Annotated in this window: 47 protein-coding genes and 1 CRISPR repeat array (1 of these 48 running past the window's edge); of the genes, 42 read left to right on the plus strand and 5 right to left on the minus strand. The window is 48.3% G+C overall.

All coding sequences use genetic code 11. The annotated features are described in order from the left end of the window. The first annotated feature begins 948 nt into the window (after nucleotides 1-948). From cas3 to AC50X8_RS16705, 8 genes are all read left to right on the plus strand, one after another. Entirely contained in the window at nucleotides 949-3,309 is a 2,361-nt protein-coding gene (cas3, locus tag AC50X8_RS16670; protein WP_494880491.1) for a CRISPR-associated helicase Cas3', read from the plus strand. Nucleotides 3,310-3,325: 16 nt separating this feature from the next. After that, the gene (cas5c, locus tag AC50X8_RS16675; RefSeq protein ID WP_494862141.1) at nucleotides 3,326-4,000 is read left to right on the plus strand and encodes a type I-C CRISPR-associated protein Cas5c; all 675 of its coding nucleotides are present in this window, start codon (nucleotides 3,326-3,328) and stop codon (nucleotides 3,998-4,000) included. Beyond that, complete coding sequence (gene cas8c / locus AC50X8_RS16680) at nucleotides 3,997-5,901, plus strand: type I-C CRISPR-associated protein Cas8c/Csd1 (protein ID WP_056042046.1); 1,905 nt, start codon at nucleotides 3,997-3,999, stop codon at nucleotides 5,899-5,901. The genes cas5c and cas8c overlap by 4 nt, the downstream gene beginning before the upstream one ends. Nucleotides 5,902-5,958: 57 nt before the next feature. Then, nucleotides 5,959-6,873 carry a type I-C CRISPR-associated protein Cas7/Csd2 gene (gene cas7c / locus AC50X8_RS16685; protein WP_056042045.1) on the plus strand — a complete coding sequence of 305 codons (915 nt, stop codon included), beginning with the start codon at nucleotides 5,959-5,961 and terminating at the stop codon, nucleotides 6,871-6,873. Nucleotides 6,874-6,894: 21 nt separating this feature from the next. Continuing rightward, nucleotides 6,895-7,611 (plus strand): CRISPR-associated protein Cas4, encoded by a 717-nt coding sequence (gene cas4, locus AC50X8_RS16690; RefSeq protein ID WP_056042043.1) that lies wholly within the window; start codon nucleotides 6,895-6,897, stop codon nucleotides 7,609-7,611. A gap of 23 nt (nucleotides 7,612-7,634) precedes the next feature. After that, the gene (gene cas1c / locus AC50X8_RS16695) at nucleotides 7,635-8,663 is read left to right on the plus strand and encodes a type I-C CRISPR-associated endonuclease Cas1c (protein WP_056042041.1); all 1,029 of its coding nucleotides are present in this window, start codon (nucleotides 7,635-7,637) and stop codon (nucleotides 8,661-8,663) included. Nucleotides 8,664-8,675: 12 nt separating this feature from the next. Beyond that, nucleotides 8,676-8,969 (plus strand): CRISPR-associated endonuclease Cas2, encoded by a 294-nt coding sequence (gene cas2 / locus AC50X8_RS16700; RefSeq protein ID WP_056042040.1) that lies wholly within the window; start codon nucleotides 8,676-8,678, stop codon nucleotides 8,967-8,969. Nucleotides 8,970-9,231: 262 nt separating this feature from the next. Next, nucleotides 9,232-10,196: a CRISPR direct-repeat array (repeat unit 32 nt; unit sequence GTCGCTCTCCGTACGAGAGCGTGGATTGAAAC). 186 nt (nucleotides 10,197-10,382) lie between these two features. After that, entirely contained in the window at nucleotides 10,383-10,670 is a 288-nt protein-coding gene (locus AC50X8_RS16705) for a hypothetical protein (RefSeq protein ID WP_155973525.1), read from the plus strand. Nucleotides 10,671-10,849: 179 nt separating this feature from the next. Here the strand turns inward: AC50X8_RS16705 and AC50X8_RS16710 are convergent, their stop codons facing one another. Further along, a complete protein-coding gene (locus AC50X8_RS16710; protein ID WP_494880494.1) occupies nucleotides 10,850-12,844 on the minus strand; it encodes a DUF4832 domain-containing protein in 1,995 nt (664 codons plus the stop codon). Nucleotides 12,845-13,511: 667 nt separating this feature from the next. Between AC50X8_RS16710 and AC50X8_RS16715 the strand changes: the two genes are divergently transcribed. From AC50X8_RS16715 to AC50X8_RS16740, 6 genes are all read left to right on the plus strand, one after another. Then, a complete protein-coding gene (locus AC50X8_RS16715; protein WP_494880499.1) occupies nucleotides 13,512-14,612 on the plus strand; it encodes a Gfo/Idh/MocA family protein in 1,101 nt (366 codons plus the stop codon). 11 nt (nucleotides 14,613-14,623) lie between these two features. After that, nucleotides 14,624-15,514: a carbohydrate ABC transporter permease gene (locus AC50X8_RS16720; RefSeq protein WP_494880501.1), complete on the plus strand. Its 891-nt coding sequence runs from the start codon at nucleotides 14,624-14,626 to the stop codon at nucleotides 15,512-15,514. Between the two features lie 10 nt (nucleotides 15,515-15,524). Further along, on the plus strand, nucleotides 15,525-16,367 hold the full coding sequence (locus AC50X8_RS16725) for a carbohydrate ABC transporter permease (RefSeq protein WP_494880503.1): 843 nt from the start codon (nucleotides 15,525-15,527) through the stop codon (nucleotides 16,365-16,367). A gap of 58 nt (nucleotides 16,368-16,425) precedes the next feature. Next, nucleotides 16,426-17,790 (plus strand): ABC transporter substrate-binding protein, encoded by a 1,365-nt coding sequence (locus tag AC50X8_RS16730; RefSeq protein ID WP_494862131.1) that lies wholly within the window; start codon nucleotides 16,426-16,428, stop codon nucleotides 17,788-17,790. 239 nt (nucleotides 17,791-18,029) lie between these two features. After that, nucleotides 18,030-19,535 (plus strand): right-handed parallel beta-helix repeat-containing protein, encoded by a 1,506-nt coding sequence (locus tag AC50X8_RS16735; protein ID WP_494880767.1) that lies wholly within the window; start codon nucleotides 18,030-18,032, stop codon nucleotides 19,533-19,535. 223 nt (nucleotides 19,536-19,758) lie between these two features. Then, a complete protein-coding gene (locus AC50X8_RS16740) occupies nucleotides 19,759-20,799 on the plus strand; it encodes a LacI family DNA-binding transcriptional regulator (RefSeq protein WP_494880505.1) in 1,041 nt (346 codons plus the stop codon). A gap of 115 nt (nucleotides 20,800-20,914) precedes the next feature. Here the strand turns inward: AC50X8_RS16740 and AC50X8_RS16745 are convergent, their stop codons facing one another. Further along, entirely contained in the window at nucleotides 20,915-21,820 is a 906-nt protein-coding gene (locus AC50X8_RS16745; protein ID WP_494880507.1) for a helix-turn-helix transcriptional regulator, read from the minus strand. 172 nt (nucleotides 21,821-21,992) lie between these two features. On the opposite strand from AC50X8_RS16745, the gene AC50X8_RS16750 reads away from it, so the two are divergent. The 8 genes from AC50X8_RS16750 to pflA all read left to right on the plus strand — a co-directional run bounded on the left by AC50X8_RS16750 (nucleotide 21,993) and on the right by pflA (nucleotide 31,522). Next, entirely contained in the window at nucleotides 21,993-22,634 is a 642-nt protein-coding gene (locus AC50X8_RS16750; RefSeq protein WP_494880509.1) for a carbohydrate-binding family 9-like protein, read from the plus strand. A 165-nt stretch (nucleotides 22,635-22,799) separates the two neighbouring features. After that, the gene (locus AC50X8_RS16755; protein ID WP_494880511.1) at nucleotides 22,800-23,648 is read left to right on the plus strand and encodes a sugar phosphate isomerase/epimerase family protein; all 849 of its coding nucleotides are present in this window, start codon (nucleotides 22,800-22,802) and stop codon (nucleotides 23,646-23,648) included. A gap of 42 nt (nucleotides 23,649-23,690) precedes the next feature. Next, complete coding sequence (locus AC50X8_RS16760) at nucleotides 23,691-24,701, plus strand: Gfo/Idh/MocA family protein (RefSeq protein WP_494880513.1); 1,011 nt, start codon at nucleotides 23,691-23,693, stop codon at nucleotides 24,699-24,701. Between the two features lie 195 nt (nucleotides 24,702-24,896). Further along, the gene (nirB, locus tag AC50X8_RS16765; protein ID WP_494880515.1) at nucleotides 24,897-27,323 is read left to right on the plus strand and encodes a nitrite reductase large subunit NirB; all 2,427 of its coding nucleotides are present in this window, start codon (nucleotides 24,897-24,899) and stop codon (nucleotides 27,321-27,323) included. A 15-nt stretch (nucleotides 27,324-27,338) separates the two neighbouring features. Continuing rightward, nucleotides 27,339-27,707, plus strand: coding sequence for a nitrite reductase small subunit NirD (nirD, locus tag AC50X8_RS16770; protein WP_494880517.1), 369 nt, complete (start codon nucleotides 27,339-27,341; stop codon nucleotides 27,705-27,707). Between the two features lie 37 nt (nucleotides 27,708-27,744). Beyond that, complete coding sequence (locus tag AC50X8_RS16775; RefSeq protein WP_494862114.1) at nucleotides 27,745-28,374, plus strand: hemerythrin domain-containing protein; 630 nt, start codon at nucleotides 27,745-27,747, stop codon at nucleotides 28,372-28,374. A gap of 69 nt (nucleotides 28,375-28,443) precedes the next feature. Next, nucleotides 28,444-30,717: a formate C-acetyltransferase gene (gene pflB, locus AC50X8_RS16780; RefSeq protein ID WP_056042016.1), complete on the plus strand. Its 2,274-nt coding sequence runs from the start codon at nucleotides 28,444-28,446 to the stop codon at nucleotides 30,715-30,717. 16 nt (nucleotides 30,718-30,733) lie between these two features. Further along, on the plus strand, nucleotides 30,734-31,522 hold the full coding sequence (pflA, locus tag AC50X8_RS16785) for a pyruvate formate-lyase-activating protein (protein WP_494862111.1): 789 nt from the start codon (nucleotides 30,734-30,736) through the stop codon (nucleotides 31,520-31,522). Between the two features lie 128 nt (nucleotides 31,523-31,650). Here the strand turns inward: pflA and AC50X8_RS16790 are convergent, their stop codons facing one another. Next, entirely contained in the window at nucleotides 31,651-32,049 is a 399-nt protein-coding gene (locus AC50X8_RS16790) for an SET domain-containing protein (protein ID WP_056042012.1), read from the minus strand. 288 nt (nucleotides 32,050-32,337) lie between these two features. Between AC50X8_RS16790 and AC50X8_RS16795 the strand changes: the two genes are divergently transcribed. After that, complete coding sequence (locus tag AC50X8_RS16795; RefSeq protein WP_494862109.1) at nucleotides 32,338-32,598, plus strand: hypothetical protein; 261 nt, start codon at nucleotides 32,338-32,340, stop codon at nucleotides 32,596-32,598. A gap of 67 nt (nucleotides 32,599-32,665) precedes the next feature. Here the strand turns inward: AC50X8_RS16795 and arfA are convergent, their stop codons facing one another. Further along, a complete protein-coding gene (gene arfA / locus AC50X8_RS16800; protein WP_099521075.1) occupies nucleotides 32,666-34,177 on the minus strand; it encodes an arabinosylfuranosidase ArfA in 1,512 nt (503 codons plus the stop codon). A gap of 161 nt (nucleotides 34,178-34,338) precedes the next feature. Between arfA and AC50X8_RS16805 the strand changes: the two genes are divergently transcribed. The 8 genes from AC50X8_RS16805 to AC50X8_RS16840 all read left to right on the plus strand — a co-directional run bounded on the left by AC50X8_RS16805 (nucleotide 34,339) and on the right by AC50X8_RS16840 (nucleotide 46,004). After that, entirely contained in the window at nucleotides 34,339-35,241 is a 903-nt protein-coding gene (locus tag AC50X8_RS16805) for an ArsR/SmtB family transcription factor (RefSeq protein ID WP_056042007.1), read from the plus strand. A 49-nt stretch (nucleotides 35,242-35,290) separates the two neighbouring features. Continuing rightward, complete coding sequence (locus tag AC50X8_RS16810; protein WP_494880519.1) at nucleotides 35,291-36,862, plus strand: response regulator; 1,572 nt, start codon at nucleotides 35,291-35,293, stop codon at nucleotides 36,860-36,862. A 3-nt stretch (nucleotides 36,863-36,865) separates the two neighbouring features. Beyond that, complete coding sequence (locus tag AC50X8_RS16815; RefSeq protein ID WP_494880521.1) at nucleotides 36,866-38,668, plus strand: sensor histidine kinase; 1,803 nt, start codon at nucleotides 36,866-36,868, stop codon at nucleotides 38,666-38,668. A gap of 427 nt (nucleotides 38,669-39,095) precedes the next feature. Continuing rightward, entirely contained in the window at nucleotides 39,096-40,391 is a 1,296-nt protein-coding gene (locus AC50X8_RS16820; protein WP_056042002.1) for an ABC transporter substrate-binding protein, read from the plus strand. A 131-nt stretch (nucleotides 40,392-40,522) separates the two neighbouring features. Next, on the plus strand, nucleotides 40,523-41,419 hold the full coding sequence (locus tag AC50X8_RS16825) for a carbohydrate ABC transporter permease (RefSeq protein WP_046233756.1): 897 nt from the start codon (nucleotides 40,523-40,525) through the stop codon (nucleotides 41,417-41,419). After that, nucleotides 41,412-42,236: a carbohydrate ABC transporter permease gene (locus tag AC50X8_RS16830; RefSeq protein WP_046233755.1), complete on the plus strand. Its 825-nt coding sequence runs from the start codon at nucleotides 41,412-41,414 to the stop codon at nucleotides 42,234-42,236. Before AC50X8_RS16825 ends, AC50X8_RS16830 begins: the two co-directional genes overlap by 8 nt. A 93-nt stretch (nucleotides 42,237-42,329) precedes the next feature. Further along, entirely contained in the window at nucleotides 42,330-45,365 is a 3,036-nt protein-coding gene (lacZ, locus tag AC50X8_RS16835) for a beta-galactosidase, LacZ type (RefSeq protein WP_494880524.1), read from the plus strand. A gap of 228 nt (nucleotides 45,366-45,593) precedes the next feature. Continuing rightward, complete coding sequence (locus AC50X8_RS16840; protein WP_494862098.1) at nucleotides 45,594-46,004, plus strand: hypothetical protein; 411 nt, start codon at nucleotides 45,594-45,596, stop codon at nucleotides 46,002-46,004. A 94-nt stretch (nucleotides 46,005-46,098) separates the two neighbouring features. Here the strand turns inward: AC50X8_RS16840 and AC50X8_RS16845 are convergent, their stop codons facing one another. Then, entirely contained in the window at nucleotides 46,099-46,647 is a 549-nt protein-coding gene (locus AC50X8_RS16845; RefSeq protein WP_056041996.1) for a GNAT family N-acetyltransferase, read from the minus strand. A gap of 369 nt (nucleotides 46,648-47,016) precedes the next feature. Between AC50X8_RS16845 and AC50X8_RS16850 the strand changes: the two genes are divergently transcribed. The 11 genes from AC50X8_RS16850 to AC50X8_RS16900 form a co-directional block, all read left to right on the plus strand. After that, the gene (locus AC50X8_RS16850) at nucleotides 47,017-47,805 is read left to right on the plus strand and encodes a DeoR/GlpR family DNA-binding transcription regulator (RefSeq protein WP_237163278.1); all 789 of its coding nucleotides are present in this window, start codon (nucleotides 47,017-47,019) and stop codon (nucleotides 47,803-47,805) included. A gap of 4 nt (nucleotides 47,806-47,809) precedes the next feature. Continuing rightward, on the plus strand, nucleotides 47,810-48,751 hold the full coding sequence (gene pfkB / locus AC50X8_RS16855; RefSeq protein WP_494880526.1) for a 1-phosphofructokinase: 942 nt from the start codon (nucleotides 47,810-47,812) through the stop codon (nucleotides 48,749-48,751). 42 nt (nucleotides 48,752-48,793) lie between these two features. Next, nucleotides 48,794-50,173, plus strand: a complete 1,380-nt coding sequence (locus AC50X8_RS16860; protein WP_494880531.1) for a PTS fructose transporter subunit IIC — start codon at nucleotides 48,794-48,796, stop codon at nucleotides 50,171-50,173. Nucleotides 50,174-50,198: 25 nt separating this feature from the next. Continuing rightward, on the plus strand, nucleotides 50,199-50,654 hold the full coding sequence (locus tag AC50X8_RS16865) for a PTS sugar transporter subunit IIA (RefSeq protein ID WP_494880536.1): 456 nt from the start codon (nucleotides 50,199-50,201) through the stop codon (nucleotides 50,652-50,654). Nucleotides 50,655-50,685: 31 nt separating this feature from the next. Then, nucleotides 50,686-50,955 (plus strand): HPr family phosphocarrier protein, encoded by a 270-nt coding sequence (locus AC50X8_RS16870; RefSeq protein WP_099521062.1) that lies wholly within the window; start codon nucleotides 50,686-50,688, stop codon nucleotides 50,953-50,955. After that, nucleotides 50,952-52,694: a phosphoenolpyruvate--protein phosphotransferase gene (gene ptsP, locus AC50X8_RS16875; RefSeq protein WP_494880539.1), complete on the plus strand. Its 1,743-nt coding sequence runs from the start codon at nucleotides 50,952-50,954 to the stop codon at nucleotides 52,692-52,694. Before AC50X8_RS16870 ends, ptsP begins: the two co-directional genes overlap by 4 nt. A gap of 350 nt (nucleotides 52,695-53,044) precedes the next feature. Next, nucleotides 53,045-53,713, plus strand: a complete 669-nt coding sequence (deoC, locus tag AC50X8_RS16880) for a deoxyribose-phosphate aldolase (RefSeq protein ID WP_056041986.1) — start codon at nucleotides 53,045-53,047, stop codon at nucleotides 53,711-53,713. Nucleotides 53,714-53,867: 154 nt separating this feature from the next. Then, on the plus strand, nucleotides 53,868-55,049 hold the full coding sequence (locus AC50X8_RS16885; RefSeq protein WP_494880541.1) for a NupC/NupG family nucleoside CNT transporter: 1,182 nt from the start codon (nucleotides 53,868-53,870) through the stop codon (nucleotides 55,047-55,049). 116 nt (nucleotides 55,050-55,165) lie between these two features. Continuing rightward, nucleotides 55,166-56,371, plus strand: coding sequence for a phosphopentomutase (gene deoB, locus AC50X8_RS16890; protein ID WP_494880543.1), 1,206 nt, complete (start codon nucleotides 55,166-55,168; stop codon nucleotides 56,369-56,371). A 30-nt stretch (nucleotides 56,372-56,401) separates the two neighbouring features. After that, on the plus strand, nucleotides 56,402-57,109 hold the full coding sequence (deoD, locus tag AC50X8_RS16895) for a purine-nucleoside phosphorylase (protein WP_494862071.1): 708 nt from the start codon (nucleotides 56,402-56,404) through the stop codon (nucleotides 57,107-57,109). Nucleotides 57,110-57,163: 54 nt separating this feature from the next. After that, nucleotides 57,164-57,671 carry the beginning of a pyrimidine-nucleoside phosphorylase gene (locus AC50X8_RS16900; RefSeq protein WP_056041979.1) on the plus strand. Its footprint extends 794 nt past the window's final position, so 508 of the gene's 1,302 nt are visible here — the first part of the coding sequence; its start codon is at nucleotides 57,164-57,166; its stop codon lies beyond the right edge, outside the window.

Below are 57,671 nucleotides of genomic sequence, written 5' to 3' on the forward strand. Positions count from 1 at the left end.
TTTTAAAGGCTTGATCATAATGTTTCTTTGTCACTTCGTTCACCTCGAATTTGGATAGGTCTATTTTATCCGATTCTCGGTTCTACGTGTCTACTTTTTAGTCTAACAACAATCTATTTAGCAAGTATCGTCGCTCTCCGTGCGAGAGCGTGGATTGAAACATTTACGCCACCACATATAAGCGGCTACACCGATAGGTCGCTCTCCGTGCGAGAGCGTGGATTGAAACGGAAGGAACCAGTTGGTATATGAAGGTAAGTTCTGGTCGCTCTCCGTATGAAAGTTTTGGAAATTTTCAGGCATCTCTTAAAATGATTGAACTATAAGGCTGGTCTCCATTTGACAACTTATTTTAAAAGTCGTACAACTGCATGGATGCCCTGATAAACTGTTACATCTATATAGTGGTTTGATGTTTTTTTCATGGTTCCCTATTTTAAAAATTTTGTATGTAGTCTAAGTTTGTTTTTATTCATTGCATAGGAATAACCTCTTCGTCTTTTTCATAATAATGTTTAAGGCTTGATTTCGAGGGGGCGATTATATGCAAGCGTTTACTTGTACTAACGACAGAAAGATCGACGATAGAATTTCACGGCTGAGGTACAAGTACTCCCGAATATTCAGCATTGGATTTTGGACAATCAGATTTTTTTAGCCAAAAAGGCCGTAATCCGCCAGATAAGAGCTCTGTGGATTACGGCCTTTATTTAAACAAAATTGAAGTTTTGGGGTTACGTTGGACAATAGGGAGTTAGCATCATGAATGTAAGAGAGGTTATGCTCCCCTCACGGGGAGCGCCAAACGGAATCTTTAAAATAGGGTTTCAATCCACATCCTTTAATTGATCCAGGATGACTTTTAAAATAGTATTTTAGGTAAAAAATGTCTTTACAACCAATAGGTTACCTCGTACACTTATGGAAAGCAATGGTATATAGGTCTCAGTGAAAAATGTCGAGGTGATTCTTCTGTACTATGCGCATCGAACAAAATCAGATGATAAAGCAACGTGGCAGCTGCTTATAGTTCATCTTCAAGAGGTAGCAGAGCTAGCTGGACATTTTGCGGCCGCTTTTGGTGCAAGAGATTGGGGGAAAGCAGCTGGAATCCTACATGATTTAGGCAAGTATTCGAAGAAATTTCAACTTAGGCTGGATGATTCTCAAATAGCCGTGGATCACGCAACAGCAGGAGCACAGCATATGATGGAACGTGAAAAGGGCGATTACGCCTTGTTGTTGGCTTATATCATAGCAGGGCACCATGCTGGCCTTCCGGATTGCGGTACAGATGCCGGTGAACAGTCGACACTGCTTAATAGGCTAAAAAAAGAGGTGGAGCCTTATCAAGAAGCGGCCTTTAATGAGCTGCCACAGCAGCTCGGCCTAGATAAACTTTCGCTCTCTCTGAAGCCAGGAATATCGCCGGAATTTCAACTCGCTTTTTTCACAAGAATGATTTTCTCTTGTTTAATTGATGCGGACTCGCTTAATTCTGAGGCTTTCTCGAATAAGAAGCAGAGTGCCAAACGAGGAAAAATAGCAGATTTTCCAGAGCTGTTTAAGAAATTTGAAACTTACATACAAGATGAGTTTGGTGATCCTGAGTCATCAATTAATTATAATCGTTCAGAATTGCTAACTCACTGCATAACTAGGGCGCAAAGCCCAAGAGGAATGAAGACACTTACTCTACCTACTGGAAGTGGCAAGACGCTTATTTCCCTCGGATATGCACTTCGTCATGCCATTCACCATACAACTAATGACGATCAGGCTATAAGAAGAATTATTTACGTAATTCCATATACAAGCATTATCGAACAAAATGCGCGAATATTCAGAGAAGTTCTAGGTGATGAAAATGTGCTGGAACATCATTCTAACGTTCAGCATGAGAAGAAACAAGACAACGAGGATGGTAGCATTGATTTGAAAGAGAAGCTTCAACTCGCGGAGGAAAATTGGGATTATCCTATTATTGTAACTACTAATGTGCAGTTTTTTGAATCTTTGTTTGCAAATAAGCGTGGAAGCTGCCGCAAGCTGCATAATTTAGCGAATAGCATCATTATTTTAGATGAAGCGCAACTCATGAATGGCGGTTTGTTCAAACCTTCACTTTATGCTTTGCAGGAGTTAACGCATAACTATGGGGCAACGGTATTGCTGTGTACAGCAACGCAACCGGAAATAGCGAAGCTGTTTCATGGGCCTATTGAATTAGAAGAGTTAACAGATGATGTGCCCTTGAGGTTCGAGCAGTTCAAACGCGTGTGCATAAAGCAAGTCGGAACGTTAAGTTTGAATCAGATCGATGAACAACTTGCTTCTCATAAACAGGTGCTGTGTATTGTGAATACACGTAAAATAGCGCGGGAAATCTATGCACAGTGTCTCAAGCGTAGTAGTGAAGATGTAATGAAAGAGGGAATTTTTCATCTAAGTGCTCGAATGTGTCCGCTCCACCGGACAGATATCCTAGCACTTATACGTGAACGATTAAAAAAAGAAAATCTACCTTGTACCGTTATTAGTACGCAGCTTATTGAGGCTGGTGTAGATATTGATTTTCCTGCGGTATACAGGGAAATAGCAGGTCTGGATTCTATTGCTCAAGCAGCAGGACGCTGTAATCGCAACGGTAAAGCTCCTGTTGGATATACCTATGTTTTTGAAACGGAATATGGATTACCACCGGGGTGGTTCAGCGCAACAGCAGAAGTTACACGTTCTGTATTGGAGAAATACAAAGATGACCCCTTATCTTTGGAGGCAGTGCGGAAATATTTTAACGAGCTGTATTTCTATCAAAGCAGTGGCAAAGTGGATAAAACAGATTCGAAGGGGATATTAGAATTAATAGAGCGGAGGGGTGCTTTGCTGGAGTTTCCGTTTCGAGAAATTGCCCAGCGATTTCAGCTTATTGATACGGCTGCTAAGGCTATAATTGTGCCTTATGAAAGACCGAATGAGAGAGATGAGAAAAAGGATAATGCTTTAGAAGATGGGGTTTATATAGATGAACATGGGAATAAACAGGGAGGGCGGAATAACAGTAAGGCTTGGAAGCTTATTAATCAACTGCCATACGCTTTTCCAATGACTGGAATATTGAGGCAGCTCCAGCCCTATGTTGTTCAGCTTTATCCGGATGAGTTCAATGCATTTCAAAAGGCAGGAGAAATCGAGCAAGTGCGAGATGGGGTCTGGGTACTTAAAAACCCCGCTAAATGGTATGACGATAAACTTGGTGTAATTCCATATTCTCAGCAATTCCATGAGGATGAAATTTATATTTTTTAAGAGAGGAGGGTTTACTATGGGATATGGTATTCGCTTAAGAGTATGGGGAGATTACGCTTGTTTTACAAGACCAGAGATGAAGGCAGAGCGCGTAAGCTATGATGTCATTACTCCTTCGGCAGCACGAGGGATACTGGAAAGTATACATTGGAAGCCTGCCATTCGTTGGGTCATTGATCGTATTCATGTATTGAAGCCCATTCAGTTTGAAACGATTCGCAGAAATGAAGTGGAAGGTGTCATCTCCGCTCGTAATGTTCAACAGGCTATGGATGGCAAACCGATAACGCTTGCGCAAATCGTAACGGAGGAACGGCAGCAGCGTGCTACACTTATGCTAAAACAAGTAGCCTATGTAATAGAGGCCCATTTTGAAATGACGGATGCAGCGGGAACCGAGGATTCTCCGGAGAAGCATTATAATATTTTTCTTCGCAGAGCTCGTAAAGGGCAGTGTTTTCAGCAGCCTTATTTGGGTTGCCGTGAATTTCCAGCGAGTTTCGAACTAGTAGAAGTAGATGAAACCCTCCATTCCTATGCATATACAGATGTAGCAGAGAAGGACCTAGGCTGGATGTTGCGGGACATTGATTTTAACAATGAGATGACCCCGCATTTTTTTCGAGCGAATATGCGTTGCGGCGTGATAGAAGTTCCCAGATCGAAAGGAGGAGGTGAGCTGCTTCTATGATCATTCAAGCTCTATATGAACGTTATGAGCAGCTTGTCAGAAATCCTAAATCGAAGATAAGTCCTATGTATAGCAGCATGGGGAAAATCTCTTTTGTGTTAGTCATTTCAGCTACAGGTGAATTGTTAAATATAGTGGATATGCGTGAAGTGGACGGGAAGAGAAGGAAAGCATCAGCTATAAATATTCCCGAACAAGGCAGCAGAAGCAGCGGCATTAAGCCGTTCTTTCTCTCGGACAAGCCAGAATATTTGTTAGGCTACCATACTATATCGGATGTTGCAAATGCTTCGGCAACAGATGCTAAGAAGGTAGTAGATGCACGTAGAAAGTACGAGGCTTGCGTAGAGCTTCATCATAATATTTTGCAAAATTTGGAGGACAGTGGAGCCAAGGCCATTCTTGCTTTTTTCTCCCATTGGAATATAGAAACAGTACGTGAGCATCCAAAGCTCCAAAATTTTATTGCTGATTTAGATAAAGGGCTGGATTGCAACATGGTATTTCGACTTGATGAAGATGCTGATGGATATCTTCATGAACGTGAAGCGATAAAAACGTGTTGGATTCGTTATATGGAAAGTGAGAAAGCAAGCTCCGAGCTTATCGGGCAATGTCTGATTACGGGTAAAGAGGGGGAGCCGATTGCCCAAACGCATGAAATTAAAATTAAAGGCGTTCGCGGGGCGCAGTCATCTGGAGCGGCGCTTGTTTCCTTCAATGTTGATTCTTTCCTGTCTTACGGAAAAAAACAAAGCTTTAATGCGCCTGTCAGCAAAACTGCGGCTTTCGGCTACACGACAGCTCTGAATCATATGTTGGAATCGGATACGAATACCATTACAGGCATTGGCGATATGACGGTCGTGTTCTGGGCTGGTGCTTCTCCGTTTGGAGAAGATATGGAGAGAATTGTTGTGAATGCTTTTACTCAGAATCGCACTATAGCATTGGAAAATAAAGCAACAGATCAGATTATGGATGTTATAAAGCGCGTTCAGCAAGGAAAAAAACTAACGGAAAATATGTTGTCGATTAAAGAGACACCGTTTTACATTCTTGGACTTTCTCCAAATATGGCAAGAATTTCAGTACGGATGTTCTGGCAAGGACATTTTGGACAAATGTTAGAAAACATAAATGCGCACAGTACAGATATGGACATAGTGGGTTTAAAAGATTACCGGGCTGAGACTCCTTCTATTTACCGTATAATGGAAGAAACTAGGCGTGTAAGCAGCGAAGGCAAAAAGGTAGGGGAAGGTCCGCCGCCTGGACTAGGGGGAGCAGTTCTGCGTGCAATCGTGCAGGGAAACGCTTATCCACACGCACTTTATATGAGCATTGTTAATCGCATTCGTGTGGATGGAATTGTCAATCAGTTGCGTGTCGCCATTATTAAAGCTTACTGGAGCAGATATGCTCGCCTGAATAATAATTTGCAATTAGAGGGGGCTTTATCTGTGAGTATAAATGAAGAAAGTCAAGATGTCGGTTATCGTCTGGGAAGAGTATTTGCTGTGTTGGAGAAGGTGCAGATCGAATCGGTAGGAGATAATAAGTTGAATGCAACCATTAAGGATAAATATTTTGCATCGGCCGCTACTAGACCGCTAGCTGTATTTACTTTTTTATTCAAAAATTTGACTAATCATCATATGAAAAAAATGCGTTCCAATGGGAACGGTGGCTTGGCGGTAACCTACGATATTCTTTACCAGACCATCTTAAAAGGAATATATCCTATCCCAACAACTTTAAATCAACAAGAGCAGGGTTTATTCATTCTTGGTTACTATCATCAAAAACAACAATTGTTTACCAGCAAAAAGCAGTTAGCAGAACCAATATCAATACAAGAAAAAGACCATCAACAGTTATCTAATAGCGAAGAAGCTTAATTGATAATAATCCATCTCTATGTTTTGAAAATACGATTTGAGAGGCGATGATTGAAAATGGCAATTGAACAAGCGGAATTGGAAAAAGTCGGGCAAAATAGTGCGTTAGCTCAAAGATATGATTTCTCCATTTTTTTTGATGTAACAAATGGTAACCCCAATGGTGATCCTGATGCAGGAAATATGCCGCGTACCGATCCAGAGACAGGTCATGGTATTGTGACTGATGTATGTATTAAACGAAAAGTCCGCAATTATATTGAGCTGACTAGGGAAGGGGAAGAAGGCTTTAACATTTATGTGACAGAGGGCGCAGTGCTTAATGAGCAGCAACGCCGCGCATATCGAGCGATTCGACCAGATGATGCTGATACTAAGGAATTGAAACCTAAAAGTCAGGAACAATCACGTCAATTAACACGTTGGATGTGTGATAATTTCTTTGATATTCGTACCTTTGGTGCAGTTATGACAACGAAGGTGAATTGTGGACAGGTGCGTGGGCCGATTCAGTTTACGTTTGCCCGGAGCATTGATCCTATTTTTCCTCAGGAGCTAACAATTACTCGTCAGGCAGTAACGCAAGAAGGAGCTGCTAAAGAAAGAGAAATGGGACGTAAACACATAGTTCCATATGGTCTCTACCGTATGGATGGGTATATTTCGGGTTATTTGGCAGAAAAGACGGGATTTACGAACAATGATTTGGAATTGTTATGGGAAGCTCTGCTTCATATGTTTGAGCATGATCGCTCAGCATCACGGGGACAAATGACGGTTCGAAAACTTGTTGCTTTCCAGCATGAGACAAGGCTTGGTAATGCTCCCGCTCACCAATTGTTGGAACGTGTTGATGCTATTCGTGTGAGAGACCAGAGTCTGCCAGTAGAGCCGATTCGTTCTTTCAAAGAATATGAGATTACGATTAATAGGGATGATTTGCCTGAAGGTATCAAAATACTAGAATGGTAGGCGAATAAGAGGGGGCGGGCAATGGCAAAGAAGTTACTCTATCAGGAAGATGATTTGCTGATGCTATCTGGTGTTCAGCATTATGCGTTCTGCAAGCGTCAGTGGAGTCTTATTCACATCGAGCAGCAGTGGAGCGAAAATGTTCTTACTTACGAAGGTCAACAAATGCACGGCCGGGCGGATGATCCTTACTTTAGTGAAACGCGCGGCGATGTGCTCATCTCAAGGGCTCTGCCACTCGTTTGTTATTCGATTGGGTTTTATGGTAAAGCGGATGTGGTTGAATTCCATGCAGTAGTAAGTTCTAGAAGCAGTAGCATTATAGGAGAAAGAGACGCCATTGCTCTTCCGGGCCGGGAAGGGCTATGGCGTCCTTTTCCGGTAGAGTACAAGCGCGGTAAACCAAAAAGCGGAGATTGGGACGAAGTACAACTATGTGCCCAGGCAATGGCGCTTGAAGAGATGTTCGGTGTCCAACTAACGGAAGGAGCATTGTATTATGGTGAGCGCGGCAGAAGGGTTAGCGTTACCCTAACTGAAGGCTTAAGGCGGCGAGTTTATGCTTTGTTTGAAGAAATGCATGGATTATTTTTAGCAGGATTAACGCTTCCAGCTGTTTATTCCTCCAAATGCAAAAATTGCTCGCTATTGGATATATGCATGCCAGCGATCTTATCCCGAAAATCTAAGCAAAGCAGGGGATATCTCCAGCACTATTTAGACAAGGAGATGGGCTAAACGAAGAAAGGAGGAAGCAGTATATGCGTAAACTGTTAAATACGTTATACATTACTTCACCTAGCAGCTATTTAACACGTGAAGGGGAAAATATAATCGTCAAGGCGGAGGATCGTGATCCTCTTCGAATGCCGATTCATATTTTGGAAAGTATCGTAACTGTGGGGTATGCAGGTGCAAGTCCGTCTTTGATGCAGCTGTGTGCAGAGCGTGGAGTCTCCTTATCGTTTTTACAAGAGAATGGGCAATTTATGGCAAGTGTACATGGGAAGACAACTGGGAATGTGCTGCTTAGACGCAAACAGTATCGGCTGGCTGACGGTGAGGGAGCAGCCATTTATGCGAAGAGGTTTATTTTTGCTAAAATCGCCAATTCAAGAACAGTATTAAATCGGGCTATACGCGATCATGGATCAAATATTGCATCAGATAAAGTGAACAAAGAAGCTGATTTCTTAAAAAGGTATCTAAATAAGGTGTTAACTGTTCCTAGGCTGGATGATATACGAGGCATTGAAGGAGAAGCAGCACGCCGCTATTTTTCGGCATTTAATGAGTTGATTTTGGCAGATAAAGAAAGTTTTTATTTGAGGGGGCGTAATCGTCGACCTCCTCTTGATCGTGTTAATGCGCTATTGTCTTATACATACACCTTGCTTCGATTAGAAGTTCAATCCGCACTCGAAACGGTGGGTCTTGATCCTGCGGCGGGCTTTCTCCATCGTGATCGCCCAGGAAGACCAAGCCTTGCGTTGGATTTAATGGAAGAGTTACGGGCTTATATGGCAGATCGTTTAGTGCTTTCCCTTATCAACCGTAAGCAGATTCAAGCGAATGATTTTACTATTAAAGAAAACGGGGCAGTGTTGCTAAAGCCGGATTTAAAGAAAGAGCTGATTACGGCTTGGCAAAAAAGAAAGCGTGAAGAAATTCGTCACCCATTTTTGGATGAAGTCATTCCAATTGGTCTGCTTCCTTATAGCCAAGCATTGTTATTGGCAAGGACGATTCGAGGAGACTTGGAGGAATATCCTCCATTTCTGTGGAAGTAGGGGGTAAATCCAATGATGATTCTAGTAACGTATGATGTGAATACGACGACGCCCGAAGGCCGAAGACGGCTGCGACAGGTTGCGAAGTGCTGCCTAAATTACGGACAGCGTGTTCAAAACTCTGTTTTTGAATGCATGGTAGACCCTCTGCAATTCAAGCAATTGAAAGATCAGCTATCTAAGGAAATTAATGAAAATACTGATAGCCTGCGCTATTATTTGCTTGGTGCCAACTGGAAGAAGCGTGTGGAGCATGTAGGTGCCAAGGAAGGCTATGATCCTGAAGGGATTTTGATAGTGGATTAGTTGTTAAGATACACTTATTATGAAACGGGAAAAGATTAGGTGTATTGATTTAGAACAATATATTTAAGTCGAAATTACTGAATAAATTTTTGCTGTGCGAACCTTAAGCGCCCATGAATTTCCTAGGAGGTTCGCACACTGTATTTTATATGGCGGGTTGCAATAATAGTATTTATTTTAGCTCATTGATTAGACTGGGTAGATAAGGTTCGCGGAAAATATGTATTTTTCCCGCGCTAGTGAAGGCTTTTCATGGTATGCTGTCGCTCTCCGTACGAGAGCGTGGATTGAAACGCCCTGTAGCGGAGGCGTTCGGCGCGGCAGTCAAAGGTCGCTCTCCGTACGAGAGCGTGGATTGAAACGTAACCTTCGCAGCGGCGCGGACAGCTTGTTTAAGTCGCTCTCCGTACGAGAGCGTGGATTGAAACTCTAGGCGGTGGCCCTTTCCAGCGTGTTAGTCCAGTCGCTCTCCGTACGAGAGCGTGGATTGAAACAGACACGATGGCTTATGTATCCATGGAAGACCTCGTCGCTCTCCGTACGAGAGCGTGGATTGAAACACGCTGATATTATCGCATACCGTAAAAAGCCTGAATGTCGCTCTCCGTACGAGAGCGTGGATTGAAACACGCTGATATTATCGCATACCGTAAAAAGCCTGAAGTCGCTCTCCGTACGAGAGCGTGGATTGAAACCAACTGGATTCTCGTTTGTCATGGACTAAAGAAGGTCGCTCTCCGTACGAGAGCGTGGATTGAAACCGGCAAGGTACTTGCGTTTGAACGATACGCCGAGCGTCGCTCTCCGTACGAGAGCGTGGATTGAAACTTTGTTTTGAATCCGCGTTTTTTAATGCGCCCGCGTCGCTCTCCGTACGAGAGCGTGGATTGAAACTCAGCAAAACGGTCGAGCCTAGGAGCGGAACGCGGGTCGCTCTCCGTACGAGAGCGTGGATTGAAACAGGTTGCGGCTCTGACTCTGGTTCAGGTTCTGGCGTCGCTCTCCGTACGAGAGCGTGGATTGAAACAAATGAGCTGATGGCTATGCTCAATAGGGCCATCGGGTCGCTCTCCGTACGAGAGCGTGGATTGAAACCAGGTTGCATTAACCTGGTCACCGTCTCGGCTGGTCGCTCTCCGTGCGAGAGCGTGGATTGAAACTGCGGGGGTGCGTAATACAGCACTCGGCGGGGCTAGTCGCTCTCCATGCGAGAGCGTGGAATGAAACGCAATTCAATGACTGACCTGATCAGCAGAAATATTTTAATTTAAAAAACTACAATAATTTACAAACGAAAAAAGATGTTTTTAGTCATGAAGACTCATGAATTATTTTGTCATTCAATAGTATACTTAATGTTGAAATATATCCCAATATTTCAAATTTTATATTATTGAAAGGTGTGTTGTGATTTTGAAGAAGAGCAAGTTAGTTTTATTAGGTATGGTTATTATGTTGTGCATGATTTCTGCTATTCCTGTCTCTGCCCAATCGGTAACTAATTCTAACTCCAATGTCATTGCTCCTGCAGCATATTGTCCGTCGTGTACGATGATTGGGCTTCCGTATCCTAAGAAAGATTATTCCCGCTCTGATTTTATTGGTGCAACTATTCAATATAACGGTTATACATACCGTTTCTTGGAAATAGATGATAGCTTGAGCACTTCCACACGTTGGTGGACGGTATGGTATAGATAATTTGATGCCCATTGCTCCTATAGTTTAGAGATCGCTTTCCATGTGGGGGCATAAAGCTTAATAAGAAAGCTTCAATGATGTTGCTTTAATTAGAACCCAATAAACAAAAAAACGGCTGTCGAGCATCCTCGACAGCCGTTTTAACATTCATTACCGCATTTCATTCCTCAATCCATCTACTATTTCGTCACACTACTCAGCTTATAAGCCCCATCAGCGAGCCTGTTCGTATTTGCAAAGTCGACGCCCGGCGCATTCGTTTGCGGGCTGATGATCGCAATGGCGATATCATAGGTTCCCGCAGCAAGTCCGGTGACGGGGATCGAATCGGTAATCGTATAAGTGCCTGTTTTCCACGTGCGCAAATCAACGGTTGTCGTCTTCTTCGCGACGATCGTATTGCCGCTGCGCAGCTGGATTTCGACTGGCCAGCCGAATGGGAAGTGTTGGACACCTTTATTTTCTACCTTGATCGTTGTCGCAAGCGAGCTTCCGGTTATGGCAGCTGGATGCGAAATTTCCTTCACGACAAAATGATAGCCCATCCGTTTTTTCAGGGTGTCTATATTGCTTTGCAGCGTATTGCCTACGGCGAGCGAAGCGGGCGAGTTGGGACCGAGCCAGCTTGGCTTGCTCAGCTCCGTCTGGCGTTGCGTTTCCGTAAAGCCGCTGCCCGTAGTGAGCGCGGCAGTCATGCCGGACGCTCCGCCATAAAATTCCCCGCCAGAAATGCGCGTCTCCCAAAAGTTAGCGTGCGCAGGCTGCTGCTGGCCGATGTCGTCCCAGTAGCCATTTTGCGTGCCGGTATACCAGCCCCAATCCGCATCGAAGCTGTCTTTATGTCCGAACACATCGTTAAACATGCCCATTACCATGCCTTTATTGTTCGTTTTGGCAAGCGCAATGCTGCGTCTGATCAGCACCTGCATTTTGTCCTCTTTGCCGGCGAAGGCATCAATATAATGCTGCACATATTGATTCGAAATCGCATTTGGTGGGAAAGCGCCCGTGTAATTGGCTTCGCCATTTGGCCCTACATAAGGCCATGTGTGAAATTCCGCCCAATGGCCAATCGAGCCAATTTGCACAAAAGCGACCGGACGTTCATTTGTATTATACCGGGCGGCGATCGCTTCAATAGCGAGCTTATGCCGCTCTATTAAATAAGCAGAGCTGTAGTTGGGCGAAAAGCCCATATTGTTGCCGGTGCCCATTCCGCCTGTCGTATCGTTATAAGCGGTGCCTGGAGATTGGCCGAGGGCGACCATCTCATTATAAAGCCAATCGGGAATATCCCGGTGCGCTGCGCCAGTTGGGCTGTCTAGAATAAACCGCAGCACAACTTTTACGCCTAGGCTGTTCCAATGAGCAAAATTGTTCGTCGCTTCAATGGCAGCGAAATTATACGTTCCCTTCGTCGATTCAAGCTCCTTCCAAGTTACCCCAGCATAAACGAGCTTGTGCTGCTGGGGGTAGCCAGTCGTTTTAGCCGATGGAGCCCAGCCTTTAAACGGGTTATTAAGCGGGCTGTCGAGCTCAACCGGGTATGCGACCGTTGTCGCTCCGCCAGGGTCGCTGGGTCCGCCGCTGGAAGTAAGCAAATAAGAGGGCAGCGTCTGGCTTGCCGCAGGCAGCCGCGAGGTTGTGGAGTTGTTATCGATATAGCCAGCTTGAATGGTGCTGCCAGCGCTGATCTGTAAAGTGGCCAGAGGTATGGCGACTTCAATAACGGTTGAGCTGCGGAAAAATTGGGAGGAGGAGAGGGTGGTAGTGGCATTCCAGCTCCAGTTGCTGCCGGTTCCTGCATAGCGGTATAACCCGGCATTTTCCAGCAGCCATTCGATGCCAGTAGCGCCCCAGCCTGATGCCTGATAGCCCGTTGCGGTATTGTTGTCGATATTCAGCCAAAAGCTGCCCGTTGCCGTGCTTAAGCCTGAGCCTTGAATGAGCAAATAAAGATTTGTTCCATCGTTTGTCATTTTGAAGCTTTGAGCGGCTCCCGTACCTGTAGCGAGCGCGTTAATGCTGCTCCAATCGCTTACATTGCCATCGACCGTAATGGTAGCGGCTTGTGCTCCCGGAACGGTGCCAATCGGTTGAAAGATCGCGAAGATGAGCGCAAATATCAAAAATAAATGAACCAATAGCTTTTTGTTGCCGGCTGCTTTAAACATGGTAAACCTCCTTGGGTATAGGGTTGTCCCGTTAGGACCTTCAAGCGAACGAATGGCCGTCTATCCTTCCATTTTACAGGTAAATCACCTCCCTTCAGCAGAAAAGCGGCTTGTCCAAAGCTTGTCCAAATCTGCCTTTAATTTGTTACCTTCATGAGAGCATTGTAAGCGGGATCATCTAGATGATGGATTTTTAAAATTGAAAATTTGCGGCAAATAATTCGAGGGATTTTCATGATGCAGAAGTCGGTTATATGTTGCATTATAGGCGATACGAACATACAGAACAAGAGAAAATTTCCAATTCCCACATGAAATTTGCCTAAATATAAAGCAGTTGACAAACTTCAATTCCATGTAATAATCTATATCAAATGAAATAAATTTGCGGCAAATACTTAACGGGATGAAAAGAGAGGTGTGACAAACAGTATCTTGTAAGCGTTTTATAACTATGAAAAACTGATGAAAACTCAGTTAATTCAAGGTTTTTAGCGAATATCAATTTATTTGCCGCAAATATAGCGAAAAATTAGCCAAAAATTAATTGACAACATAGGCGAACTGTTTTACTATCGTAACAGAAGCAAAACTTTGTTAGATAACCTAACATGAGACGCGGTGAATAACGAATACCGCTAAATTAATGACAACGGAGTGTGTAGACATGGGGAACATTAGAATGGCTTTTATCGGTGTCGGCGATATGGGGTCGCATCATTGCATCGGTTTTGATTTGCTTCCGGATAGTGATGTTCGTTATATCTGTGATATGAACGAAGCTAACGTAGCGCGTACCGTTGCTGAGCTTAAGAACAGCAGCCCGGTTATTGTGACGGATTACCGTGAGCTGCTTCATAAAGAGGATTTGGATGCGGTCGTCATTAGCGTTCCGAACTATTTGCACCGCGAGGTCGCCGTTGCTTTTCTGGAGGCAGGCAAGCATGTGTTTCTGGAGAAGCCGGTTGCCCACACGATTGAAGATTGCGATGCCATTATTGAAGCAGCGGAAAAATCCGGTCGCATTTTGCAAATCGGACTCGTTTACCGTTATTCCAACTTGTACCGCCGGATGGCCAAGGAGCTGGAAAATGGGCGTCTGGGCGATGTGAAGCTAATGTGGTGCAAGGAGTTCCGTGATCCATTCCCGCCAACCGAATGGTTTTATGACAAGTCGAAGTCGGGTGGTGCGATCGTCGAGAAGGATTGCCACCACTTTGATATTTTCAACTGGATGATTCAGGCGAATCCGGTACGCGTATTTGCTTCCGGCGGCCAGCATGTGATGAAGCAAGGACAAGAGAACATCATTACCAATTCCTACAGCCATTATCCAGCGAAAAATATTTCCGATACGTCGATCGTCGATCACGCCTTTATTACGATTGATTATGACAACGGCAGCAAGGCGAACCTCGGCCTTTGCATGTATTTGAAGCCAAGAAACTTGCTTGGCGAAGGACTTGAAATCGGCTTAATTGGCGACAATGGCGGACAGATGGTTGCGCGCAATGACAAGACGATTGATATCGTCGGCGGCGAGGATTGGACGAAGGATCATCTCGACATTGACGTTACGTCGGATTCGATTATGGGCGGCCATACAGGCGGCCAAACGCAGCGTATCGATTTCCTGAAATGTGTAAGGGAAGGCAAGCAGCCGTTTGCGACGGCGCAGGTTGGACGTAATGCGCTGCTGATCGCGCTCGCTGCCGAAAAATCTATTGTAGAAGAACGGTATGTCTATCTAGAAGAAATTACTGGCTAAGGGGTGTCATGATGAATAGCTTGCGAAAATATGACACATTGCTGTTTTTCCTGTTTATTATGCCGTGGATCATTGGTTTTACGATCTTCTTCCTAATTCCATTCGGCACCTCGGTGTTTTACGCCTTTACGGATGCGAAGCTGCCGGGCGCGGTCAATTATAACTTTGTCGGATTCGATAACTTTATTCATATGATCGATGATCCGATTTTTCTGAAAAGCTTGCTCAACACGATGTATTTCGTCGTTTTCGGTGTGCCGATCGTAACGGCAGGCATGCTGGTGCTGGCGATGCTGCTTAATTTTAATGTGAAGGGCATTGCCTTGTTCCGTACCTTCTATTACTTGCCTACGCTTGTGCCGATTGTGGCAACCGTCATTATTTGGCGGCTTGTCTTCAATGCGGAATTCGGCATCTTGAATTTGGGGCTAGGCCTGCTCGGCTTCGACAAAATCGATTGGATCGGCGGCGAGCATACGATTAAGCCGGTTATCATTTTGCTGCAAGTGTGGATTTCGGGAAGCGGAGTGCTGATCTTTCTGGCGGCGCTCAAAAACGTGCCGAGGCATTTGTATGAAGCGGCTGAAATCGACGGGGCGGCTGGTGTTCGCAAATTTTTATCCATCACGCTGCCGATGATCAGCCCTTCGATTTTGTTCGTTATCATTATTCAAACGATGTACAACTTTCAAATGTTTACAGAAGCGCTGCTGCTCTCCAAGGGCGGTCCGAACTACGCAGCTTATACATTTGTCTACAATATTTACAAATCGGCCTTTACCGACTTGAAGTTCAGCATGGCGATGTCACAATCGATTTTCTTATTTGCGCTGATCTCGCTCGTCACCTTTGTGCTGATGAAAATATCGAATCGCTTCGTGTATTACGAAGGAGAGAGATAGGGGGATCTATATGAATGGCGGGCAAAAAAGCAGCATTACAGCGATGGTCTCCAAATATGTATTGCTGCTCGTAGCGTTGGTGTTATTTGTAGGGCCTCTCGTGTGGTTGCTCTCGACCATGATGAAGACGAAGGCGGAGACGTACAAGGTGCCGCCGACTATTTTTCCGGAACATATGAACTTTGAGGCGTTTGAGCGATTGTTTGCCGTCCAGCCCATGATGTGGCAGTGGATTCAAAACTCCTTTGCGATTTCGTTTTTCGTCGCTTTGGGCGCTGTCGTTTCCAGCTCCATTGTGGCTTATGGATTTTCACGTTTTGCGACGAAATACCGGGATAAGCTTTTTCCGATCGTGCTGCTGACGCTGATGATTCCGCCCTCTATTATGATGATTCCATCGTATGTGCTGTTTGCGAAGCTGGGGTGGATCGATACGTGGCTGCCGCTGATCGTTCCGGCTTGGCTCGGAGGCGCTTATTACATTTTTTTATTCCGGCAATTTTTTCTGACGATTCCGCAGGAGCTTGATGAAGCGACTTATCTCGATGGCGGCAATCGCTGGACCGTATATGCAAGAGTCATTATGCCGCTCTCCAAGCCGATTATTATTACGACGATCATATTCGCTTTCGTCAACTCTTGGCTCGATTTTCTCGGACCGTTTCTGTATATCAAAAATAATGAGCTGTTCACGCTGAGTGTTGGCCTGCAGCTGCTGATTGGACAAACAAGCCAGGACTTCCCGGCGCTTGCTGCTGGTGCTTTCATAAGCATCATTCCAATTGGGCTGCTTTATTTCTTCGCACAACGCTACATTGTGGAAGGGGTGGTGCTGACGGGCTCCAAAGGGTAATGGCGCGGTCTGTTTCTGGTTTTCTTGCTTTCTACATGACGTAAAAGGGGAACTGTATATGAAAACGAAGAGCAAATGGAAGTTGAGTGTAGGTACTACGTTGTTGGCTGCGTCTATTCTTGTAACGGGCTGTGGAGGCGGCAATGCAGGCGGACAGACGAATACGGCGAATCCAGCAAGTGCCGGCGGCAATTCCAGCGCGCCAGCTGAAGAGGCTGTAACGATTACCTATTCCCAGTGGGGAACGGCCGAGGAGCTTCAGCGCACACAGGAATTGCTAAATAAGTTCATGACGGCTAATCCGAGCATTACGGTCAAGCTGGAAGGCAAAGACTGGGGCAGCTACTGGGACGGACTGACGGCGAATGCCGCTGGCGGTACGCTTCCAGACGTATTCAAAACCAGCTATGCTTATGTAGAGAAATATGCGGAGCTGGGCATTTTTAAAGAGCTGGACGGCTTGCTCGCCGACAATAAATTTGATTTGAACAATGTGGATCCGAGCTTGCTGGGTCTTCATAAGTATCAGGGCAAGCAGGTGTCGCTGCCCATTGATGCGAACGTTATCGTATGGTACTACAATAAAGCGTTGTTCTCTGATGAAAAAACAAACCCGCTGAAGGCACCGATGCCATCGCTTGAGCCAACTTGGGATGAAATTACCGATATCGCAACGAAGCTGACGTTTGATAAAAACGGCAAAAACGCAGGCGAAGCAGGCTTTGATGGCAAAAACATCGTGCAATGGGGCCTTTCGATTTCCCCAGGCTCGACGATGGACTGGTTCCTGGAGCCTGAGCTGTGGTCGAATGGCGGCAAGCTCGTCAATGATGACGGAACGCTTGCGCTAGATACGCCAGAATCGATTGAAGTGCTGCAATATTTTATTGATTTGACGAAAAATAAAAAGATCAACACAACGCCTGCGCAAATCGAAGGGCTTGGCGGCCAAGTCAACCTTGCGATTACAACAGGCAAGGTTGCAATGAATCCTGGCGGCAGCTGGAATACGGCCAACTATAAAGAAGCGGGCATCGATTACGGCATCTCTTATTTGCCGAAATTCAAGACGAACCAAACGGTTGTCCAGCCAGCAGGCATGGCAATCAGCGCTAATACGAAGCATGAAGCGGCAGCTTACAAGCTGTTGGCATGGCTTGCGGGCCCAGAAGGGCAGACGGAGCTGGCGAAGCAAGGGTATTCGATTCCGGCTAATAAAGCGGCTTCGGACGCTTATATCGAAACGATGGGCGAAGCGAACAAAATCTTCCTTGACGCCCAGCAATACGGCATCGTATCGCCGTTCACGGCGAAGAAAACCGATCTCGTATGGACGTATGGCGAGCAATCGCTTAAGCTTCCACTTGCGGGCGAAGGCGACCTAATGGCGGCGATTAAGGAATTGACTTCCAAAGTAAACTAAGACGAAAAATAACAGCAGCATTGGAACCGAGCTTAAGGTTCCGAGCTGCTGTTGTTTTGTGTTTGTGTAAGGTACGGCCTATAGAATACCGATATAATAGAAAAGGTAGCCACGGGGCCATCTATCTGGCAAAATAAGCAGAGGTCTACAGCATACTGGCTGCCGCGTAAGTGGAGCATACCTCAAGGAGAGGATCGTTCGCCATGAAAATGAATAAATATGTAACAGCCATGCTCGGCATGGCGGCATTTACCTTGCTTGTCATCGGTGTTTCGGGACCGGACGTTTCGGCGGAGGGAGCCGAATATTATGTCGCAACGACGGGCAATGATTCCAATACCGGTACGATAACCGCGCCATGGAAAACGCTGCAGCATGCAGCTGATGCGGTGCCAGTTGGAAGCACAGTTTACGTTCGGGGCGGCGTGTACAACCAGAAGCTGAACATAACCCGTTCCGGCTCGGCTGCGGCAGGGCCAATCATCTTCACGAATTACGCAGAAGAGGTGGCTGTTATTGACGGCACGGGTCTGGCGGCGAGTGGTGCGGAAGGGCTCGTTAGCTTGACCGATGTCAGCCATGTGACTATTAAAGGCTTGGAAATCCGCAATTTTACAAGCACTTCGAAAAATGAGGTGCCAATAGGCATCTATGTAAGCGGAGCTGGAAGCTATATCGGCTTGCTGGACAATAAAGTTCATGCAATTAAAAATACGGTGACGCCGACAGGCAGCGGCTTGCAAGGCCGTGATGCTCATGGCATTGCCGTATATGGGACGAAGTCGCCGGCCTCGCTTAACCATCTGACGATCGACGGAAATGAGCTGTACAATCTGGTGCTCGGCTCCAGCGAATCGCTTGTGCTCAATGGCAATGTGGATACGTTCGAAGTGACGAATAATCTGATCCATGACAATGACAATATCGGCATCGACCTGATCGGCTTTGAGGGAACCGCCCCGAATGCAGCCTATGATCAGGTGCGCAACGGTCTAGTTAAGGGCAACCGGGTCTATAACATTACGTCCAATAACAACCCTTCTTACGGCAAGAAGCTGCCAAACAACAGCAATGCAGCTGACGGCATTTATGTCGATGGCGGCAAAGACAGCATCATTGAGCAAAACTACAGCTATAACAACGATATTGGCATCGAAATTGCTTCCGAGCATAAAGGCAAATCAACGAGCCATATTACCGTTCGCAGCAATATCATTTACAACAACCGTCTTACCGGTATTGCAATGGGCGGCTACGATAAGCAGCGGGGCTCCACGACAGATAGTAAAATCGTCAACAATACGCTGTACAAAAACGATACGCTCGGCGATGGCAGCGGCCAGCTTTACGTTCAATTCGATACGAAAAATAACATTATTAAAAACAACATTATGGTGGCCAGCTCGTCAGGCGTCCTCATCTATAACGAATATACGCAAAACTCCGGCAATATCGTCGATTACAATTTGTATTTCACGGCAGGCGGTAGCTCGGATGCCTACTGGGTTTGGAAAAATGTCGAGTATGACGGCTACGCTGCATACAAAGCCAATTCCGGCAACGATTCGCATTCCTTATTTGTTGATCCTAAGTTCGTAAATGTCTCATTGAATGATTTCCATCTGCAAGCGACGTCCCCAGCTATTGATGCTGGCGATACAGATGCCGCAATTATCGGTTTACTGGATATGGATGGCCAGCCGCGTGTACAAGGGGCGGCCGTTAATATTGGTGCAGACGAGTAACGGAAGAACTTAAGCAGGCAAACGGTTAAAAAGACGCAAAAAAACGCCAGGGAAAGCAAGCTTCCCTGGCGTTTTTTTGCTGTTAAGAAGCGGCGATTTCCTTGACTTCCCCGGGGCTGGACTATAAAATTATATTTGCCGCAAATTTTTGTTGGTCAAATAAAATTTGCCCCAATTATAGTCGGGCTTATATCTATTGCTTGGGAGAAGAGAGGAATCAGGAATGGCTAAACTGAAAGATATAGCGGATCGCGTTGGCGTATCCATCTCGACGGTTTCACGCGTAATGAAAAACGATGCCAATCGCTCTGTTAGCGACGAGACCCGTAAAAAAATTTGGGAAACCGCCGAGCAGCTTGGCTATCGCACGCTTCGACCGGCAAAGAAGAAAAAGGCAGAAGCCAAAACAGCCTATAGAATTGGCTGCGTAGTCGCAATCCCTCAAAACAAATACAACAACCCGTATTTTTCCGTCATATTGGAAGGGATAGAGAAGGAGCTTGCCGCCTCGGGCATGCGCCTCGAATTCGTATACAGCATTGAGAAGGAAACCGATACCGAGCAGCTGCAAGCGCTGGTGAAGGAGCATCAAATCGACGGCATGCTCGTCGTAGAGCGCATTGATCCTGAAGCGTACCGCTGGATTAAAGCGAATGTGCGGGCGGTCGTCGGCGTCGATATAGCTGATCGGGAGGTTCCCGTGGTCAGCTATGACCGGGAGGCGGCTGCGAAGGAAGCTGTGAACCATCTTATCGCGCAGGGCCATCGCCATATCGCCTATATTGGCGGCTCGGAATACAAGGACGACTTTCGTGCGGAAAAACGTTTTCTCGGGTATCAAAGCGCCTTGAAGGAAGCGGGCTTGCCGATTGACGATGAATGGGTCATTAATGTCAAATGGGATGTGGCGCTCAGCTACGAGCTGACGAAGCAGGCTTTTGCGAACAATGCGCAGCGGCCGACGGCTATTTTTGCCGCCAGTGACATGATGGCTATTGCGGCGATGCGCGCCGCGACGGAGCGCGAGCTGAAAATTCCCGATGACATTGCATTTTTTGGCGTCGATAACATTGAAATATCCGAATTTACTTCGCCGCCGCTTTCGACCATTCATGTGCCCAAGCTGGAGATGGGCATGTTCGCGGTCAAGCTGCTGATCGATTATTTGGAAAATCACTATGAGATCGCTGTCAAAATGGTCATTCCTTATCGCTGCCTGCTCCGCCATTCCACCAGCAGCAAGCTTACACATGTAACCCCATAACACGGCTTCATCTGCCCCAATAGTCAAGCATAAGGGGAACGCAATAGCAGCAATGAGAGGACTTCTGATGTAAATCAGGCGTCCTTTTTTTGTTTGCTTGTTACCGGGCTGCGGCTTATAAAATATTTGACAGCTTGCGGTATTCGCGCGGCGAGATGCCTTCATGGCGGCGGAAAATACGGCTGAAATAATGGATATCGGGATAACCAACGCTTTCGCCGATGCTTTCAATCGACAGCCCGGATTCACGCAGCAGCCTTCTCGCTTCCCGGTGGCGGATCGATTGGACGAATTCGCTCGGCGGCATTCCCGCCATTTGCTTAAACAGCTTCGCCATATGGTCGACGCTCAAATTCAGCCGTTTCGCAAGGCTCGTATTCGTCCACCGCTCCGCGGGTGCTTCTTCAATTTGCTTCATGACCTCCAGCAGCTTGTCCCCATGGACAGAACCCTGCGCAACGGAGCTTGAAAGGGAGGAGCGCAGCAGATGGGTGAGAATTTGCAGCATATACGCTTTGCAGACGAGCTCATAGCCGGGCGGGCGCATCGTAAACTCGTGCACGAGCTGCTCCATAAGCTGGACGCATACGAGTGAAGGCGTATAGACGATGCTTGCCGATAAAGGAGCGAGCTGCTCTGCGCAAGCCTCCACCGCGAATTTATCTGCCTGAGCCTCCTCTGTATAGACGACCATATCCGCCTCGGTCTGAACGTCCAGCTCATCGAAAAAATCAAAGTGAATACCGAGAAACCTCGCTTCAGGAGTCGATATAATCTCATTTTGGTGATAGACGCCCGAGGGCAAAAAAATAAGCTGGCCCGCTGTAAGCGTGTAGCGCTGCCCTTGCATATGCGTCGCTGCTTCTCCATGGGTCACATACAGCAGCTCAAAATCATACAGCCTTCGCCTCGGCATAGCCCCCGGCGGCAGGCTTTGAAATTGAGCGTAATGGACGCTTGGCGACCATTCCCGAAAAGGAGCTATCCTTTGCAGTGGGTAGTGTGCAGCTAGGTTGTCCACAGAGTCAACCGCCTTTCCTATATTTGCATGTGCAACAAAACGGATTTGTGCAAATAATCTCTTTTTCGACTAAATAAAAATCTGATTAAATCGGCTATTATAAATGTATTATCACATGTTTGCTAAAGGGTTTCAACATAACGGATTTTGCTAAAAAAGGAGCATGAAGCTGATGGATTCCGCTATAGCTGCCATTGGCGGCAGCTACATTTGCAAGCGGCTTGAGCCCGCTGTGTCTGGCGCTTCATCCGCCTCGCTGGATTGGGGACGTTGTGAGGCGTTGGAGCTGGTAGATACAGTAACGGGCGCGCCGCCACGGGAGCGGACAGAGGTAAGGATAGGCTGGAGTTCGGAGCAATTGCATATCCGTTTCGCATGCAAGGATTCGCATATCGTTTCAGATTTTACGCAGCGGGATGAGCCGCTTTATGAGCAGGATGTAGTCGAGGTGTTTATTGACGAGGAGGGGGAGGGCCGGCGTTATATGGAGCTGGAGGTTAGCCCTCATAACGTCGTATTTGATGCCATCATCGAAAATGACGGCTCAGGCGGCATCAGCTCCTCTGATCTAAAATGGCAATTTTCCCGCCTCCAGACGTCCGTACATTCAGACGGTCAAGGCAGCTTATTGTATTACATTGATATTCCAGCCTCCAATTTCAAGCGTCCATTCGCCCCTGGTTTATCGATGCGGATCAATCTATACCGCATTGATCAAGATGTTCAGGGTATACGCGAGTATCAAGCATGGCGACCTACGCGAGCAGTAAATTTCCATCTGCCGCAGCATTTCGGTAGGCTCATTTTTAATTAAAATTTCTTGAAAAGGTGGGTGAACAAGGCAAGCGGAGTAGAAGGTTTGGATTTGAGAAGCGGAGCGTTCGTAGGCAATAACGATCGAAAACCAAATCTTTTACGCAGCGCCGATCCTTGTTCACCCAGCTTTTAATCTAAATTTATTTAACAGGAGGTTTCTCAAATGAAAAAAGGGATTAATATTTGGTCATTCAACAGCAATACCACCATCGCCAGCTGCATCCAAACGGCGAAAAAAGCCGGCTTCGACGGTATCGAGCTGTCGCTTAACGGCTCAGGCGAGCTGAGCCTCGCGGCAACGGATCAGGAAATTCGCGACATTAAGGCGCGTCTAGAGGAAGCGGAGCTGGAAATCGCGGGCCTAGCAACGGGGCTGTATTGGGATTATGCGATGACGAGCGCGAACCCGGAGACGCAAAGCAAAGCGATAGATGTATGCAAAAAACAGCTGGAGCTTGCGGCGGCGCTTGGCGTCGATACGATTTTGGTCATCCCTGGCGCGGTTGGCGTTGATTTTATTCCCGGCAGCGAAGTAACGGATTACGAATATGCGTATAACCGTGCCCAAGAGTCGATTGCGAAGCTCGTTCCTTTTGCCGAAAGCGCGAACGTATCGATTGGCATTGAAAATGTTTGGAATAAATTTCTATTGTCGCCGCTTGAGCTGCGCGGATTTATCGATTCATTCGGCTCAAGCTTCGTAGGCTCTTATTTCGATGTCGGAAACGTCGTGCAAAATGGTTATCCAGAGCAGTGGGTACGCATTTTGGGCAACCGGATCAAGAAGGTTCATTTCAAGGATTACCGTCGCCAAGCGGGCGGACTCCATGGCTTTGTCGATCTGCTTGCAGGCGATGTAAACTATCCAGCTGTCATGGAGGCGCTGCAGGCGATCGGCTATGACAATTACGTCACGGCCGAAATGATTCCGCCGTACACGCATCATGCGGAGCAAATTATTTTCAATACTTCCAAAGCGATGGATGCGATTTTGGGCCGCGGAAACGGCTAACTTAATTCGCCAAAAGCTTTTATTTGATAAGGGGGATTCACGATGTTAAAAGTAGGTCTTATCGGATTCGGTTTTATGGGACGCATGCATTTCGACAACTATGTTCGTCTTACAGAAGAGGGCGCGCAAGTAAAACTGGCAGCGATTTGCGATCTGATGATCGAGGAATTGAAAAATGGCAAAGCTTCCGGCAATATGGCGACGGGCCAAGAGGTTTATGATCTATCGCCGTACAACCTGTATGACAGCATTGAGAAAATGCTCGAAAACGAGGAACTCGACATCATCGACATTACGCTGCCGACTTATTTGCATGCTGAGCTGACCTGCAGGCTGCTGGAAAAGGGGCTGCATGTGCTCTGCGAGAAGCCGGTAGCTGGAAATTCCGCTGATGGCTGGAAAATGGTGCAAGCAGCTGAGCGCACAGGCAAAACGCTAATGATCGGCCAATGCTTGCGCTTCTGGCCAGCCTATGAATATTTGAAATCCGTCGTGGACGATAACCGTTTTGGCGCGGTAACGGGCGGTTATTTCTTCAGAGGCTCTGCCGCCCCTAAAGGCTGGTTCCTTGACGGCAGCAAGAGCGGCGGGGCTGTACTGGATATGCATATCCATGATACCGACATGATCCACTGGCTGTTTGGCAAGCCGGAGCAAGTCTCGACGCTCGCTCGCAACGTCATTCCAGGCAGCGGCTACGATACGGTATCAACAAATTACGTCTACCCGGACGGCAAAGTGCTGAATGCGCAAGCAGACTGGACGCTCGAAGGCGATTTCGGCTTTGCGATGACGTATCGCGTCAATTTTGAAGGCGGCAATCTGCTGTTTGAGAACGGACAGGTTAAAGTGAATCCCAACAACGAGCCGGGCTTTGTAGCTGATCTATCGCCGGACATGGGCTATTACCGCCAAATCAAATATTTCCTTGAATCGGTAAACGCAGGTACGCCCGTATCCGTCTGTATGCCGGAAAGCGCTGTAGGAACGCTGGAAATTATTGAAGCAGAGCTTCGCTCGGCTGATGAGCGCGGCGCATTAATCCGTCTGTAAGCATGCATTCGGCGGCAAGTCGGCCAACTTGAAGGCGCATGAAAACATAGGCTAGCCCCTTACGCTATAGACAATGGCGGCAAGGGGCTATTTTTATTATAATCGCTTTTTTGTGAAAAATATCACATAACTCCCGAGCATTGTTGTTTATACTGTTGGTGAGTACGATGAAAGCTGTACAGGGAGGCGTTTGCAATGGGAATCATACGGCAGAAGCTTGTGCTGATTGGCAATGGGATGGCGGGGATAAACACGCTGGAGCATATACTCAAGCTGTCCCCGGAGCAATATGACATCACGGTATTCGGCAGCGAGCCGCATCCAAACTATAACCGGATCATGCTTTCTTATGTTTTGGAAGGCAGCAAAACGATGGACGATATTATTTTAAACAGCTGGGCCTGGTATGAGGAGCATCAGATTACGCTGCATACGGGAACAACCATAACATCTATTGATACGCAGCAAAAAATCGTTTTTGCGGACAATGGGCTGTTCGCAGCCTATGACCGTCTAATTATAGCAACAGGCTCGAATCCCATTATACTGCCCGTTCCTGGGCATCAGAAGCAGGGCGTCGTAGGCTTCCGCGACATGGCGGATTGCAGCGTCATGCTGGAGACAGCGAAGCAATATCGCAATGCGGCCGTTATTGGCGGCGGGCTGCTTGGATTGGAGGCTGCCAAGGGCTTGCTCAATTTGGGCATGAATGTGACGGTCATCCATTTGATGGCGGATTTAATGGAGCGCCAGCTTGACCCGAGCGCTTCGGCGATGCTGAAGGCGGAGCTGGAGCGGCAGGGACTGCATTTTCTCATGGAAAAGCAGACGGCGGAAATTTATGGCGGCGAGCGAGTTGAGGGGCTGACCTTCAGCGATGGAACGAAGCTGGAATCGGATTTTATCGTCATGGCAGCGGGCATACGGCCTAATACGGCTTTAGCTAGCGCGAGCGGCATTGAAGTGAAGCGAGGCATCGTTGTCGATGATTACATGCAAACGTCGGCGGAAGGCGTGTACGCTGTTGGCGAATGCGCCGAGCACCGCGGCATTTGCTATGGCTTGGTTGCCCCGCTGTTTGAGCAGGGGGCCGTACTCGCGAAGCAGCTATGCGGCGTGCAAACGAAGCCTTACGAGGGGACGCAATTGTCGACGAAGCTGAAAATTTCGGGCGTAGATGTATTTTCGACTGGCGTATTCTTGGATCAGCCAGAGCTGACGGTTATTCGCAAGCAGGATGACTGGAAACAGCAATATAAGAAGCTGCTGCTTAAGGGCGATACAATCGTTGGCGGTGTGCTTTATGGCGATGTCAGCGATTCGAGCCGAATTCAGCAGTGGGTGCGCGAAGGTGCGGCGATGACGGACGCTATTTATGCGGAGCTGATGGGAACGGCCGGCACTGCGCTGTCAGCCGCTGATCGCGTAGCGCAAATGGCCGACGATGAAATCGTATGCGGCTGCAACGGCGTATCGAAGGGGAGCATCGTAAAGGCGATTAAGGACAACTCGCTCACCACGGTTGATGAGGTTAAGGCATGCACTGGGGCTGGGCGTTCGTGCGGCGGCTGTGTGCCGACGGTTAGCCATTTGCTGCAATATGTGCTAGGAGACGAATATGCTGGGCAGAAAACCAAGACTGGCATTTGTGGCTGCACCGACCTGAGCCGCGATGAGATCGTAGCTGCGATAAAAGAGAAGCATTTGACGACTGTGAAAGAGGTCATGCATGTACTAGAGTGGCATCATTCGGAGGGCTGCTCGAAATGCCGTCCAGCGGTCAATTATTATTTGGGCATGCTGTGGCCGCAAGAGCATGAGGACGAGAAGGATTCGCGCTTCGTCAATGAGCGGATGAACGCCAACATTCAGAAGGATGGCACCTACACCGTCGTGCCGCGAATGTACGGCGGCGTGACGACGCCGGAGGATTTGAAGAAAATTGCCGATGTGGCCGTGAAATATGAGGTGAAAATGGTCAAAGTGACCGGAGGCCAGCGGCTTGATTTAATTGGGGTCGCGAAAGAGGATTTGCCGCTCGTATGGAAAGAGCTGGATATGCCTTCGGGCTATGCGTATGCGAAGGCGCTGCGCACAGTGAAAACCTGCGTCGGCCAGCAATTTTGCCGCTTCGGTACGCAGGATTCGATCGGCATGGGCATTCGGCTGGAAAAAACGTTCGAGCGGATCGATATGCCCGCCAAGTTCAAAATGGCCGTGAACGGCTGTCCGCGCAACTGCGCGGAGTCGTGTACGAAAGATATCGGCATCGTCGGCAATGACGGCGGCTGGGAAATGTTCGTTGGCGGCAATGGCGGAATCAAGCCGCGCATCGCCGAACTGCTGTGCAAAGTGAAAACGGATGAAGAGCTTGTGCAGATGGTGGGCGCTTTTACCCAATATTATCGGTTGACGGCGAACTATTTGGAGCGCACCTCGGAGTGGGTGGAGCGTTTGGGCATTGAGGCGATTAAAGCAGAAGTCGTTGACAATATGGACCGCCGCCGCGAGCTGTATCAGGATATTTTAGCCCTGCTAGCCGAGCTTCAGGAGCCGTGGAGCGCAGCGCTAGAGGAGCAGGGAGAAAGCAGCTATCTGTTCGAAGCCATTCAATTGAAATAGGAGAGGAGCAGCCAAATGACTGCACAGGTAAACAACGATTTGACCTATATTAAAATCGGCACGCTTGAAGATTTTCGCGAACGGATGGGGCGGGTCATCCGCTTGAACGAGAAGGAAATTGTTGTGTTTCGTACAACGGACGGTACCTTGTATGCCCTGGACAATCGCAGTCCTCATCGCAGGGGAGGCCCACTCGCGGAAGGCATGGTATCGGGACATTTTGTACTGGACCCGCTATACGATTGGAAGATCGCACTGGATACCGGGCAGGTGCAGGCGCCTGATACTGGCATGGTGCCAACTTATCCTTTGAAGGTAGAAGGCGAGGATGTACAACTGGGGCTAACGCTGGAGCAAGCGGGCCAGCTGGCACTGGAACGATAGAAGCTCGTATTTTAAGCGAATAAAGGAGGTTTATCTATTGAATACGGCAACGGTTAACAAGGAAGGCGGTCAAGGCAAGAAGGGTTTTGGCGAATGTGCTTGCTGCAGCGGCAACCATCTATTGCATGCGCTTTTGGAGCAGAAGGAGAGGCAGGACGTCGGCATTCAGCCGGAGAAGCTGAAACCGGAAGATTGGAGCAAGCAGTCCATTGCCGGGATGGTGCGCCAGCTTATGTTCGGCTATCATCTGTTTCTCAGAGCCGAGCTGCCGCTGCTGCATGAACTGACCACGCTTATTACGAGCGTTCATGGCAGCGAGCACCGCCAGCTGATTGAGCTGCAGCAGCGCTTTCATGCTTTAAAGGTTTTGCTGGAGCAGCATTTGATCGACGAGGAGGAATGCTTTTTCCCGCTCATTCTGAAATATGAGCGGCGCCATTCCGCTACCGCGTTCAGGCAGGCGAAGCAAATGGTCGAGAAGCTTGAAGGCGACCATAGGCGTATCGGCAATATGCTGCTGCATCTTAGGCTGGCTTCGGCGCATTATGTGCTGCCGGATGATGCGTGTGAGGCTTTCGCTTATACGTACACGAGGCTGAAGCAGCTGGAAGCGAAGCTGCTGGAGCATATCCGGCTGGAAAATCATTATTTATTTTATAGATTGTGATAATATTCACATTTTAAAAAAGAACCCGGTTTTATACTGAAGCTATAAAGGATATGGGAGGCGAAGAAGATGGCTGTCAATCAAACCGATCGCATTAAAGTGGCAGAATCTGCGGGCGCTTGGCGGGGCTTTGCAGCAGGCAAGTGGCAGGAACGCATTGATGTAAAGGATTTTCTGGATCATAACATTCAGCCTTATACTGGCAATGAGGAATTTTTGGCGGGAGCCACCGAGGCTACTGGCGAGCTTTGGCAAAAAATCCAGCAGCTCGTCAAGCAGGAGCGGGCGAACGGCGGTGTGCTGGATATTGACCTGCATACGGTTTCCAGCATTACCGCCCATGCGCCCGGCTACATTGACCAGAAGAAGGAGCAGATTGTCGGGCTGCAAACCGACGCGCCATTGAAGCGTTCCATTCAGCCATTCGGCGGCATCAAAATGGTCGTAGATGCTTGCGAGGCCTACGGCTTCGAGCTTCCTGGCGAAATGGTCAAAATGTTTACCGAGGTTCGCAAAACCCATAACCAAGGCGTATTCGACGCCTATACATCAGAGATGCGGGCAGCGCGCAAAGCGGGCATTATTACAGGGCTGCCGGATGCTTACGGACGCGGCAGAATCATTGGCGATTACCGCCGGGTAGCCTTATATGGGGCCGATCGTCTCATCGCCGGGAAGAAGCAGGAGCTGCTGCTGCTGGAAACAGGCACGATGACGGAGGATACGATTCGCGACCGGGAGGAAATTTCCGAGCAAATCCGCTCGCTGCAGGAGCTTAAGCAGATGAGCCTTGCCTACGGCTGCAACATCTCCCGTCCGGCAGCTACGGCGAAGGAAGCGTTCCAATGGCTGTACTTTGCTTATCTGGGGGCGATTAAGGAGCAGAATGGCGCGGCGATGAGCCTTGGGCGCGTCTCCAGCTTTCTCGATATTTATATCGAGCGCGATCGGCTGGAAGGAAGGCTGACGGAGGAGCAGGCACAGGAGCTGATGGATCATTTTGTCATGAAGCTGCGGATCGTGAAGTTTTTGCGGACGCCAGACTATAATGAGCTGTTCAGCGGTGACCCTACCTGGGTGACAGAGTCGATTGGCGGCATGGCGGTCAATGGCCAGACTAGGGTGACGCGCAGCTCCTTCCGTATTCTTCATACCCTATATAATTTAGGGCCGGCACCGGAGCCGAATTTGACCGTACTGTGGTCAGCAAGCCTGCCGGAAGCGTTCAAAAAATATTGCGCCAAGGTGTCGATAGAAACGAGCTCGATTCAATATGAAAATGATGACATTATGCGCCCGCAGTTCGGCGATGATTATGGCATTGCCTGCTGCGTCTCTGCGATGCGAATCGGCAAGCAGATGCAATTTTTCGGAGCGCGGGCGAATTTGGCAAAGGCGCTGCTCTATGCTATCAATGGCGGCGTGGATGAGGTTTCTGGTGCGCAGGTTGGGCCGGCATTTGCTCCAATCACGAGCGATTTGCGCCTCGATTATAAAGAGGTAATGGGCAAATACGACGCCATGCTGGAATGGCTGGCTGGTCTCTACATGAACACGCTGAACATTATCCATTACATGCATGACAAATATGCGTATGAGCGGCTGGAAATGGCGCTGCATGACCGCGAAATTTTGCGTACAATGGCATGCGGCATTGCGGGCTTGTCTGTTGTGGCGGACAGCTTGAGTGCGATCAAGCATGCGGTTGTTATACCGATTCGCAATGAAAATGGCATCGTTGTCGATTTTGACATTCAGGGCGAATATCCGATGTACGGCAACAATGACGAGCGGGTAGACCGGATCGCCGTGCAGCTGACCGAAACGTTTATGAATAAGCTGCGCAAGCATCGCACTTACCGCGGCGCATTGCCAACGATGTCGGTGCTGACGATTACATCGAACGTCGTGTATGGGAAGAAAACGGGCAGCACGCCGGATGGCAGAAAAGCCGGAGAGCCTTTTGCCCCGGGCGCTAATCCGATGCATGGCAGAGACCGCAAGGGGGCGCTTGCTTCGCTTGCATCCGTTGCCAAAATTCCGTACGAGGATTGTCTCGACGGCATTTCCAATACGTTCTCGATCATTCCGAAGGCGCTCGGCAAGGAGCCGCAGACACGAATTAACAATCTGGTGTCGCTGCTCGACGGTTATGCGGACAGCTCCGGCCATCATTTGAACGTTAATGTGTTTGAACGGGAGCAGCTGCTTGATGCGATGGAGCATCCGGAAAATTATCCGCAGCTGACGATTCGCGTATCGGGCTATGCCGTCAACTTTATTAAGCTGACCCGCGAGCAGCAGCTCGATGTTATAAACCGTACGTTCCACGGCGCAGTATAGAAAGGAGGCCCTAAGCATGCTAGGCAGAATCCATTCCTTTGATACGTTTGGAACCGTCGATGGACCGGGCATCCGCTTCGTGCTTTTTATGCAGGGCTGCGCGCTGCAATGCCAGTTTTGCCACAACCCGGATACTTGGGATACAGGAGCGGGTAAACAGGTGAAGGTCGACGATATTTTGCGGGAAATAGAGCCTTATGTGCCGTATTATCGCCGCTCCGGCGGCGGCATTACGGTTACGGGCGGAGAGCCGACGCTGCAAGCGCCATTCGTAACCGAGCTGTTCAAAGCGTGCAAGCAGCGCTGGGGACTGCATACGGCGCTTGATTCCTCCGGGTTTTGTGAACCGCATCACGCCGAGCCGCTTATGGCGGTTACCGATTTGGTGCTGTTGGATTTGAAAATGATTGATTCCGCCAAGCACGAGCAGTTGACCAGCCGTCCAAATGAGCGGATTTTGCGTTTCGCAGCTGCTTTGAGCTCGTGGAAGCAGCCGGTATGGATTCGGCATGTGCTCATTCCGCAGGTGACCGATGGCGGCGACGATTTGCGCGCGCTTGGCGCTTATATTAGCGGGCTTCAAGCGGTTGAGAAGTTTGAGATTTTGCCCTACCACCGAATGGGCGTCTACAAGTGGCAGCAGCTCGGACGGGAATATCCGCTGGAGGGCGTTCCGAGCCCGACGGAGCAGGAGATCGCGCGGGCATACCGCCTCGTGCAGGAGGGCGGTGTCCATGCCGCCTCGCAAATACTAGAAGTAGCGAGCATAGAAAAGAAGCAGCCTGTCAGCCGATTGCTCGGCTGATGAGCTGCTTCTTTTTTTCTTTAAATGGCTATGTGACCTTAGCGATTGCAGCATAAAAAGCCCGAAAGGCGAGCACTAATTCCATAGTGCCTATCTTTCGGGCTTCAATTCTTCTATTCAGCGTTCAGCTAATCTGCTTTATTCGTGTCCTGCTCCTCATTAAACCATAGAGGATCCTCGCAATCGACTTCACCGTTATAGTTAATGAGCAGTTCTTCTCCTGCCTTAATATCGGAAAAGGCAAAAAAGTCTACCGTCAAATTGTCAAAATTAAGCTCATAGAACGTGTTCGGCGTATAGGAGTGATTAAACAGCATGCCGTAGCCAAGCAAAAGAGCGGAATGATTCGCGCCATATTCGAAGGCATAGTCGCCAATAATCGTTTTCTCAATATGGACATGCTCCTCGTTGTCGTAAGGAATAACCGGTGCTTCGTGAATAAGCGCGCCCTCGGCGATGTCCTGGGTGGCGAATACGCCGCGGTTCAGCTCGCCATTGCTGAGCTGGGAAGTACGAATTTCAATCATGAAAGTATCCTCTGTCCACTAAATCATATAATGGAATTCTTTTTCTCAACATTATAGCCCGCTTTCGCTGCAAATAGCAATGCCGCTGTTTCCTGCCCATACAAGGGCGCCCAGCAGGAGGTGCTATACGGAGGGTACTATAAAAACATGGTACTATTGCAGACAAGCATCCTCTTGTATAGTTGAGTTAGACATATATGGCAAACATACATACTGCTGTTTCCCCTCTTAATATAGGTCTATCATTATAAGGAACATTCGCCAGGAGCAGGGAGGTGACTTGACGCCATGAACAGAGCTTTGACAAAGCAGCAGGAACTGCAGCATAAAGCCGCTGTGCTCAAGCAATATGAGGTTTATGGTTATCAGGTCGCCTGCTATGTGCTGGAGGATGAAGCGCTGGCGGCTCAGGCAGTGATGCAGGCTTTTAAACAATTGTTTCAGGATGGGCCGTTTTTCGAGCAGCCACACCTTGTGCAAAAGCAGCAAATGAAACGAGCCGTCATGAAGCAATCCTTGCTTAGCAAATCCGCTGCTTTGCTTCAATAAAAAACCTCCGAAATCCCTTAAACAGGCGAATTTCGGAGGTTTTTTGGTTCGGCTGGCTAGCAGCGAATTAGTTTGCAGTAACTTTCAGGCGGATCATATTCCATGAAGCTTTGCCCAGTACGGCGCTAACTTGACCGCCATCGACTTTGGCTGTGCCATTGTTATGCGGCAGAACTTGATTAGGGCGAGCTTTCGTATTACAAGCCTTAATATCGTCATTCTCCAGCACGACATGCTCAATTAGGCTGACCGCGCCGAAGCTGCGAACATCAACATCCAAATCAAGCGATTCCTTCAAATGACGGTTGACAGCGAAAATTGTAATTTCGCCTTGTTCTTCATTGTGAACGCTGATCGCTTCCAAATAAGGCACATCAGTGAAATCCTTCGAATCGTATTTAGGCGATGAAGTAATGGGTTGAAGCACGGTGCCTCTTCCATACAGCGAAGCGTGCTTGTAAGGGAAATACGTCGTTTGCAGCCAAAGCGGACCGCCATTTTCCGTCATAATCGGAGCGATAACGTTAATGAGCTGGGCCAGGCAGGCAATTTTCACCCGGTCTGCATGCTTAAGCAGCGTAATGACGAAGCAGCCGACAGCAAGCGCATCCTCAAGCGTATATACATCTTCAAATTCCGGCGGTGCAATATGCCAGCGCTCCTCTGCACGGCTTGTGCCGATGGAGTTCCATACATTCCACTCATCGAGCGACAGCATGAGCTTCTTCTTGCTGCGCTTCTTCGCTTTCATGTAATCTGCAATCGCGGTTACGCTGTAAATGAATTGATCCATATCGAGCGATTTCGCAAGGAAGTTTTCCGAGTTGTTTTCATTGTTGTTGTAATACGTATGCAGCGACAGGTAGTCGACCTGATCATAGGTCAAATCCAGTACAGTCGCTTCCCAATCGGCAAATGTGCTCATGCCGCTCGACGAGCTGCCGCAGGCAACAAGCTCGATCGATGGATCAACCCAGCGCATGACTTTAGCTGTTTCATTCGCAAGCCTTCCGTATTCGACTGCTGTTTTGGCACCGATCTGCCAAGGGCCGTCCATTTCATTGCCGAGGCACCACGTTTTGAACTTATGCGGTTCTTTGTAGCCATGAGAAATACGCAGATCGCTATAATAGGAGCCGGATGGATGATTGCAATATTCGACGAGATTGCGGGCCGCATCGACGCCGCGTGTGCCGAGATTGACTGCCATCATGACTTCGGAGCCTACGAGCTTCGCCCAATCGGCGAATTCGTTAGTGCCGACCTCATTCGTTTCGGTCGTCCACCAAGCCAGCTCAAGCAGACGCTTGCGCTCTTCTTTCGGGCCAACGCCATCTTCCCAATTGTAGCCAGAGACGAAATTTCCGCCCGGATAGCGTATAATAGGAACGTTCAGCGCTTGAATCGCTTCGAGCGCATCGCGGCGGAAGCCATTTTCATCGGCAGTCGGATGCCCTGGCTCATAAATGCCGCCGTATACGGCACGTCCCAGATGCTCGATGAATGATCCATATAGACGCGGGTCAACCTCGGCAATTTTAAAATGTTTATCAATAAGCATCGTTGATTTCAAAGACATATTGGTAAAACCTCCTGTTTAATGAATTAGCCAAAAACTGAATTCATATACTTGCTATCTCCTTATATTTTTAACATAATGAATAAATACAAGCAATAAATAAGGTCCGTAATAATGAAGGATTAGCTAAATTGATAATCCTGTAAATAGGATGTGACAGAATGTACTTAACGACGAATGCGGAATCGCTTCGGGTATATGAGGCGCTGGCAAGCGAGGTTCGCCTGCAAATTATCGATTTGCTGGACGAGCGGGAGCGGCATATTAAGGAGCTGGCAGCCGAGCTTTTTTTGAGCAGCGCAATTGTCAGCACCCATGTGAACAAGCTTCAGCAGGCTGGCATTGTGACCAGCAAAATGAAACGGGTAGGCGGCGGCACCTATAAATATTGCTCGCTGTCAGCGGAATATTTGCAAATCAGGCTGTCGAGGCCAAACGATCAGAAGCGGAAAAACATTGAAACGATGCTCCCAGTCGGCCATTATACCGATGTAGCCGCCTTTCCGACCTGCGGCATTGCAACTACGGAAAAGCTGATCGGGCAATATGATAACCCGAAATATTTTTTGGACCCGGAGCGAATGAATGCCGGCATTTTATGGTTTGCCAGAGGGTATGTCGAGTATAAGGTGCCCAATCATCTTTTTGTTGATCAACGGGTTCAGGAATTGGAAATATCATTGGAAATTGGTTCGGAAGCGCCGCAAATTAATGAAAATTGGCCGTCGGATATCCGTTTTTTCATCAATGGCTTGTATGTAGGCGAGTGGACGAGTCCAGGCGATTTTGGACGTGTGCGCGGGAGGCTGTCTCCAGACTGGTGGCGGGGCGACGTGAATCAATATGGCTTATTGAAGGTGCTGCGCCTGAATGAGAACGGCACCTTCATTGATGGCTTGCAAATATCAGAGCTGACCATTCATGATCTGGATTGGGAAAGCCCGTTTTTGACGCTGCGCATCAGCGCGGAGGAAAGTGTGCCGGGCAGGGGAGGATTAACCTTGTACGGCAAGGGGTTTGGCAATTACAATCAGGATATAAGAATTCGCACCTATTATGAATAAGCCCCAGACACTTCAAAGGGAATAGCAAGATGATAATGGAGGGATCGTAATGGCGCCTTTTTGCCGCGTGCTCATTGTAGATGATGAACTATTAGTCAGGCAAGGCATCAAGCATTTATTGAATTGGGAAAAGGAAGGCTTTCAAATTGTCGGCGAGGCTGCGAGCGGAACGGAAGCTTTGGAGCTGATTCAGCAGCTGGAGCCGCATATCGTCATAACGGATATCGTCATGCCTGTCATGGATGGCGCGGAGCTGACCCGGATCGTTAAAGCGAGATTTCCGGAAATCGAAGTCATTGTGCTCAGCAGCTTTGGGGAATTCGATTATGTCAGATCAACCTTTCAAAGCGGCGTTGCCGATTATATATTGAAGCCTAAGCTGGAGGCGACCCATCTGCTTGAGGTTTTGAAGCGCACCGCGCAGCGAATTCCTTCATTGAAGCTGGAGCTTGCCCCCACGGATAAAAATACAACGGTCCAGGTGCTGCTGGATATGCTGATGGATGGGTTTGGCGTAGAGCTTGATGAGGAAGATGCAACTTTTCCTTACGACAGCTTTCGAATGCTAGGTGCAGAGTGCAAGCCGTCTGGAGACAAAAATGCGGTGCTCGCCACAGCCGAGCTGCTGAAAAAAAGAATGCAGGCGGAGCTTGTCGTTTCGCTGGAGCAGTCGGTCTATTTTCCACTTAGGTCGGAGGCGGGACGCGTCGTGCTGCTCATTAATATGAACGAGCAGGAGAGCCCGCAGCTTGCTGCCGCCGCACGCAGGCTTGACGAGTGGACAAGCGAGCAGAAGCTTGAGGCGAGATGGACGCTGGGCGAGCCGTTCAGCAATTATACCGAGGTGGGGGATCATTTCAAGCTTCATTTTCTCAAAATGAGCGATTACCGCTTTTTTCTAGCGGACCCGGATCGTTTGCTTATTGCAGGGGAACTGCCCTATATGCCGCCTGTAGAGGATAAGTTTGATTTGCCGCGTTTTTCCGAGCAGCTGAGCAAGCAGCAGTTTGAGAGCGCTTTTAGCGAACTGCTCGCCTATGTGCAGGGCGCTTCGCATTTTTATAAGAAGGATGTATTTGAGTTTAAATCGTTCCTTAGCAATGTTATTTTTAATATGACGATTGTATTGGGCCGTCTGGAGGTGGATGCATCGCACCTAGAGGAGGCGAAATACCGCTACTTCAAGGAAATTGGCGATGCAGCGCATATAAGCGAAGCGATTGTTTTAATGGAAGCATTCGTGAGCGATGCGGAGGCTGTGCTGGCAACTCGAAAGCAAGGAGCTGGCAATCCGAATATGGCGATGCTGCTTGCCTATATTGGCGAGCATTATGCTGAGCCGCTTAGCCTGACGGAGCTGGCGAAGCATTTTCATTTTAACCCGTCGTATTTGTCTACGTATTTCAGTGCGCATAATAATGAGGGCTTTAGCGAATATTTGAACAAAATCCGGGTGGAGAAGGCAGCGGAGCTGCTGCTTGCCGATACGGCGTCCATTTCGGAAATCAGCGGCATGGTAGGGTACTCGGATCACAGCTATTTTACAAAAGTGTTTAAAAAAATAACGGGCTTGTCGCCCAGCCATTACCGCAAACAATATGTCAACCAGAAAAGGGACTAATGCATGAAGGCGTTTTTAGCAAAATTTAAATATCACGGCTTGTTTATTAAAATGTTTACCGTCACCTTAGTCAGCATCATTTCCGTTTCGCTGCTTACTACGCTTGTGATGATGCAGATGTCGCAGCGTCTGTTCATGGATACGTTCAGCATTACGAATGGAAAAATCATTAATCAGGTCCAGACCAATTTCGAGTCGTTCAGCTATTCCATTGTGACCGCGACCAATGATGTGCAGCAAAGCGGAACACTCAAGTCGTTTCTGAAGGAGCCCGATCAGAGCACCGCTCAGTCGCTGAAAAGATATTATGAAGCCAATACGCAGATGAAGCGGATTCAATCGAACGTTTCCGCTTATTCGGTGAACATTACGATAACGGGCATTAATGGCCGCAGCCATTCGTCTGACAGCACCTATTGGCCTCGCTCTATTGAAAAGCTTCGCAGCAGCGAGCTTACGAAGCATGCTTTGCAGGAGCCGCGGCGTATTTTATATGAGCTGGATCAGGAAAGCATGAAGGCTGGAGACAGCTCAAATGCGGTTGTTGTAGCCTCGAAAACGCTGCTGGAGCGGACGAGCGGCCAGCCTTACGGCCAGCTTTATTTTGCCATAAAAGAGAAGGATTTTCGGAAGTTTTATACGAGCTTCACGAGCATCGGTAATGATGTTGTAATCATTAATAAAGCGGGCATGATCGTTTCGAGCAACCAGGAGCAGCTTGTAGGGACAACGGTACCAGAGCTTTTGACCTATGCCAAGAAAATTGAAGAGCAGCAGCTGGACGTTATGGATACAACGGCATTGGGAAAAAGCAGCCTCGTGCTGTCGAAATATTTGCCGACCTATGACTTTTATTTGGTGAACTTGATTGATAAGCAGCAGGTCATGAGCCAAATGGTTGATTTCAAAATGGTTGCCCTCATCTCCCTTGCGATCGTACTGCTGGCGCTCATTATCGTCTTTGTGATTTCAAGGCGGCTAACGAGGTCGCTTACGCTGCTGGCGCGGCAAATTTCTAGAGTGACGAAAAATGATTTCAACAATTATACGTCGGTAACCGGAAGCTACGAAATTAAGCAATTGGGCAATGCCTACAACTATATGCTGGATGAGCTGAACGATTACATTAAGCGGCTTATTCAGACGCAAAAGGATCAGCGCAATGCCGAGCTGTCTGCCCTGCAAATGCAGATCAATCCTCATTTTCTGTATAATACGCTGGCGTCGATTAAAATTTTGGTGCAGCAGGGCAACAAGGACAAGGCTGCGGACACGATAAACGCACTGATTTCCTTGCTGCAAAATACAGTGAGCAACATAAGCGAGACGATTCCGGTTTCGCAGGAGCTCGTCAACCTGAAAAATTACGTATTTATTAACCATGTGCGTTATGGCGAGCAGATACGGGTCAATTATTTTGCGGACAAGGACTGTATGGGGGCGCATTTGCCGAAGCTGGTCATCCAGCCATTTATGGAAAATGCCTTTTTCCATGCCTTTCATGAGCGCAGCGAAGGTTATATTTATGTACTCATCTCCCGTGAGGGCGATTCGCTCATTTGTGAGGTCGTTGACAACGGCGTCGGCATTAGCGGGCTTGGTAAAGCGGGTGATAATTTAGGAGCAGCTGAGACAGATCGTGAGCGCGGCGTGCATTCGGCCAGCCATTTTTTCTCGGGCATTGGCATTCGCAATGTGCATGACCGTCTGATGCTGCTTTATGGCGAAGGCTACGGGGTGACGATATTCAGCGATCCGGGCCAAGGGACACGCGTGAAAATCAAGCTTCCGTTGTTGTTTGAGTAATGGGGAATTTTAAAACAGTGGCTGTCAGGTTAAACCTGCATTGCCGCTGTTTTTTTATTGAGCAGCCTTAAATTGTCGAATTCAGTATAATAGTAGCCCTTGAAGCACAAAATTCAATTAAATCATTTTCAATATGAAGGATGGTGACTGGGAAATAAGAAATAAGAAATAGGAAATCAGCCTCATTGATACACTCAATCCAGTGCTTGGAAGAAAATCCTTGATCTTTCCAAATGACGCCTAAATATATTACCAATAAGCAAATTAATTACTATTGGTAAAAAATCACTGTTGTACATCAAATAAAAGAATGACAAATCCCTATAAAGATATTGCTATCGAATGCAATAAACAGATTGTTATAATGAATAACGTTAGCCGGCAAACGCTTTCAGTTACGCAGACAATAAAAAAGGGGTTGGGTTCAGTGAAAAAAATGCTTGCCATCCTATTGGCCAGCTTCGTGCTGCTCACAGCATGTTCAGCTAAAACAAATGATTCTACAAACACAGGCAGCGGAGAAGCTACAAAAGAACTTACCGTTTGGGCTTGGGACAAAACGTTTAACATCGGCGCTATGGAGCGTGCGGGTGAGGCTTATGCCGCTAAGCACCCTGATGCAGGCGTAAAGCTTAACATTGTTGAAAATGCACAAGCTGACATTATCCAAAAGCTGAATGCAGGTCTTAACTCGGGCACAACAAAAGGTCTTCCAACCATTATTTTGATTGAAGATTACCGTGCGCAAAGCTTCTTGCAAGCTTACCCGGATGCTTTCTTTGACCTAACGGATTACATCAAACCGGCAGACTTTGCCGATTACAAAATCGGGCCGACAAGCCTTGATGGCAAACAATACGGCGTACCATTCGACTCCGGTGTAACTGGTCTTTATGTAAGAACAGACTACTTGGAGCAAGCTGGCTACAAAGTAGCTGATCTGCAAGAGCTGGACTGGAACCAATTGATCGAAATCGGCAAAGCAGTAAAAGCTAAAACAGGCAAACAACTGCTGACACAGGATCCTAACGATCTTGGCCTGATTCGTATGATGATTCAATCCGCTGGCTCGTGGTATTTGAAAGATGACGGCGTAACGCCGGATCTGGCAGGCAACCCGGCTTTGAAAGAAGCGTTTGAAACGTACAAGAAACTGATGGAAGCGGACATTGTAAAAGTGACTTCCGACTGGAGCCAGTTTGTAGGCGCGTTTAACAGCGGCGAAGTAGCAAGCGTTCCAACGGGCAACTGGATTACCGCTTCGGTTAAAGCAGAAGCATCGCAGTCCGGCAAATGGGCGGTTGTACCGTTCCCTAAACTGGCGAACAACGCTGATTCCGTTCGCGCTTCGAACCTTGGCGGCAGCTCGTGGTATGTAATGAACGTTGATGGCAAGGAAGCGGCAGCTGAATTTTTGAAAGAAACATTCGGTTCCGATGTGGATCTGTACCAGAAGCTTGCTACAGATATCGGCGCAATCGGCACACTGAAAGCAGCAGCTGACGGCGAAGCTTACAAAGCAGCTGACGATTTCTTCGGCGGACAAAAAGTTGTAGCTGATTTTGCAAAATGGACAGCTGAAATTCCAAGAGTTAACTACGGTATGCATACGTATGCAATCGAGGACATTCTTGTTGTAGAAATGCAAAACTTCATGGGCGGCAAAGCAATCGATCAAGTATTGGCTGATGCTCAAGCTCAAGCAGAAACACAAGTTAAATAAATTCGACCATACGGCAGATGAATAAAATCTTGGGTGATCACAAGCCCTCGCCAGAAAAGCTCGTGCTTGGATGGGCGGGGGCGGCGATTGCCCCGAGATTTTATTTCCGTGAAGAAAGGGGTTAGGCTTTCGTGAAATCAGCGCAGCCTGGCATAAAAATTCGTAATCGAGCTAACTTGACGGGATGGCTGTTCGTCATCGTTGCCGTCGTGCTAATCGCATCCTTTTATTTTTACCCAATGATTCAAGCGCTTCTTCTCTCGTTCAAATCCGGCAAAGGGATGAACCTCCACTACGTTGGTTTTGACAACTACATTCGTCTATTCAGTGATCAGACGTTCCGTGTGGCGTTAAAGAATACATTTATTTATCTGATCATTCAAGTACCGGTTATGATTGTGCTGGCCATGTTTATTTCCGTACTGCTCAATGACAGCAAGCTGAAGCTGAAGGGCTTTTTCCGCACAGCGATATTCCTGCCGGCGGTTACTTCACTTGTTGCCTACTCGGTTATATTCAAATACTTATTCGCAGGCGACGGCCTTGTGAACCAATTGCTGCTCAAGCTGCATCTGATTGGCACGCCTATTCAATGGATAACAGATCCATTTTGGGCTAAAATTACGGTTATTATTGCCATTACATGGCGCTGGACAGGCTACAATATGATTTTCTACTTATCAGCTCTGCAAAATATTGACCATTCGATTTATGAGGCTGCCAAAATCGACGGAGCTTCTTCGACGAGACAGTTTTTCGGCATTACGATGCCTTTGCTGAAGCCTATTATTTTATTTACATCCATTACATCGACTATCGGTACACTGCAGCTGTTCGACGAGGTTGTGAACATTACGAAGGGTGGTCCGGGCAACGCGTCTATGTCCATCTCCCAGTACATTTACAATCTGTCCTTCAAATATTCCGCAGACTTCGGATATGCAGCAACGGTGTCTTATTCTATCGTAATTATGATTATTATTTTGGCATTTGTTCAGTTTAAAGCGGCAGGTGATAAAAATGGATAAGCTAAAACGGGTATCGGTTTATATTTTTCTCAGCGTCGCAGCGTTCATTTCCATTTTCCCGTTTCTGTGGATGATCGTCAGCGCGACGAACAGCTCCTCAGATGTAACGCAGGGCAGACTGCTTCCAGGCAGCAAGCTTATTGAAAATATTAATAACTTGTTCAGCTCGGTTGACATTGTGCCGGCGCTCATGAACTCGGCTAAAATTTCGATTTCGACGACGCTGCTGGCGATGCTGATTGCTTCGCTTGCAGGGTACGGCTTTGAAATTTATAAAAGCAAGGCGAAGGACATCGTCTTCACGATTTTGCTGCTGTCGATGATGATTCCGTTCGCGGCGATTATGGTTCCGCTGTATCAAATGTTCGCGGGAATATCGAGCAGCGTTCCGTTTTTAGGGCTTGATACCCTATCGGGCGTCGTGCTGCCGACGATGACGACAGCGTTTCTCATCTTCTTTTTCCGTCAAAACACTAAAATGTTCCCGAAAGAGCTGCTTGAAGCAGGCCGTATTGATGGCTTGAACGAGCTGGCCTTGTTCTTCCGCATTTATGTGCCGACGATGAAGACGACGTATGCGGCAGCGGGGATTATTACGTTCATGTCAAGCTGGAACAACTACTTGTGGCCTCTAATCGTGCTGCAATCGCCAGACAAGCGTACGATTCCAATGCTGATCTCCAATCTGGGCTCCAGCTACACGCCGGATTACGGTATGATTATGATGGCGATCGTTATTTCAACGATTCCAACAGCGCTTGTGTTCTTCCTGATGCAAAGACATTTTGTAGCGGGTATGACCGGTTCGGTCAAATAATGATTTCGATTGTAAAATAAGCAAGGGATAGGCGGCTGCATGCCATGCATGCAGCCGCCTGACTTATCATCTACGTTATGGAGGAATTATTTTATGACTACTACAAAGCCGAGCCTCGACTGGCTAACTGATGTAAGTGTATTTGCTGTTAACCGAGTGCCAGCTCATTCCGATCACCGTTATTATGAAACTGCAGCAGAGGCGGAGGCAGATGGCGGCATGAAGCTGCGCTACAGCCTGAATGGCAGCTGGAAGTTCAACTATGCCGTAAGACCTGCTGATCGTCCGGCTTCTTTTTACGAACAAAATTTTAATAGTGACAGCTGGGGCGCAATAGAGGTGCCAGGCCATATTCAGCTTCAAGGCTTTGGCAAGCCGCAATATGTAAATACAATGTATCCATGGGATGGACATCATGAGCTGCGCCCGCCGGCTATTTCGGAAAATGACAATCCGGTGGGAAGCTATGTGAAGCATTTTAACGTGCCACAAAACATGCTTGGCAAGCCCGTATATATTTCCTTCCAAGGCGTAGAATCTGCCTTCTATGTTTGGCTGAACGGAAAGTTCGTTGGCTATAGCGAGGATAGCTTTACACCGGCCGAATTTGATTTGACTCCTTATTTGCTGGAAGGTGAAAACAGGCTGGCCGTTGAGGTTTATCAGCGCAGCACGGGAAGCTGGCTCGAGGATCAAGATTTTTGGCGTTTTTCTGGTATTTTCCGCGATGTGTATTTGTATACCGTTCCAGCGATCCATGTTCGTGATCTGTTTGTAAAAACAGAGCTGGATGCGGCTTATAAGCAAGGCAAGCTATTGGTGGACTTGAAGCTGAGCGGTGCAGTTGACAGCGCAAGCATCAAGCTTGTCCTAAAGGATGCAGATGGACAGGCGGTTGTGGCTGGAGCTGCTGAGGCAACGGAAGCTGGGGTATGGACGGCGTCGCTTGATGCTGGAGCAGTGTCGCTGTGGAATGCGGAAAATCCGTATTTATATAAATTGTATGTAGAAGTTTATAATGCGGCAGGCGAACTTCTTGAAGTGGTTCCGCAGCGCGTAGGCTTCCGCAAATTCGAGATGATCGACAAAGTGATGCATATCAACGGCAAACGAATTGTTTTCAAAGGCGTTAACCGCCATGAATTTAATCCTCGCAGAGGACGTGCCATTACGGCAGGCGATATGCTGTGGGATATTAAGACGATGAAGCAAAACAATTTGAATGCGGTTCGCACCTCCCATTACCCGAACCAATCGTTATGGTATGAGCTGTGTGACGTGTATGGATTGTATGTCATTGACGAGATGAATTTGGAAACGCATGGCTCATGGCAAAAAATGGGCGCTGTGGAGCCGTCGTGGAACGTTCCTGCGAATAAGCTGGAATGGCAGGATATCGTCATGGATCGGGCGATTTCTATGGTCGAGCGGGACAAAAACCATCCGTCCATCTTAATCTGGTCGGTCGGCAATGAAGCTTATGCAGGCGAGGTGCTGCTGAACGTATCGAACTATTTCCGCAGCGCTGACCCTAGCCGCCTCGTTCATTATGAAGGTGTATTCCATAATCGCGACTATGACGCCACGAGCGACATGGAAAGCCGCATGTATGCGAAGCCGGCAGATATCGAGCTTTATTTGAACGATAATCCGCAAAAGCCGTACATCAGCTGCGAGTACATGCATGCAATGGGCAACTCGGTTGGCGGCATGCACAAATATACGGAGCTTGAGCAAAAATATGCGTTGTACCAAGGCGGCTTTATTTGGGATTACATCGATCAGGTCATTGTGAAAAAAGACCGCTTCGGCAAGGAATTCCTCGCTTATGGCGGCGACTTCGACGACCGTGCGACCGATTATAATTTCTGTACGAACGGTATCGTCTATGCCGATCGCAAAGTATCGCCGAAAATGCAGGAAGTGAAGTTCCTTTATCAGAACATTAAGCTGCTTCCTGACCGCGAAGGCGTGAAAATCGTCAATGAAAATCTGTTTGAAGGAACAGATGCTTATGAGCTGGTCATTAAGCTGCATCTAGAGGGTGCTGAAATTTTCCGCAGCGTAAGCGAAGTTCAAGTAGCTGCACAAAGCGAAGCTTATATTCCGGTCGTTCTTCCAGCGGCAGAGCAAGCAGGCGAATATGTTATTCATGCGTCCTTGCAGCTGAAAGCAAGCACGCTTTGGGCGGATGCAGGACATGAGCTGTCGTTTGGACAATTCGTATTTTTAGTGGAGCAAAAGGTAGCAGCTTCGCTTCCGGCAGGAGAACTGCGCGTCGTAGAAGGCGATGTCAACATCGGTGTGCATGGCCGCGATTTCAGCATTATGTTCTCCAAGCAGGCGGGCACGCTGACCTCGGTCAACTATTCGGGCAAAGAGATGATTGCACTGCCACCAGCTCCATTGTTCTGGCGGGGAACGACGGATAATGACAAAGGTTTTTCACTTGGCTTTGATTCCGGCATATGGTTTGCTGCCAGCTTAACACGCAAATGCATTAACGTTGTTTTGACCGAGCAGGAGGGAACGGCAACGGTAACGTTCCAATATCGCCTTAGCATTAGTGCCGATGTATTGGTGACAGTAGCCTATACGGTGCTGGGTGACGGAAGCGTGCAGGTGAAATCGCGTTATGAGGGAGCGGCGAACTTGCCGAAGCTGCCGATTTTCGCTCTTTCGTTCAAGGTGCCTGCTGATTATCAGCATCTGGACTGGTATGCAATGGGTCCGGATGAAAACTACATTGACCGTGCGTTTGGGGCGCGTCTTGGCGAATTCCAAAACGTTGCCGCAGATAATGTATCCGGTTATGTTGTGCCGCAAGAGTCGGGCAATCGTACAGGTGTCCGTCGTGTAAGCATTACGAATGATCTCGGACGAGGCATTCGCATTTCAGCGCCGGCAACTCAGCCTGTAGAATGCAACATTGCGCCTTATACTGCATTTGAGCTGGAGAGCGCGCAGCATCACCATGAGCTTCCAAACGTTCATTATACAGTCGTGACGGTAGCAGGCAGACAAATGGGTGTCGGCGGTGACGACAGCTGGGGCGCTCCTGTCCACGATGAATATTTGATCCCAGCGGATCAGGAGCTGGCTTTTGAGTTCCTTATCAGCCGGGTATAAGCGTTAAAGTAAAGAGCAGTTTGTGCTTGAATGGCTGTACAACGAGAGTGGAGATAAGAGGAGGGCAGCTGCCCTTCTCTTATTTTTTTATAGTGGGGTCTACATGGTTTCTAAATCAAATAACACATTAATGTTATTTTGTCAAATTTGCAGAGGCAGTGGCAATTTGACGTCTTCCGAATCTTCCAGCATACTAAACTTAATTAAAGCGAAAGGTCGGTTGACTTGATGGAAAACAACATTATTGAATCAACATTGAAGGAATTGCTTTCTGTCGTTAAGATCATCAACGAACGGGTAGGAACGTTGGAAGAAGGTCAGCAAGCCCTTACTGAAAGTCACCAGGTGCTTGTTAGTGGTCAACAATCGCTTGCTGAAAGTCATCAGGCACTTGCTGAAAGTCATCAGGCGCTTGCTGAAAGTCATCAAGCGCTTGCTGAAAGTCAGCGCGAAGGCTTTAGAAAAGTGAATGAGCAGCTGGAACGTATGGAATTAAAGCTTGAAGCGACCTTTGAGCAGACAGCGCGCATTACCGAGGTGGTATCATCTGTAATCGTTGATCGGCTTGACGCCCATCGGAACATGATTGCGAAGGTCGAAGAAGAGGTTGAAATTTTAAAAAGTCGTCATAAATCATAAGCTCGTAAGCAGAAGAAGAGGAGGGCTGCTGCCCTCCTCTTCTTTCGTTGCATTAAATATTTTTTATTTTTGCAGACTTGCTTTTATTCAAAAATCAACGATTAAGCTCCTCGTAATCCGCCCTCGTCAAGCCGTAAAAGACCAAGTCCTCAAATTCGCCCCATTTGAAAATATGCTGCTTGAATTCGCCTTCATATTTCATGCCAACTTTTTTCATGACATTGGAGGAAGAAGGGTTTTTGGCCATAGCTGCTGCCATAATTTTATTCAACTCCAGCTGCTCAAAGCCGAATTGGATGACACGCTTTGCCGCTTCTGTGGCGTAGCCATGCCCCCAATAAGGCTTGCCTGACCAGTAAGATAGCTCGCCTCGCTGATCGGGCTTGCTCAGATTCAAGCTCATACAGCCGATTAAGGCATCGTCTTTTTTGCGGGTCACTGCGAAAGGGAAGCCCTCTCCATTGCTTGCTCTAATTGTATTGTTGCTAATCCAATCCTCGGCTGCCCCATCAGGATAGGGGTAAGGAATAGACAGTGTTGTACTTGCTACTTCAATATTGCCGGCCAGTTTCTGGACTCTGCTTGCATCGTCTAAATTAAACGCTCTCAAAATCAATCGTTCTGTTTCTAGTGTTGGCTGCATAAGGAAACACCTCGCAATAATTGATTTTTTTGAAATATAGGAAAGGATATGATTATCCATCCATTCTCTATATTTCTCGGAATGAAACGCGCTGTGCCGCCAGAGAACGGCGACAGCCGTTTACGCTTGTCTTATCCTATTTTATAGGCTTAACCTTCTAAATAGCAATGTGTGAATGGTCATGGGCATACGCAGACCATTTGCCTTGAATAAGCTCATGGAATGACTGAGTATGACCGTTTGTGAAAATAATAGTTAAATAAACCAATTGACATCACGACAATGACTGAATATAATCGGTTTATAAATAAAACGTTCACAATCATTCATTTGAATGGCTGAATGATTTCATAAACGATCAAATAGGCGGTGAGGAACATTTTTGGTGAAGAACGCAAAAATTTAATTTTAGCTTTAGTAGAAGAGCAGAAGCGAGTTGACCTGCAGGCACTATGTGAAAAGTTTCAAGTATCGGAGTCGACGATTCGCCGGGATTTGCGGGAGATGGAGGAAGCCGGGCTGCTTAAGCGCACGCATGGCGGAGCGATATCCATTCGCAGCGTTAACTTTGAACCGAGCTTTTCCGAGCGGGAGATTACATCAACGGAGCAAAAGAAAGCGATTGCAGCTAAAGCGGTTCAATGGATTAGCAATGGGGATACGATTTTGCTGGACTCCGGCACAACTACTTTTTATTTGATGCAGCAATTGACAGCGTTTACGAAGCTGACGGTTGTGACCAATTCGCTCATGCTTCCGCAGGATTTGGAGCTGCCGCCAGGCATTGATGTCATTGTACTAGGCGGGGCTTACCGGCCTGGCGTATTGTCACTGGTCGGGCCGATTACCGAGCGCAGCCTGGATTTCATTAAGGTTGACAAGGCGTTTATGGCGACGAACGGCATGGATTTGGAGGAAGGGCTCAGCACGCCGAACGTGGTCGAAGGAGATATCAAGCGCAAAATGATCAAGCGCGCTGACCGCATTATTTTACTCAGCGACAGCAGCAAGGTGAATCAGATCAGCTTCGCGCGCTTCGCTGATTGGAGCGATATTGACGTGTGCATTACCGATTCGGATATGCCGGAGGAATTTGCCCGGAAGCTGGAAGAGCGAGGCGTCGAGGTGTATCGAACCTCGGCAGGAAAGGAGGCGTAACAGCATGTCCAAGCAGCAAGTCATTACACTTACTTTGAATCCTTCCATGGACAAGACGATTATGCTTCAGGAGCTGAAGCTGGGCGGGCTCAACCGGGCGGAGGACATTCGCCTTGATCCCGGCGGGAAAGGCATTAATGTGGCGCGAATCGTACACACCTTTGGAGCCAGCGTTACCGCCGCTGGATTCATCGCTGGCGGCATTGGCAAGCGAATTAAAGATGAGCTGGATCGTTCAGGCATTCATACGGCATTTGTTGAAGTACCGGGCGAGACGCGGACGAATATGAAGCTTGTAGATCAGAAGCAGCGAACGACGACCGAGGTGAATGAGCTGGGTTTTGCGGTCAGCGAAAGCCAGCTTGCCGAGCTGGATCAGCTGCTGGATGAGCTGCTGCCGAAAGCGTCGGTTCTCGTCCTTGGAGGCAGTCTGCCGAAGGGGGCGCCGCCGCAGCTGTATCATGATTATATTTTGAAAGCGCGCAAGCTAGGCGTACGTACGATACTGGATGCGGATGGAGAGGCGATGGTTTCTGGCATCAAAGCGACTCCTTACGCGGTCAAGCCCAATCATTATGAGCTGGAGCAGCTCGCTCAGCGCAAGCTGGACTCGGAAGAGGAAATCGTACTAGCGGGAAGACAGCTGCTTGCTCAGGGGATAACGCTCGTTATGATATCGATGGGCGCAGATGGGGCCATCGTCATGAGCGGCAACGAAGCCTACTTGGCAAAGCCATTTCCTATTGAGGCGCTGAGCACTGTTGGCGCAGGAGATTCAATGGTAGCCGTGCTTGCGCAGGCGATATTGCAAAATAGCAGCCTCGAAAATGTGGCAAGGTGGAGTACGGCCGCTGGAACGATAACGGCTTCCAAAGCAGGCACCCAAGTATGCGAGTTTGAGGAAATTCGCAGCCGGGCGGGCGATATAAATATTCAGGCATTGTGATTATATTGAAGCGACTGGCGACATCATAAGGGAGGAATTGACATGAAGAAATTGCTGGCTGTAACTTCTTGTCCGACAGGCATTGCCCATACGTATATGGCCGCGGAATCATTGCTAAAAATGGCAGAGGAGAAAGGTGTTCCGCTGAAGGTTGAAAAGCGCGGCGCGCTTGGCGTAGAGGATGAGCTTACGCCGGAGGAAATCGCCGAAGCGCACGCGATTATTTTGGCAGCGGATACCGATGTACTGGAAGCTCGATTTGCAGGCAAGCCGATTATTAAAGTTGGCGTGGCCGAAGGCATCCGCAATCCAGCAGGCTTGATTGAGCAGGCGCTGGCGAAAGAAGCGGCTCAAGCTGGGGCGGCCGCGCCTGCACAGGAGCAGACGAAGAAAGAGGGCAGCTCTGTGCGAACAGGAGCCTATAAGCACTTGATGACAGGTGTGTCGAATATGCTGCCGCTCGTTGTCGCTGGCGGAATCATTATTGCGATTTCGTTTATTTTCGGTATAAAAGCGTTCCAAGAGGAAGGTACGCTCCCAGCAGCGCTGATGAACATTGGCAGCGGGGCGGCATTTGCCTTAATGATTCCAATTTTGTCCGGCTTTATTTCCTTCTCGATCGCAGACCGGATCGGTCTTGCTCCCGGACTTGTAGGCGGAATGCTGGCCAGCCAGCTGGGAGCCGGCTTCCTCGGTGGTATTATTTCAGGCTTTCTTGCCGGTTATGTGGCAAAATGGCTGCGGCATGCGATCAAGCTGCCGAAATCGCTGGAAGGCATTAAGCCGATCCTCATTATCCCCGTGCTGTCGACGCTCATAGTCGGGCTGATCATGATTTATGTTGTAGGAACGCCAGTGAAGACATTGATGGATATTTTGACGACATGGCTGACAGGTCTGAATTCAACGAATGCGATTTTGCTCGGCTTGCTGCTTGGGGCTATGATGGCGTTCGATATGGGCGGTCCGCTTAATAAGGCAGCGTATACATTTGCTGTCGGCTTGCTTGCAAGCCATGTGTATGGCCCAATGGCAGCCGTGATGGCAGCGGGAATGACTCCGCCGCTTGGCTTGTGGCTTGCCACCGTCATACGCAAAAACAAATTTTCCAAAGAAGAGCGCGACGCGGGAAAAGTTGCAGGAGTCATGGGGCTGGCCTTTATTACCGAAGGCGCTATTCCTTTCGCGGCCGCTGATCCGCTTCGTGTCATCCCAGGTACGGTGCTTGGTTCCGCAGTAGCGGGCTCGCTGTCGATGGTGTTTGGCGCGACGCTTCAAGCGCCGCATGGCGGGGCATTCGTACTCGCTATTCCAAATGCAGTGACGCATCTCGGCGCTTATGCCGCAGCTATTGTCATCGGTTCTGTTGTTACAGCCGTAACGGTATCCTTGCTCAAAAAAAATAAGCTGGCAGCAGCTTAAATCCCACTCCATGGAGGTAATGACCATGTCATCCCAAACCTTATTAAATATTGAAACAATCATTCTCGATTCATCCGCTGATGACCGTCAAGCCGTTATTAAAGAGCTTGCTGAGCGACTGCAATCGGCTGGTTATTTGAACGATGAGGCTGCTTTTCTAGCTTCGGTTGAAGCGCGTGAGCAGCATGCGTCAACAGGCATCGGCTTTGGCGTTGCGATTCCGCATGGCAAATCCGCTGGAGTCATTAAGCCAGGCTTAGCTTTTGCCCGTCTCGCACAGCCAATTGACTGGGGCTCCCTTGATGGCAAGCCGGTCACTTCGATTATTTTGCTGGCCATTCCGGAATCGGATGCGGGCAAGGAGCATTTGCGGATTTTGGCTTCGGTATCGCGCAAGCTCATACACGAAAGCTTCCGCCAAGAGCTGCTGGCTGGCCAAAGTGCAGCAGATATATTGAAAACATTGGAAAGCGCCCTGTAAGCACAGCGAGATTAAAGGAGGAGATAGAGCGATGCAAACACGTGTATTGACAATCATAAATGTAGAAGGGCTGCATTTGCGTCCGGCACAAGTGCTGGCTAATGCAGCAGGACAATTCACAGCGGATATTTACGTAGAGGTGGTTGGCGGCGGAGAGGCAAATGCGAAAAGCGTGCTTGGCATCATTGCGCTTGGTTTGGAAAAAGGTGCTGAAGTCAAACTGTCGGCAGACGGCGAAGATGAGGAGCAGGCTGTCGCCAAGCTTGCTGAATTATTCGAGCAAGGTTTCGGAGAGCAATGAGCGAGGAGCGCATCAAAGGCATCGGCGTCTCGGAAGGTATCCGCTTCGGGAAAGCATTCATCTATGGCGCGCCTGCTGTAGAGGCGGCTTATCCTCAGCGGATTGAGCCGGAGCAGGTGGAGGCGGAGCTTGAACGTCTGGAGCAGGCGAAGCGCCAGTCGGCAGCAGAGCTGAATACGATCATTGCCAAAACCGAGGCGAAGCTGGGGAAGGACAAAACGGCAATTATCGAGGGGCAGCTGAGCTTTCTGGATGATCCCGCCTTTTACGGCGATATTCGCGGTCAAATTAAGCGCAAGCAGGCGTCCGCTGAACAAGCGGTACAAACCGTGCTGGCCCAGCTTTCCGCATTGTTTGAGAAGATGAACAATGCATACGTAAAGGAACGCATTCATGATGTGAAGGACGTTGCGGATCGGCTCATGAGCCATTTGCAGCAGGTTTTTTATCCGGATCTGGCGAGTATTACAGAGCCTGTTATTTTAGTAGCGGAAGATTTAACGCCTTCCGTTACTGTCCAGCTTGATCGCAGCATTGTGCTTGGATTTGTGACACGGGTTGGCGGAGAAACGACGCATACAGCGATTTTGTCCCGTTCGCTCGGCATTCCTGCGGTTGTGGGCACTGGTGCTGCTTTCGAGCAGCTGAGCCATGGTGAGGAGCTGATTCTGGACGGTACGGAGGGCGTTATCGTGCTGAATGCCGATCAGGCTACCCGCTCTGACTATGAAGGCCGGCAGCAGGAGGAGCAATCCGCAGCAGGGAAGCTTGAAAAATACAGGCTGCTGCCAGCACAGACGGAAGATGGCAAGCTGATCGAGCTCGCTGTAAACGTCGGCATGCCGGAGGAAATGCGAGATGGTCTTGTGGACGAGGCCCATGGGGCCGGCTTGTTCCGAACGGAATTTCTGTTCATGAACGCTGACCGCTTCCCGGACGAAGAAAAACAATTTGCTGTATATAAACAGCTTGCTGAAGCTTGGAAAGGCAAGCCTATCGTTATCCGCACGCTGGATATTGGCGGAGACAAGGAGCTGTCCTATTGGGATTTGCCGCATGAGGACAATCCATTTCTCGGCAATCGCGCTATCCGCCTTTGTCTGAATGAGCGTGAGCTGTTCCGCACCCAACTGAGGGCGATTGTTCGTGCCAGCGCCTTCGGCACCGTAAAAATCATGTTCCCGATGATATCCTCCATGCAGGAGTTCCGCGCTGCCAAGCAGTTGACGCTTGAAATCATGGACGAGCTGAAGAAGCAGGCCATCGCCTTTGATGAAAAATTGGAAATCGGAATAATGGCCGAGGTTCCGTCTGTTATTCAGCTGGCGGACCGTTTCGCCAAAGAGGTTGACTTTTTCAGCATTGGCACAAACGATTTGGTGCAATATACGCTTGCCGTTGACCGCATGAACGAGAAGGTCGCGCACTTATATGATTATTTCCATCCGGCGGTTATCCGCTCGATTCGCAGCTTGATACAAGCGGCGCACAAGGAAGGCAAATGGGTTGGCATGTGCGGTAAAATGGCGGGCGATCCGCTCGCAGCACCGCTGCTGCTCGGGATGGAGCTGGATGAATGGAGTATGGATGCGGCTTCTCTGACGAAGCAAAAGTTTACGCTGTCTAGACTAAATGTGCAGGATAGCGCCCAACTGCTAAGCGATGTGCTTGATCTCGACACGGCTGAGGAAGTTCGGCAGCACATTAAAGCTTTCCATGCTTCCAAATTTAGTGATTAGCATATGTATGGCAAATAGGTTTGGGTATTAAGCCGCCCATTCTACCCATGCTCACCAGCAAGAAGCCATTTAGGACGCTTTCGTAATCTTCGATTCCTTCAGCAGGAGCGAAGTTGCGGAGGCGTTTTTCTTTTTGTTAAAAAATTAATTTTACATATGTTCATAATTCGATGAGTGATAGACAGCGAAAATGGGTGATTTATTAAAGGAATTGACGAAAAAACGTAATATCAGCATTGAAACGCTTCATTTAGTGAACATAAGTCCAAGTGTTTGTTTACATATGACCAAATACATGTTAAACTGAGTGTGTATTTGAGGAACTCGTATATGGGGAAGGGGAACAGGTCATGTTAAATTTGTCTGGAATGATTGATCATACGCTGCTGCGTGCTGACGCGACGAAAGCAGAGATCGCTAAGCTGACGGAGGAAGCGAAACAATATGAATTTGCTTCGGTCTGTGTAAATCCGACTTGGGTCGCTTTTGCCGCTGAGCAGCTGGCAGGAAGCAAGTCCAAAGTTTGCACCGTTATCGGCTTTCCATTAGGAGCATCGACGAGCGCCGTTAAAGCTTTTGAAACGGGCAATGCGATTGCAAATGGTGCAGACGAAATTGATATGGTTATCAACATTGGCGCTTTGAAAGACGGCAACGATGATTACGTGGAGCAGGACATTAAAGCGGTTGTTGATGCGGCAGCAGGCAAAGCGATTGTGAAGGTCATTATTGAGACAAGCCTGCTCACCGATGAAGAAAAGGTTCGTGCTTGCGAGCGTTCGTTGAAAGCCGGAGCCGATTTTGTAAAAACCTCGACGGGCTTCTCTACTGGCGGAGCAACAGCTGAAGATGTAGCGCTTATGCGCAAAACAGTCGGAGACAAGCTTGGCGTTAAAGCATCGGGCGGCGTTCGCGGTCTTGTGGATATGAAAAAAATGATCGAAGCAGGCGCAACGCGCATTGGAGCAAGCTCCGGCGTAAAAATTATGCAGGGCGAGCAATCCAGCGCCGCTTATTAATGAAGAGTAACCATAGAACACGGTGCTGCTCTTTTCCGAAGGAGCGGCCCGCTTTTCTCGATAAACGAAAGAGCGGCGGTATCAGCATAACTTTGTAAGCGCTCTATTCAGCCAATCAACTTCCATAATGATGAAAAAATAGGAGGCGGCAACTATGAAATACATCATAGCTTTATTAGGCCTGCTTGTTGTGCTAGGATTGTCCTATATCGTCAGTAACAATAAGAAAAATATTCGTTTCAAGCCGATTGCCATCATGATCGTTTTGCAGGTGGTTCTTGCCTTTGTCCTATTAAATACGTTTGCGGGCGCGACCTTGATTAAAGGTTTTTCCGGCGTGTTCGAGCAGCTGCTTTCCTACGCGCAGGAAGGAATCAACTTTGTATTTGGCGGCATTTTAAATGAAGGACAATTTTCCTTTTTCCTGTCGGTTCTGCTGCCGATCGTCTTCATTTCCGCGCTAATTGGTATTTTGCAATATTTGAAAATCCTTCCTTTTATCGTAAAGGGCATCGGATATGTGTTAAGCAAAGTCAATGGCATGGGCAAGCTGGAGTCGTATAATGCGGTCGCATCAGCCATTTTGGGCCAATCGGAAGTATTTATTTCGGTCAAAAAACAAATTGGCCTGCTGCCGAAGCATCGCCTGTATACGCTGTGCGCTTCTGCGATGTCCACCGTATCGATGTCGATTGTCGGCTCGTATATGCAAATTTTAGACCCGAAATATGTGGTGACCGCGCTCGTCCTCAACCTGTTCGGCGGCTTTATTGTCGCTTCCATTCTTAACCCGTATACGGTGGAGGAAGGCGAGGACGTGCTGCAAGTACAGGAGGAAGGGGAGAAGCAGACCTTTTTCGAAATGCTGGGCGAATATATTATGGATGGCTTCAAGGTTGCGATTATTGTCGCGGCGATGCTGATCGGTTTTATTGCTCTCATCGGCATGATTAATGGATTGTTTCTTGGCATTCTCGGCATTTCCTTTCAGCAAATACTTGGATTTATTTTCGCTCCTTTCGCTTTTATTATGGGGGTGCCGTGGAAAGATGCCGTTGATGCGGGAAGCATTATGGCCACGAAAATGGTATCGAATGAATTTGTAGCGATGCTGGAAATTAGCAAATATCCTAATCTTTCGGCCAAAGCAGTCGGCGTCGTGTCGGTGTTTCTCGTCTCGTTTGCTAATTTCTCCTCCATTGGCATCATTGCAGGCGCGGTCAAAGGCTTGCATGAGAAGCAGGGCAATGCCGTTGCACGCTTCGGCATGAAGCTGCTGTATGGTGCAACGCTGGTCAGCGTGCTGTCGGCGACGATTGCAGGGATTTTCATTTAAAATATTAGGAAGGATATGATTTTTCTATCCTTTCTCTATATTGCAACGCGAAACGGCAGCTTTGCCGCCAGAGGACGGCGAAAGCCGTTTACGCTTGAGGAGAGGCGGTGCCAGGCATGGCAGCATTTGAACGGATACATTTAATTGTAATGGACTCGGTAGGCATCGGCGAAGCGCCGGATGCTGCCGCGTTCGGAGACTTTGGCGTCCATACGCTCTCGCATATTGCCCGCGAGATGGGCGGACTGCATATGCCGAATATGGCTGCGCTTGGACTGTCGAATATTGAACCGATTGCCGGAGTTCCGGCTGCGGATCATCCGCTTGCTTTTTATACGAAAATGCAGGAGGCGTCCAGCGGCAAGGATACGATGACAGGGCACTGGGAGATGATGGGCCTTCATATCGATACGCCATTCCGCGTCTTTGCAGATGGCTTTCCAGATGAGCTGATTGCCCGCATTGAGAAGAAGACAGGCCGCAAGGTCATCGGCAATAAAGCGGCTAGTGGAACGGAAATTATTGAAGAGCTGGGCGAAGAGCATGTGAAGACAGGAGCGCTCATTATTTACACCTCGGCGGATTCGGTGCTGCAAATGGCTGCGCACGAAGAAATTGTACCGCTTAAAGAGCTGTACGACATATGCGAATACTGCCGGGAAATTACGCTGGAGGACCCGTATATGCTGGGTCGGATTATTGCCCGGCCGTTTGTAGGGGAAATCGGACAGTTCAAGCGTACCGCTAATCGCCATGATTACGCGCTTAAGCCTTTTCAGCCAACGGTGATGAATACGCTGAGGGATGCGGGTCTAGCTGTCATATCGCTTGGCAAAATTGCCGATATATTTGATGGAGAAGGGGTCACGAAGGCCATTCGCACCGTCTCGAACGAAGATGGCATGGATAAGCTTGTTGAGGTGCTGGATGAGCCATTCAAAGGCCTCAGCTTCCTAAACCTTGTCGATTTTGATGCGCTGTACGGCCACCGCCGCGATCCGCAAGGTTACGGACAGGCTTTGGAGCAATATGATGCCAGACTGCCAGAAGTATTCGCCAAGCTGACGGAGCAGGATTTGCTCATCATTACGGCTGATCATGGCAATGATCCGACTTATGAAGGAACGGATCACACCCGCGAATATGTGCCGCTACTCGTCTATTCGCCGCGTTTCAAGCAAGGCGGCAGGCAGCTCGCGATTAGAAGCACCTTCGCTGATGTCGGAGCATCCATTGCCGATAATTTCGGCGTTACATGGCCTGATCACGGAACCAGCTTCATGCCGTCGTTAAATGAACCAATGAACGAATCAACTAACTAACTAAATGAACGAAGCAGAGGAGATATTATAATGAGTGTTCATATTAATGCAAAGCAAGGCGACATCGCTGAAACGATTTTATTGCCAGGCGACCCGCTAAGAGCGAAATATATTGCGGATACGTATTTGGAAAATGTAACGTGCTACAACGAAGTGCGCGGTATGCTGGGCTTTACAGGGACGTACCAAGGCAAGCGTATTTCGGTGCAGGGAACAGGTATGGGCGTACCGTCCATCAGCATTTACGTCAATGAACTCATTCGCGAATATGGCGTGAAAAATCTCGTTCGTGTCGGCACATGCGGCGCCATGCAAAAAAGCGTAAACGTGCGCGAGGTTATTTTGGCGCAAGCGGCTTGTACGGATTCCAGCATGAATCGCCACGTATTCGGCGGCTATGACTTCTCGCCAATTGCCAGCTTTGAGCTGCTGAAGGCGGCTTACGAGCGCGGCATAGCCAAAGGCCTCAAGCTGCATGTCGGCAATATTTTCTGCTCGGACAGCTTCTATCGGGATGATAAGTCCATTGTCGAGAAGCTGATGGAGCATAATGTGCTTGGCGTTGAAATGGAAACGACGGCGCTTTATACGCTGGCTGCAAAATATGGCGTCAATGCCCTGACGATTTTGACCGTAAGCGACCACCTGTTGACCGGCGAGGAAACGACTTCTGCCGAAAGACAAAGCACATTCAATGACATGATGGAAGTAGCGCTGGAAACGGTAACTTCCCTGTAATAGGCAAGGTAGCCTAGCTAATAAATTTATTTAAAACCGTGAGGAGAATGCAGCATGAGAATGGTAGACCTGATTGAGAAAAAACGCGATGGTGAAGTGCTGAGCGCTGAAGAAATTAACTTCTTCATTCAAGGGTATACGAAAGGCGAAATTCCTGATTATCAGGCCAGCGCAATGGCAATGGCGATTTTCTTCAAGGATATGACGGAGCAGGAGCGCGCTGATTTGACGATGGCGATGGTGAATTCCGGCGATACGATCGATCTGTCAGCCATTGAAGGCGTGAAGGTAGACAAACACTCCACTGGCGGTGTAGGCGACACGACGACGCTTGTACTGGCCCCGCTCGTTGCGGCGCTGGACATTCCAGTTGCGAAAATGTCGGGACGCGGCCTCGGCCACACCGGCGGGACGACAGATAAGCTTGAAGCGATTGCTGGCTTCCACGTGGAGCTTGCGAAGGAAGAATTTGTTCGTCTCGTGAACAAGGATAAGATCGCTGTCGTTGGCCAATCCGGCAACCTGACGCCAGCTGACAAGAAGCTGTATGCGCTGCGCGATG

Source organism: Paenibacillus sp. JT22N15 (genome assembly GCF_059383755.1).

Excerpts from the sequence above, each read along its gene's own strand:
- cas5c (WP_494862141.1), top strand. The coding sequence starts at position 3,326 with ATGGGATATGGTATTCGCTTAAGAGTATGGGGAGATTACGCTTGTTTT.
- cas8c (WP_056042046.1), top strand. The coding sequence starts at position 3,997 with ATGATCATTCAAGCTCTATATGAACGTTATGAGCAGCTTGTCAGAAAT.
- cas7c (WP_056042045.1), top strand. The coding sequence starts at position 5,959 with ATGGCAATTGAACAAGCGGAATTGGAAAAAGTCGGGCAAAATAGTGCG.
- cas4 (WP_056042043.1), top strand. The coding sequence starts at position 6,895 with ATGGCAAAGAAGTTACTCTATCAGGAAGATGATTTGCTGATGCTATCT.
- cas1c (WP_056042041.1), top strand. The coding sequence starts at position 7,635 with ATGCGTAAACTGTTAAATACGTTATACATTACTTCACCTAGCAGCTAT.
- cas2 (WP_056042040.1), top strand. The coding sequence starts at position 8,676 with ATGATGATTCTAGTAACGTATGATGTGAATACGACGACGCCCGAAGGC.
- AC50X8_RS16710 (WP_494880494.1), bottom strand. The coding sequence starts at position 12,844 with ATGTTTAAAGCAGCCGGCAACAAAAAGCTATTGGTTCATTTATTTTTG.
- AC50X8_RS16715 (WP_494880499.1), top strand. The coding sequence starts at position 13,512 with ATGGGGAACATTAGAATGGCTTTTATCGGTGTCGGCGATATGGGGTCG.
- AC50X8_RS16720 (WP_494880501.1), top strand. The coding sequence starts at position 14,624 with ATGAATAGCTTGCGAAAATATGACACATTGCTGTTTTTCCTGTTTATT.
- AC50X8_RS16725 (WP_494880503.1), top strand. The coding sequence starts at position 15,525 with ATGAATGGCGGGCAAAAAAGCAGCATTACAGCGATGGTCTCCAAATAT.
- AC50X8_RS16730 (WP_494862131.1), top strand. The coding sequence starts at position 16,426 with ATGAAAACGAAGAGCAAATGGAAGTTGAGTGTAGGTACTACGTTGTTG.
- AC50X8_RS16735 (WP_494880767.1), top strand. The coding sequence starts at position 18,030 with ATGGCGGCATTTACCTTGCTTGTCATCGGTGTTTCGGGACCGGACGTT.
- AC50X8_RS16740 (WP_494880505.1), top strand. The coding sequence starts at position 19,759 with ATGGCTAAACTGAAAGATATAGCGGATCGCGTTGGCGTATCCATCTCG.
- AC50X8_RS16750 (WP_494880509.1), top strand. The coding sequence starts at position 21,993 with ATGGATTCCGCTATAGCTGCCATTGGCGGCAGCTACATTTGCAAGCGG.
- AC50X8_RS16755 (WP_494880511.1), top strand. The coding sequence starts at position 22,800 with ATGAAAAAAGGGATTAATATTTGGTCATTCAACAGCAATACCACCATC.
- AC50X8_RS16760 (WP_494880513.1), top strand. The coding sequence starts at position 23,691 with ATGTTAAAAGTAGGTCTTATCGGATTCGGTTTTATGGGACGCATGCAT.
- nirB (WP_494880515.1), top strand. The coding sequence starts at position 24,897 with ATGGGAATCATACGGCAGAAGCTTGTGCTGATTGGCAATGGGATGGCG.
- nirD (WP_494880517.1), top strand. The coding sequence starts at position 27,339 with ATGACTGCACAGGTAAACAACGATTTGACCTATATTAAAATCGGCACG.
- pflB (WP_056042016.1), top strand. The coding sequence starts at position 28,444 with ATGGCTGTCAATCAAACCGATCGCATTAAAGTGGCAGAATCTGCGGGC.
- pflA (WP_494862111.1), top strand. The coding sequence starts at position 30,734 with ATGCTAGGCAGAATCCATTCCTTTGATACGTTTGGAACCGTCGATGGA.
- AC50X8_RS16790 (WP_056042012.1), bottom strand. The coding sequence starts at position 32,049 with ATGATTGAAATTCGTACTTCCCAGCTCAGCAATGGCGAGCTGAACCGC.
- AC50X8_RS16795 (WP_494862109.1), top strand. The coding sequence starts at position 32,338 with ATGAACAGAGCTTTGACAAAGCAGCAGGAACTGCAGCATAAAGCCGCT.
- arfA (WP_099521075.1), bottom strand. The coding sequence starts at position 34,177 with ATGTCTTTGAAATCAACGATGCTTATTGATAAACATTTTAAAATTGCC.
- AC50X8_RS16805 (WP_056042007.1), top strand. The coding sequence starts at position 34,339 with ATGTACTTAACGACGAATGCGGAATCGCTTCGGGTATATGAGGCGCTG.
- AC50X8_RS16810 (WP_494880519.1), top strand. The coding sequence starts at position 35,291 with ATGGCGCCTTTTTGCCGCGTGCTCATTGTAGATGATGAACTATTAGTC.
- AC50X8_RS16815 (WP_494880521.1), top strand. The coding sequence starts at position 36,866 with ATGAAGGCGTTTTTAGCAAAATTTAAATATCACGGCTTGTTTATTAAA.
- AC50X8_RS16830 (WP_046233755.1), top strand. The coding sequence starts at position 41,412 with ATGGATAAGCTAAAACGGGTATCGGTTTATATTTTTCTCAGCGTCGCA.
- lacZ (WP_494880524.1), top strand. The coding sequence starts at position 42,330 with ATGACTACTACAAAGCCGAGCCTCGACTGGCTAACTGATGTAAGTGTA.
- AC50X8_RS16840 (WP_494862098.1), top strand. The coding sequence starts at position 45,594 with ATGGAAAACAACATTATTGAATCAACATTGAAGGAATTGCTTTCTGTC.
- AC50X8_RS16845 (WP_056041996.1), bottom strand. The coding sequence starts at position 46,647 with ATGCAGCCAACACTAGAAACAGAACGATTGATTTTGAGAGCGTTTAAT.
- pfkB (WP_494880526.1), top strand. The coding sequence starts at position 47,810 with ATGTCCAAGCAGCAAGTCATTACACTTACTTTGAATCCTTCCATGGAC.
- AC50X8_RS16860 (WP_494880531.1), top strand. The coding sequence starts at position 48,794 with ATGAAGAAATTGCTGGCTGTAACTTCTTGTCCGACAGGCATTGCCCAT.
- AC50X8_RS16865 (WP_494880536.1), top strand. The coding sequence starts at position 50,199 with ATGTCATCCCAAACCTTATTAAATATTGAAACAATCATTCTCGATTCA.
- AC50X8_RS16870 (WP_099521062.1), top strand. The coding sequence starts at position 50,686 with ATGCAAACACGTGTATTGACAATCATAAATGTAGAAGGGCTGCATTTG.
- ptsP (WP_494880539.1), top strand. The coding sequence starts at position 50,952 with ATGAGCGAGGAGCGCATCAAAGGCATCGGCGTCTCGGAAGGTATCCGC.
- deoC (WP_056041986.1), top strand. The coding sequence starts at position 53,045 with ATGTTAAATTTGTCTGGAATGATTGATCATACGCTGCTGCGTGCTGAC.
- AC50X8_RS16885 (WP_494880541.1), top strand. The coding sequence starts at position 53,868 with ATGAAATACATCATAGCTTTATTAGGCCTGCTTGTTGTGCTAGGATTG.
- deoB (WP_494880543.1), top strand. The coding sequence starts at position 55,166 with ATGGCAGCATTTGAACGGATACATTTAATTGTAATGGACTCGGTAGGC.
- deoD (WP_494862071.1), top strand. The coding sequence starts at position 56,402 with ATGAGTGTTCATATTAATGCAAAGCAAGGCGACATCGCTGAAACGATT.